Origin of the sequence: Thermobifida alba, assembly GCF_023208015.1 — a bacterium.
GTDB lineage: Bacteria > Actinomycetota > Actinomycetes > Streptosporangiales > Streptosporangiaceae > Thermobifida > Thermobifida alba.
The window spans coordinates 398,420-454,723 of sequence record NZ_CP051627.1 but is presented as its reverse complement, the minus strand read 5'-3'; the positions used below and the strand labels follow the sequence as shown (position 1 = coordinate 454,723).

Genomic DNA, 56,304 nt, shown 5'->3' with positions numbered 1-56,304 from the left:
GGACTCGATGCCCTGGACGGCGGCGGCCAGCCCCTGGACGGTGGTGACGCTGGGCACCCCGCGGGCCACCGCGGCGGTGCGGATCTCGTAGCCGTCCAGCCGGGGCCCGGACTGGCCGGGCCCGCCGAACGGGGTGTTGACGATGAGGTCCACCTCGCCGTCGTGGATGAGCTGCACGATCGTCGGCTCGCCGTCGGGGCCGGGGCCGTCGCTGTGCTTGCGCACCACGCGGGCCCGGACGCCGTGGCGGCGCAGCGCCAGGGCGGTGCCCTCGGTGGCCAGGATCTCGAAGCCCAGGTCCGCCAGGCGCCTGACCGGGAAGATCATGGTGCGCTTGTCGCGGTTGGCCACGGAGACGAACACCGTCCCGGAGGTGGGCAGCGCCCCGTAGGTGGCCAGCTGGGACTTGGCGAAGGCGGTGCCGAAGTCCACGTCCAGGCCCATGACCTCGCCGGTGGAGCGCATCTCCGGGCCCAGCACGGTGTCCACGCCCTGGCCCTGGCGGTCGATGAAGCGGTTGAAGGGCAGCACCGCCTCCTTGACCGCGACCGGCGCCTCCGGCGGCAGCGTGCCGCCGTCGCCCTCCGGCGGCAGCAGCCCCTCGGCGCGCAGCTCGCGGATGGTGGCGCCCATCATCACCCGGGCGGCGGCCTTGGCCAGCGGCACCGCGGTGGCCTTGGAGACGAACGGCACGGTGCGCGAGGCCCGCGGGTTGGCCTCCAGCACGTAGAGCACCCCGGAGGCCAGCGCGTACTGCACGTTGAGCAGGCCGCGCACCCCGACCCCCGCGGCGATGGCCTCGGTGGAGTAGCGGATGCGCTCGATGTCCTCCTGGCCGAGCGTGATGGACGGCAGGGCGCATGCGGAGTCGCCGGAGTGGATGCCCGCCTCCTCGATGTGCTCCATGATGCCGCCCAGGTACAGGTCGGTCCCGTCGTAGAGGGCGTCCACGTCGATCTCGACGGCCTCGTCGAGGAAGCGGTCCACCAGGACCGGGTGGTCGGTGCTGACCTCGGCGTTGCGCTCGATGTAGTCGGCGAGCATGGCCTCGTTGTAGACGATCTCCATGCCGCGGCCGCCCAGCACGTAGGAGGGGCGCACCAGCACCGGGTAGCCGATCTCCTCGGCGATGGCCCGGGCCTCCTCGAAGGACTGGGCGGTGCCGTGCTTGGGGGCGGGCAGTCCGGCCCTGGCCAGGACCCGGCCGAACTCGCCGCGGTCCTCGGCCAGGTCGATGGCCTCGGGGCTGGTGCCCACGATCGGCACCCCGGCCTCCTTGAGCTTCCTGGCCAGGCCCAGCGGGGTCTGGCCGCCCAGCTGCACGATCACGCCCGCGACCTCGCCGGTGGCCTGCTCGGCGCGCACCACCTCCAGCACGTCCTCCAGCGTCAGCGGCTCGAAGTACAGCCGGTCGCTGGTGTCGTAGTCGGTGGAGACCGTCTCGGGGTTGCAGTTGACCATGACGGTCTCGTATCCGGCCTCGGCCAGCGCGAAGGACGCGTGCACGCAGCTGTAGTCGAACTCCACGCCCTGCCCGATGCGGTTGGGGCCGGAGCCGAGGATGATGACCTTGGGCCGGCTGCTGGGCGGGACCTCGGTCTCCTCGTCGTAGCTGGAGTACAGGTAGGGCGTCTTCGCGGCGAACTCCGCGGCGCAGGTGTCCACGGTCAGGTAGACCGGGTGCACGTCCAGGGCGTCGCGCAGCTCCCGCACGAGCTCCTCGGAGCGGCCGGTGATCTCGCCGATCTGGACATCGGAGAAGCCCAGCCGCTTGGCCGAGCGCAGCAGTTCGGCGTCCAGCCGGGGGGCCGCGGCCAGCTCGCGGGCCTTCTCCTCCAGCAGCAGCAGCTGGTCCAGGAACCACCGGTCGATCCGGGTGGCCTCGTACAGTTCGTCGACGGTGGCCCCCGCGCGCAGGGCCTGCTGGACCTGGCGCAGCCGGTCCTCGCTGGGCGTGCGCACCGCGCGCAGCAGCTCCTCCTTGTCGCCGGGCTCGCCCGCCCAGCTGAAGGCGGCGCCCTTCTTCTCCATCGAGCGCATGGCCTTCTGCAGCGCCTCGGGGAAGCAGCGGCCGATGGCCATCGCCTCGCCCACCGACTTCATGGTGGTGGTCAGGCCGGGGTCGGCGCCGGGGAACTTCTCGAACGCGAACCGCGGCACCTTGACGACGACGTAGTCCAGGGTCGGCTCGAAGCTGGCCGGGGTCTCGGCGGTGATGTCGTTGGGGATCTCGTCCAGGGTGTAGCCGATGGCGAGCTTGGCGGCGATCTTGGCGATGGGGAAGCCGGTGGCCTTGGAGGCCAGCGCCGAGGACCGCGAGACGCGCGGGTTCATCTCGATGACGATGATCCGGCCGGTCTCGGGGTGCACCGCGAACTGGATGTTGCAGCCGCCGGTGTCGACGCCCACCTCGCGGATGACGGCGATGCCGAGGTCGCGCAGCCGCTGGTACTCGCGGTCGGTGAGGGTCATGGCGGGCGCCACCGTGATGGAGTCGCCGGTGTGCACGCCCATCGGGTCGAGGTTCTCGATGGAGCAGACGACGACCACGTTGTCGTTGGCGTCGCGCATCAGCTCCAGCTCGTACTCCTTCCAGCCGAGGATGGACTCCTCCAGGAGCACCTCGGTGGTGGGCGAGAGCGCCAGCCCCTGCCCGGCGATGCGGCGCAGTTCGGCCTCGTCGTGGGCGAAGCCGGAGCCCGCGCCGCCCATGGTGAAGGAGGGGCGCACCACGACGGGGTAGTTCAGCTCCTCCGCGGCGGCCAGGCACTCCTCGATGGAGTGGCAGATCACCGAGCGGGCCGACTCCCCGCCGACGCGCTCCACGATGCGCTTGAAGCTGTCGCGGTCCTCGCCGGCCTGGATGGCGTCGATGTTCGCGCCGATCAGTTCGACGTCGTACTTGGCGAGCACGCCGGCCTCGTGCAGCGCCACGGCGGTGTTGAGCGCGGTCTGTCCGCCCAGGGTGGGCAGCAGCGCGTCGGGGCGTTCCTTGGCGATGATCTTCTCGACCATCTCCGGGGTGATGGGCTCGACGTAGGTGGCGTCGGCGAACTCGGGGTCGGTCATGATCGTGGCCGGGTTGGAGTTGACCAGGATGACCCGCAGGCCCTCGGCCTTGAGCACCCGGCAGGCCTGGGTGCCCGAGTAGTCGAACTCGCACGCCTGGCCGATGACGATCGGCCCGGAGCCGATCACGAGCACAGACGAAAGATCAGTACGGCGCGGCATGGTTGTGTATTCCCCAGTGTCGGATCGAGGCGCGGACGGCGTCGCCACCGTGGCCCGGTGGGCGCGCCGGTGGTCCGCGGAGCGGAGCGGTTCAGGCGCGCGCGGACTCGCGCGCGTCCCGGTGGGCGGCCATCATCTCGACGAAGGCGTCGAACAGGTCGGCGGCGTCGTGCGGACCGGCGGCGGCCTCGGGGTGGAACTGGGCGCTGAACGCGGGGCGGTCCAGCAGCCGCAGCCCCTCGACCACGTTGTCGTTGAGGCCGACGTAGCTGACCTCGGCGCGGCCGTACGGGGTGTCGAACGGGCCGTCGAGGTCGGCGCGGACCGCGAAGCCGTGGTTCTGGCTGGTGATGTAGACGCGTCCGGTGCGGGTGTCGCGGACCGGCTGGTTGACTCCGCGGTGGCCGAAGGGCAGCTTGTAGGTCTGCAGTCCCAGGGCCCGGCCCAGGATCTGGTTGCCGAAGCAGATGCCGAACAGCGGCGTGCCCGCGTCCAGCACCCCGCGCATCGCCGCCACGGCGGTGTCGGCGGTGGCCGGGTCGCCGGGGCCGTTGCTGAAGAAGACGCCGTCGGGGTCGAGGGCGAGGATCTGCTCGGCGGTGGTGTCGGCGGGCAGGACCCGCACCTCGCAGCCGCGTTCGGCGAGCCGCTGCGGGGTCATCGCCTTGATGCCGAGGTCGACCGCGGCGACGGTGAAGCGGGTGGGCACCCCCGCGGGCGGGTGGACCGTGTACGGCTCGGTGGTGGTGACCTCCTCCACCAGGTCGGCTCCGGCCATCCGCGGGCTGGCCAGGACGCGCTCCAGCAGTTTGGCGGGGTCGAGTTCCACGGTGCTGACGGCGGCGCGCATCACGCCCCTGTCGCGCAGGTGGCGGGTGAGCGCTCGGGTGCCCGGCATCGCGATGCCCACGACGCCCTGGCGGCGCAGCTCCTCGCCGAGGGTGCGCTTGGCCCGCCAGTTCGACGAGATGCGGGAGGGCTCGCGGACGACGTACCCGGCCACCCAGATGCGGCCCGACTCGGGGTCGTCGTCGTTGACCCCGGTGTTGCCGACGTGCGGCGCGGTCATCACCACGATCTGGCGGTGGTAGGAGGGGTCGGTGAGGGTCTCCTGGTATCCGGTCATCCCGGTGTTGAACACGATCTCGCCGAAGGTCTCCCCCTCGGCTCCGAAGGAGACCCCGTGGAAGACTCGGCCGTCCTCCAGCACCAGGATCGCGGGCACCTGCACGTTCTTCTTCCCCTCTGCGGGCGTGGTGGTTGTCTGGTCGCTGCGGCGCGGTGCGCCCGCCGGGCCGGCTGCGGGCCGCGCGGGCGTCCGGGCGTGGTGGCTCATGCTCACTGGATCTTCCCGTCGAGAACGGTGGGCTTCCCGCGCAGGAACGTGGCGAGCACCCGCCCGGGCAGCCTCATGCCGGCGTACGGCGAGTTGCGGCTCTTGGAGGCCATCGCCGCGGGGTCGACCACCCGTGTGGCCGCGGGGTCGTAGAGGGTGACGTTGGCGGGTTCCCCGACGGCGAGGGGGCGGCCCTGGCCGGGGACGCGTCCGATGCGGGCGGGCACGGCGGACATGCGCTGCGCCACCCCGGCCCAGTCCAGCAGGCCGGTGTCGACCATGGTGTGCTGCACCACCGACAGCGCCGTCTCCAGGCCGAGCATGCCCATCGCGGCCTGGCTCCACTCGGTCTCCTTGGCCTCGCTGGGGTGGGGGGCGTGGTCGGTGGCGACGATGTCGATCGTGCCGTCGGCGAGCCCCTCGCGCAGCGCCTCGACGTCCTCGGCGGTGCGCAGCGGCGGGTTGACCTTGTAGACCGGGTCGTAGCTCTCGGCGAGGTCGTCGGTGAGCAGCAGGTGGTGCGGGGTCACCTCGGCGGTGACGTCGCAGCCGCGGCTCTTGGCCCAGCGGATGATCTGCACCGACCCCTTGGTGGAGACGTGGCAGACGTGCAGGCGCGAGCCGACGTGCTCGGCGAGCAGGCAGTCGCGGGCGATGATCGCCTCCTCGGCCACCGCGGGCCAGCCCGCCAGTCCCAGCCGGTCGGAGACGACGCCCTCGTTCATCTGGGCGCCCTCGGTCAGCCGCGGCTCCTGGGCGTGCTGGGCGATGACCCCGTCGAACGCCTTGACGTACTCCAGGGCGCGGCGCATGAGCAGCGCGTCGGAGACGCACATGCCGTCGTCGGAGAAGACCCGCACCCGGGCCGGGGAGTCGGCCATCGCGCCGAGTTCGGCCAGCTGCTCCCCGCGCAGGCCGACGGTGACCGCGCCCACCGGGTGCACGTCGCAGTAGCCGGCCTCGCGGCCCAGCCGCCAGACCTGTTCGACGACTCCGGCGGTGTCGGCGACGGGGTCGGTGTTGGCCATGGCGAAGACGGCGGTGTAGCCGCCCATCGCGGCCGCGCGGGAACCGGTGGCGACGGTCTCGGCGTCCTCCCGTCCGGGTTCGCGCAGGTGGGTGTGGAGGTCGACCAGTCCGGGCAGGGCGATCGCCCCGGCGGCGTCGACGACCTCGGCGCCGTCGGCGTCCAGGCCGGGGCCGATCGCCTCGATGCGGCCGGAGGCCAGCAGCAGGTCGGTGGGCTCGCCGCCCAGCACGCGGGCGCCGCGGATCAGGTAGCGCTTGGTGTCGGTCATCTGGTCTCCCCCTGTTGTGCCGGTCCCTGGATGGCGCCGCCCAGCAGCAGGTACAGCACGGCCATGCGTACGCTGACGCCGTTGGTCACCTGCTCCACGACGGTGGAGCGGGCGGAGTCGGCGACCTCGGCGGAGATCTCCATGCCGCGGACCATCGGTCCCGGGTGCATGACGATGGCGTGGTCGGCCATCCGCGCGAAGCGGTCGGCGTCCAGGCCGTAGCGGCGGCTGTACTCGCGCGCGGACGGGAAGAAGGACGCGTTCATCCGCTCGGCCTGCACCCGCAGCATCATCACGACGTCGCTCTTGGGCAGCACCTCGTCCAGGTCGTAGGAGACCTGGCAGGGCCAGGCGCCCACCGAGACGGGCAGCAGGGTGGGCGGGGCCACGAGGGTGACCTCGGCGCCCAGGGTGTGCAGCAGCAGCACGTTGGAGCGGGCGACGCGGCTGTGCCGGATGTCGCCGACGATGGCCACACGCAGGCCCTCCAGGTGTCCCATGCGTTCGCGCATGGTGAAGGCGTCCAGCAGGGCCTGCGTGGGGTGTTCGTGGGTGCCGTCGCCCGCGTTGACGACCGCGCCGTCGACCCATTCGGCGAGGCGGCGCGCGGCCCCGGAGGCGCTGTGCCGGATGACCACGCCGTCCGCGCCCATGGCCTGCAGGGTCAGTGCGGTGTCCTTGAGGCTCTCGCCCTTGGAGACGCTGGAGCCGCGGGCGGAGAAGTTGATGACGTCGGCCGACATGCGCTTGGCCGCGGCCTCGAAGGAGATGCGGGTGCGGGTGGAGTCCTCGTAGAAGAGGTTGACCACGGTGCGTCCGCGCAGGGTCGGCAGTTTCTTCACCGAGCGTTCGCCGACCTGGGCGAGTTCCCGGGCGGTGTCGAGGATCAGCACGGCCTCGTCGCGGGTGAGGTCTCCGGTGGAGAGCAGGTGCCGCATCAGCGCTCCCCTCCCGGGGTGGCCGCCGCGGGTTCGGCGCCGGGGCGGGGCTTGGCCGGGCCGATCAGGACGGCGTCGCGGCCGTGCAGCTCCTCCAGCAGGACGGTGACGCTCTCCCGCAGCGAGGTGGGCAGGTTCTTGCCGACGTAGTCGGCGCGGATGGGCAGTTCGCGGTGGCCGCGGTCGACCAGGACCGCCAGCTGCACCGCGCGGGGGCGGCCCAGGTCGTTGAGCGCGTCCAGGGCGGCGCGGACGGTGCGGCCGGAGAAGAGCACGTCGTCGACGAGGACCACGACGCGTCCGTCGATGCCCTCGGGGGGGATCTCGGTGCGGCCGAGCGCGCGGGCCGGGGCCAGCCGCAGGTCGTCGCGGTACATGGTGATGTCGAGGGCGCCCCGGGGGACGCGGCGGGACTCCACCCGTTCGATGCGCTGGGCGAGCCGTTCGGCGAGGGGGACGCCTCCGGTGCGGATGCCCAGGAGGGTGAGGTCGTCGCCCCCCTTGGTGCGTTCGAGGATCTCGTGGGCGATGCGGGTCAGCGCGCGGTCGATCTCGGGGCCTTCCAGGACCGCTCTTCGCTGGTCTGGCCGCTCGCCGTCGGCATGTTTTCGGGCATGCACGAGCGGACCTCCTTCCCTGCCTCACTGGACAGGTCGTTAAAGGACGTCGGACGGCTTTCACGGTACCAGCGCCGGTTTCCGCGGGTGACGTAGCATGGACACACCAAGCAGAAAGTATGAGAGTGATCACACTCGCAAACCTTGACTCTGCGCGAGCAGTCAGGTTCAGCAGGTGTGGTCACGATGGGCAACACCGGGGAGAGCAGCCGAAAAACTCCACGAGAGGGGGCATTCGGGAAAAATCAACCGCGACGTTGTGCCCCGTTTAGGGGGAGTATGAGAGTCGCCTCACTTACACACAGTTTGGCCACTGAATCGTCGCGTTTTCACCCAACGGCTTGACCTGAGCACTCTCCCCGCCCTACCGTCACTGTCCGTAACCACTGTGGGGGTGTGATTCCGCGAGTCGCCGACTGAGCCGCACACCGGTCGTTGTGACGCGACACGGTTCCGCAACGAGCCCGCCGCGGGTCCGCCCTCCGTCTCAGCCACTTTTCACTGCCGGGGAGCACGAGAGACATGGCATCGGAATACGCAAAAGCCCTGGGCGCCCGCCTGCGCGCCATCCGTACCCAGCAGGGCCTGTCCCTGCACGGCGTGGAGGAGAAGTCGCACGGACGGTGGAAGGCCGTCGTGGTCGGCTCCTACGAGCGCGGTGACCGCGCCGTGACCGTGCAGAAGCTGGCCGACCTCGCCGACTTCTACGGCGTGCCGATGTCGGAGCTGCTGCCGGGCGGAGCCGCGCCCGCGCCGCTGGGCCCCACTCCCAAGCTGGTCATCGACCTGGAGCGGATGCAGCAGCTGCCCCAGGACAAGGCCGGCCCCCTCGCCCGCTACGTGGCGACCATCCAGAGCCAGCGCGGCGACTACAACGGACGGGTGCTGTCCATAAGGCAGGAGGACCTGCGCTCGCTGGCGGTCATCTACGACCGCTCGCCCGCCGACCTGACCGAGGAGCTCATCAACTGGGGTGTGCTCGACCCCGAGGCCCGGCGCGCGGTCGACGCCTTCTAGGCCCCGGACGCACGACCAAAGCCGCGCCTCGGACACCGGACCGCTGAGGGGTCCGAGCAGCGTGGAACCAGGACGAGAACCGGCGGCCGCCCCGAGGGGCGGCCGCCGGTGCCGTGTGTACCCGTGGTCCGCAGAGCCGAGGGGCGGGCCGCCCATGGTGGTGGGCGTGGCCGGACGAGAGGCTTCCCCTCCCCCCGCCCGGCCACTCGCGTTCCGAGGCGCCAGAGGGGCCGCCGCCCCGGAACGAGCCGGTGGGGCGTCGTGGCCGCCACCCCCGACAGCGGTTCGGACCACTTTCATTGAACACCTTCGAACAGGTGTTCGTCAACCTTGGTGAGCTGGGACGACATCCCGGAATCAGCGCACCGGCCCCGTCGCGCCCCCGGTGCGGCCGAGCGGGGGCACGACGCCGGAGGCGCGGCCTCCTAGTGCTTGCGGGCGGTGGCGGCGACGATCAGGTCCGCCAGGGCCGGACGCGCGTCGTCGGCGATCGCGTCGTCCTCCAGGGCCCGGGTCGCGTCGGCCACGTAGTCGGTGATGCGGGCCTCGCAGGCCTCCAACGCCCCGCTGTCCACGATGACCGAACGCATCCACGCCACCTCCTCGGCGCCCAGCCCCGGGTCGCCCAGCAGCCGCCGGAACTGCTCGGCGTCGGCCGGGTCCGCGCGGCGCAGCGTCTCCGCCACCAGCACGGTGCGCTTGCCCTCCCGCAGGTCGTCCCCCGCGGGCTTGCCCGTCTCCTCCGGGTCCCCGAAGACGCCGAGCACGTCGTCGCGCATCTGGAAGGCGATGCCCAGCGGGATGCCGTAGGCGGTGTAGACGGAGGCCAGGTCGGCGTGCCGCCCCGCCAGCGCCGCTCCCAGGTGCAGCGGCTGCTCGACGGTGTACTTGGCGGACTTGAACCGCATCACCCGCAGCGCCGCCTCCACGGTGTCCGCGCCGCGCGCCTGCTCCACCATGTCCAGGTACTGGCCGGCCATGACCTCGGTGCGCATCCGGTCGAAGGGGCCGCGCCCCGCGGCCAGCGACTCCGGCGGCAGCGCGCTCGACTGGTACATGTCCTCGCACCAGGCCAGGCACAGGTCACCCAGCAGGATGGCCGCGCCCCGCCCGAACTGCTCGGGGTCGCCGTGCCAGCCCGAGTCCCGGTGCAGGGCGGCCAGCCTGCGGTGGGTGGCGGGCAGCCCGCGCCGGGTGTCGCTGTTGTCGATCACGTCGTCGTGGATCAGCGCGCACGCCTGGAGCAGCTCCAGGGCCGCGGCGGCCGTGTACAGGCCGGGCTCCTCCCCGCCTCCCGCGCCCCGCCACCCCCAGTAGCAGAACGTCGGGCGCAGCCGCTTGCCGCCGTTGATCATGGCGTCCAGCGCGGTCAGCACCGGTTCCAGCTCCGCGCCGATCTCCAGCAGCAGGGGGCGCCGGCTCGTGACGAAGGCCGCCAGCTCGGCGTCGATCATGGGGCGGACGAAAGCGACCGGAGACATGTGCGAGGAGGTCATGAGGGCAGGCTACCGACTGTTCCGATGTCCGTCTCCGCCACGACACGCCGCAAACCCCACCGATATGGTCGGTTACAGTGGGGTCATGCTCGGATCACCCACGCGTCCCGCGTCCCGACCGCGCCGTATCAGCGAACTGCTCGCGACCGGAGAGCCCACGTTCTCGTTCGAGTTCTTCCCTCCCAAGACCCCCGAGGGGGAGCGCCTGCTCTGGCGGGCGATCCGGGAGCTGGAGTCGCTGCGCCCGTCCTTCGTGTCGGTGACCTACGGCGCGGGCGGCGGCACCCGCGACCGCACGGTCGGCGTCACCGAGCGGATCGCCACCGACACCACGCTGCTGCCGGTGGCGCACATGACGGCCGTCAACCACTCCGTGCGCGAACTGCGGCACCTCATCGGCCGGTTCGCGGACGTGGGGGTGTGCAACATCCTCGCGCTGCGCGGCGACCCGCCCGGCGACCCGCTGGGCGAGTGGGTCCGCCACCCCGAGGGGCTGGCCTACGCCGAGGAGCTGGTGCGGCTGATCAAGGAGAGCGGCGACTTCTGCGTGGGCGTGGCCGCCTTCCCCTACAAGCACCCGCGCTCCCCCGACGTGGAGACCGACACGGACTTCTTCGTCCGCAAGTGCCGGGCGGGCGCCGACTACGCGATCACCCAGATGTTCTTCGAGGCCGACGACTACCTGCGGCTGCGGGACCGGGTGGCGGCCCGGGGCTGCGACGTGCCGATCATCCCCGAGATCATGCCGGTCACCCGGTACGCCACCATCGCCCGCTCCGAGCAGCTGTCGGGGGCCCCGTTCCCCGCCCGTCTGGCCGAGGAGTTCGAGCGGGTGGCCGACGATCCCGAGGCGGTGCGCGCGCTCGGCATCGACCACGCCACCCGGCTGTGCGAGCGGCTGCTCGCCGAGGGGGCGCCCGGCATCCACTTCATCACGTTCAACCGGTCGACGGCCACCCGCGAGGTCTACCGGCGGCTCGTGGGCTCCGCCCGGCCGGAAGCCGCAGCGGTAGCGGCGCGGCCATGATGGTGAACTCCCGGTCGGGGGTGCCGGGGAAGCGGAAGCCGGTGATCAGGTCCACGAAGCCGGACGACAGGTAGAGCCCGCGGGCGGGCGTGGGCCCGGTGTGCGTGGACAGCACCGCCGTGCGCTCCCGCCGCGCCTGGACGAGCCGGTGCAGCACGGCCCGGCCGATCCCGTTGCCCTGCCACTCCGGCAGCACGTGGAGTTCGGCGACCTCGAAGGAGTCGGCGAACCAGCGGCGCACCCCCGCCGGGTCGGTGCGGGCCAGTTCCGCGGTGACCACGTCGTGCCACCACTGCCCGGGACGGCCGTGGAAGCCGTAGCCGAAGGCGACCCCGTCCCCCTCCCCGGTCACCGCGACCACCGAGTGGAACCGCGGATGTCCGGCGTGCTGGCGCATGATGGCCTGCCGCCCCGGCAACTGCTCCGGCGGCGGGGACATGGCGGCCGAGTAGATCTCGATCAGCGCGGGAAGCGCGCCGACGAAGGCCGGTGCGGCCAGTTCCCACAGCTCGATTTCGGTTCCCACACGGCCACACTAGGCGCTTCGCCGGTCCTCAGGGGTGAGGTTGTCCGACATCGGCCGGTGTGCCGCCGGTCAGCCGGCACAGCTCCGCGAACGAGGTGGGGAACACCGTGTGCGGGTGCCCCGCCGCGGCCCACACCACCTCGTGGCGGTCCAGCCATTCGTCGACGAGGGTGGGGATCGGCTTGGGGTGTCCCAGCGGGGCCACGCCGCCGATGGGCTGGCCGGTGTGCTCCCGCACGAACTGCGGGGTGGCCCGGACCACCTCCGCCGCGCCGAGGAGCGCGGCGACCTTGCCGGTGTCGACCCGGTGGGCGCCGCTGGTGAGGACCAGGACCGGGTGGAGCGCGTCGGAGGACGCGGCGTCCGGGTCGTGGCGCACGGCGAAGACGAGGCTGTTGGCGATCGCGCCGACCTCGCAGCCCAGCTGTGCGGCGGCGGCCGCGGCGGTGCGTGCGGACTCCGGCAGCTCCCGGACCGTGCCGGAGGCTCCGTGGGCGGCGAGCAGGTCGGCGACTCTGCGGGTGTTGGGGTGCATGGCGCGATCATAGGGCGTGTCGGGCCCCGTCCCGCCCGCGGACGCCGGTGCGCGGCCGCCCCGCGCCTTCGGCCCTCCCGCCGAACCCCGGCGCGCCGGTCAGTGCACGCGCGGGGCTGTTTGCCGAAGATAAGGAACATGGGTGAGGATCTGACAGCGGAACGTATCATCGCGACGACCGGAGCGACCGGCGCCGTCGGCGGCAGAGTGGCCGCCCGGCTGGCACGGCTGGGTCTCGCGCAACGGCTGGTCGTCCGTGACCTCAACCGCGCCCCCGAACTGCCGAAGTCGAGCGCGGCCCTGGCCGCCTACGAGGACCCCGCCGCCTTCGGACGCGCCGTCCGGGGCTCGGACGTGCTGTTCCTGGTCGCCGCCGACGACGCGCGCGAACGGGAGGCGCTGCACCGCGCCGTGGTGGACGCGGCCCTCGCCGAGGGCGTGCGCCACATCGTCTACCTGTCGTTCCTCAACGCGGGCGCCGCGGCGACGTGCGTGCTGGGCCGTGAGCACCACGCCGCCGAAGCGTACATCCGCTCCACCGGGGCGGCCTACACCTTCCTGCGGCCCAGCCTGTACCTGGACCTGCTGCCGGGGTGGATCGGCGAGGACGGCACGATCCGCGGCCCGGCCGGGGACGGCCGGGTGGCCTGGGTGTCGCGGGACGACGTCGCCGACGTGGCCGCCGCCGTGCTGCGCGCCCCCGAGGGGCACGTGAACCGGGTCTACGCCGTGACCGGCCCGGAGGCGGTGTCGCTGGGGTGGACCGCCACCCGCCTGTCCACGCTCACCGGGCGCACCGTCGTCTACGTCCCGCAGACCCCCGAGGAGGCGGTCGACTTCCTGAACTCCCGGGGCCTGAGCGCGCGGGAGGTGGCCGAGCGGGTGGGCGCGTGCGCGGCCGTCGCCGCCGGGGAGCTGGACACCGTCAGCACGACCGTCCCGAGGCTGACCGGCCACCCGGCCCGGTCCCTGGAGGGCTACCTGCGCAAGAACCCCAGCGCGCTGTCGCACGCGCCGCTGTTCGGCGACTCCGGCAAAGCGGCGACGGCGCCGTGACCGGACGGCCTCCTCCGCGCGGAGGAGGCGGCACCCGAAGCCCCGCGCCGGTGCGGGCCGCGGGAGCGGGGTCCGACCGGTCCGGCCGCCGCGCGCGGCCGCGTCGCCCGGGCGCTCAGTCCGCCGCGGCCTCGGCCAGGCGGCGCCGGAACTCCGCCGCCGCCGCCCGCGGGTCCTCGGCCCGGGTGATGGCGCGCACCACCACGACCCGGCGGGCCCCGGCCGCCAGCACCTCGTCGAGGTTGTCCAGGTCGATGCCGCCGATGGCGAACCAGGGCCGGGCGGGGCCGAGCGCGGCGACCCGCGCCACCTCGCCGAGGCCCGCGGCGGGACGGCCCGGCTTGGTGGGCGTGGCCCACGCCGGGCCGATGCAGAAGTAGTCGACGCCCTCCTCGCGGTCGGCCGCCGCGGACAGCTCCGCCGTGCTGGTGGAGCGGCCGATCAGCGGACGGTCGCCGAGGATCGCGCGGGCGTACGGCACGGGCAGGTCGCGCTGGCCCAGGTGGAGCACGTCGGCCCCGACGGCGTGGGCGATGTCGGCGCGGTCGTTGACCGCCAGCAGCGCCCCGTGGCGCTCGCAGGCCTCGCGCACCGTCTCCAGCGCGGCGAGCTCCTCGCGCGCCTCCAGGGTCTTGTCGCGCAGCTGCACGATGTCGACGCCCCCGGCCAGCGCCGCGTCGAGGAACTCGGCGAGGTCGCCGCGGTCGGCACGGGCGTCGGTGCACAGGTACAGCCGGGCGGCCTCAAGCCGCTTGCGCAGGGTCTCGTCCACGCCCCCCACCCTAGCCGCCGCCGGACCGCCGGGCCGGGCCGGGCCTCAGAGCAGCATCGCCTGGGCGCGGCGGTGCACCTCGGTGCCGCGGTTGGCGCGGATCGCCTCGATGGGGGTGCCCGGCAGGCTGTCGTCGGCGGTGAACATCCAGCGCAGCGCCTCCTCCGGGGTGAAGCCGCTGTCGGCCAGCAGGGTGAGCGCGCCCCGCAGGCCCTTGGGGGTGGTGCCGTCGACGATGAACGCGGCCGGGACCGAGACCTCTCCCGCGCGGGTGACGCCCAGGAGTCTGTGGTCGCGGATCATCTGCCTGACCCGGTTGGGGCTGACGTTGAGCGCGGCGGCGGCTTCCCGGAGGGTGAGCCACTCGCCCACGAGCGCATCGATGTCGCGGTCGATCGGTGTCACGGTTCCAATCTCGCACATCCGGCGCCCGGGCACCTCCCCTCTCCGGCCGTGATCGCTGTAGGCGTACACATCGGGCCTTTACCCCCGTACCACCTGGGCGACCTAGAATGCGAACGAAAGCGAAACCCGCGGGAGCCGGACGGAACCGGCTGAGAGGGAGGCTGGCGGCTTCCGACCGCAGAACCTGATCCGGGTCATACCGGCGAAGGGAGTGGAGCGCCGTGGACCTGCGCTCGTTCCCCGACGTACTCGTCGTCGGGGGTGGACTGATCGGCCTGGTCACCGCGTGGCGCGCGGCCCGCCTCGGCATGCGGGTGACCGTGGTCGCCGCGGATGAGTCGGGCGCCGCGTCCGGGGTGGCCGCAGGCATGCTGACCCCCGCGACGGAGGCGGTGTTCGGCGAGGAGTCGCTGATGCGCTTCGGGCTGCGCTCCCTCAGCCGCTATCCCGACTTCGTCGCCGACCTCGCCGAGGACACCGGTGTGGACCCCGGTTACCGCACCAAGGGCACCCTGCAGGTGGCCTTCGACCCCGACGACCTGGCCGTCCTCTCCGAACTGGAGAAGCTGCGGGCCGATCTCGGCATCCGGACCGAACGGCTCACCTCACGCGAGTGCCGCCGCCTGGAGCCGATGCTGGCCCCCTCGGTGCGCGGCGGCTTCCTGGCCCCCGACGACCACTCGGTGGACCCGCGCCGCCTCGCCTCGGCGCTGCGGTCGGCCGCCGCCGCGCGCGGCGTGGTGTTCGTGCCCGACCGCGTCGTCCGGGTGGTGGTCGAGGGCGACTCCGTGCGCGGCGTGGTCCTGGACCGCGGCGACGTCGTGGAGGCGGGCCAGGTGGTGCTCGCCGCGGGCGTGTGGACCTCCCTGATCGACGGACTGCCCGACGGGGTGGTCCCCCCGCTGCGCCCGGTCAAGGGACAGCTGCTGCGGCTGCGCGTCCCCACGGGGGTCGAGCCGATCGTGACCCGCACGGTGCGCGGCCTGGTCCGGGGCTTTCCCGTGTACCTGGTGCCGCGCACCGACAGCGAGGTGGTCCTGGGCGCGACCCAGGAGGAGATGGGCTTCGACACCCGGCTGACCGTCGGAGGGGTCTGGGAGCTCCTGCGCGACGCCCGCGAACTGCTTCCCGGGATCACCGAACTGGCGATCCACGAGACCTGCGTGGGCCTGCGCCCCGGCTCCCCCGACAACGAACCCCTGCTGGGGCCCACCCGCCTGCGCGGACTGCACCTGGCCGTCGGACACTTCCGGCACGGGGTGCTGTTCACCCCGGCGACCGGGGACGTCATGGCCGAGGCCCTGAGCACCGGGCGGCTGCCCGAGTACGCGAGCCACCTCGCGGCGGACCGCCCCCTCCCCACCCCCTCATCATCGGAAGGGATCGAATGACCGTGAACGCGATCATCAACGGCGAGACGCGCCAGCTTGCTCCGGACACCACCGTCGCCGACGTGGTGCGCTCCCTGACCAGAGCGGAGTCCGGCGTGGCGGTGGCGCTCAACGACGAGGTGGTGCCCAGGACCGACTGGGTGCGCACCGTCGTGTCCCCCGACGACCGGGTGGACGTGCTCACCGCCGTCCAGGGGGGCTGACTTGACCGACACCCTGACCGGGAACCCCCGCTCCGACACCGGCACCGCCGACGACCCGCTGGTGATCGCCGGGCGGTCGTTCGGTTCCCGGCTCATCATGGGCACCGGCGGCGCGCCGTCGCTGCGGGTGCTGTCGGAGGCGCTGCGCGCCTCCGGCACCGAGTTGACCACCGTGGCGATGCGCCGGGTCGACCCGAACGCCGAGGGGTCGGTCTGGGACGTGCTGCGGGAGAACGCCATCAGCCCGCTGCCCAACACCGCGGGCTGCTTCACCGCCGTCGACGCGCTGCGCACCGCCCGCCTGGGCCGCGAGGCGCTGGAGACCGACTGGGTGAAGCTGGAGGTGGTCGCCGACGAGCGCACCCTGCTCCCCGACCCGGTGGAGACGCTGGACGCCGCCGAACGGCTGGTGGACGACGGCTTCACCGTGCTCGCCTACACCAACGACGACCCCGTGCTGGCCCGCCGGCTGGAGCAGGTGGGCTGCGCCGCGGTGATGCCGCTGGGCGCGCCGATCGGCTCGGGCATGGGGATCCGCAACCCGCACAACATCGAACTGATCGTCGAGGAGGCCCGGGTCCCCGTCATCCTGGACGCGGGCATCGGCACCGCCAGCGACGCGGCGCTGGCCATGGAACTGGGCTGCGACGCGGTGCTGCTGGCCACCGCGGTCACCCGGGCGCAGGACCCGGTGCTGATGGCGCACGCCATGCGCGAGGCGGTGACGGCCGGGCGGCGGGCGCGGCTGGCCGGACGCATCCCGGTCCGGCGCTACGCGCACGCCTCCTCCCCGGCCCGCGAGTCCTGACCCGGCCGGGCGGGGCCGGGGGGAGGTCCCCGGCCCCGCCCGGCCGGTCCGCGACCAGGAAGAAACCGTCTCGACACCGTCGGATTCCGCGATCCACCGTAAACTGCCCCTCGTGGACATGACGGCTGCGGACGCGCTAGTGGGAACGACCCTCGCCGGTCGGTACCGGGTCGAATCGAGGATCGCCAACGGCGGTATGGCGACTGTCTTCGTCGCTCACGATCTGCGACTGGACCGACGCGTCGCGTTGAAGGTGATGCACGCGAGCCTGGCGCGGGACCCGCAGTTCGTCCAGCGGTTCATCAACGAGGCGCTGGCGGTCGCCAAGCTCTCCCACCCCAACGTGGTCCAGGTCTACGACCAGGGCAGCGACCAGGGCCACGTGTACCTGGCGATGGAGTACGTGCCGGGGCAGACCCTGCGCGCGTCGCTGAAGGCGCGGTCCCGGTTCTCCCCCGCCGAGGCGCTGCGGGTCATGGTGCCGGTGCTGGCCGGTCTGGGCGCCGCCCACCAGGCGGGCATGGTGCACCGGGACATGAAGCCCGAGAACGTCCTGATCACCCGGGACGGTCAGATCAAGGTGGCCGACTTCGGGCTGGCCCGGGCGGTGGAGGCCAGCCAGCAGGGGCTGACCAAGACCGGCACGCTCATGGGCACCGCCGCCTACCTGGCTCCCGAGCAGATCACGCACAGCACCGCCGACGCCCGCAGTGACGTCTACGCCTGCGGGATCATGCTGTACGAGCTGCTCACCGGCCGTCAGCCGCACACCGGCGACTCCCCGATCGCGGTGGCCTACCAGCACGTCAACGAGGACGTGCCGCGCCCCTCGCGGGTGGTGCCGGGCATTCCCCCGGAGGTCGACTCGCTGGTGGTGCGCGCCACCGAACGCGACCCCGCCTACCGGCTGGCCGACGCGGGCCAGTTCCTCGCCGCGGTGTTCGCCACCGAGAAGGCCCTGCAGCAGCAGTCCGCCCCGGCGGCCACCGCCGTGGTGGAGGCGGTGCCCGCCGCGCCGCCCGCCTCCGCCGGGGACTCCGACGGCGACACGCAGACGCTGCAGGCCGTCGACATCCCCCCGGTGGAGTACGACGACGAGGACGAGGAGGACGGGAGGCCGGCCCGGCCGAGCCTGCGCACCCCGCTGCTGGTCGTCGGGGCGCTGCTGCTGGTGCTGGCCGTCGGGTTCGGCTGGTGGATGGTCGACGGCCGCTACGAGACCGTTCCCGACCTGGTCGGCCAGGAGAGCGACGCGGCCCGCCACGACCTGCGGCTGCTGGGCTTCAGGGTGCAGACCGCCGAGGAGCCGGCCTACAGCGACGAGGCTCCCCCGGGCACGGTCGCCGGAACCGACCCCGCGGCCGGGGACAGGCTGCTGCCGGGCACGCTCGTCACCCTCATCCTGTCGGCGGGGCCGCAGTACGTGGAGATGCCCGACGTCGAAGGCGCCTCGGTGGCCGCGGCCCGCGACGCCCTGGAGGAGGTGGGCCTGACCGACATCGTGGAGGACGAGATCACCTCCTACGACAACCCGCCGGGGACGGTCATCACCTCCAAGCCCGCCCCGGGGGAGCGGGCCGACCGCGAGGAGAGCGTGACGCTGACCATCAGCGCCGGGTTCCCCGTGCCCGACGTGGTGGGCCGCAACGTGGACGACGCCAGGAGCCTGCTGGAGGCCAGCGACCTGCAGGTGGAGGTCGTCGAGGAGCACCACGACGAGGTGCCCGAGGGCCAGGTCGTCGCGCAGGACCCCGAGGCGGAGACCACCGTGGGCGCCGGGCAGACCGTGACGCTCACCGTCTCCTCCGGCCCGGAGCTGGTGGAGGTTCCCGACATCCGCGGCTGGAAGGTCGACAAGGCCCGCAAGGAGCTGGAGGAGTTGGGCTTCAGCGTCACGGTGCACCAGGTCATCGGCGACCGGGTCGGCGACTACAACCCCAAGGAGGAGGCGCCGAAGGGGGCCACGATCGAGATCTGGACCTCCCCCTTCGGCCGGGGCGGCGACCGGGAGGGCCCCGGTCGGGGCGGTGACCGGGACGGCCCCGGCCGGGGCGGCGACCGGTCCTGGTTCCCGCTGGACTGAGCGCTTCCCGCTCAGTCCAGCGGGGGCCCGTCCCCGGGATCCTCCTGGTAGGAGTAGCGCTGCTCGGACCACGGGTCGGCGCGGTTGTGGTAGCCGCGCTCCTCCCAGAACCCGCGCCGGTCGGCGGTCATGTACTCGATGGCGCGCACCCACTTCACGCTCTTCCAGCCGTACAGGTGCGGCACGACCAGACGCACCGGATGGCCGTGCTGGGGGGCCAGCGGTTCGCCGTCACGGTGCGTGGCCAGCAGTACGTCGGGGCGGAGGAAGTCGTCCATGCGCAGATTGGCGCTGTAGCCGTACTCGGCCCAGACCATGACGTGGGTCGCGTCCTCAGCCGGCGGGGCGAGCTCCGCCAGGGTGGACGCGGCCACCCCCCGCCACCGGACGTCGGTGATCGTGAACCTGGTCACACAGTGGAAGTCGGCGACCACGTCGACACACGGCAGCTCCCGGAACCCGGCCCAGTCCCACCGGTACCGCTTCGCGTCCGCCGTGGCGCCGTAGACCTGCAGGTCCCAGCGGTGCGGGCGGAACCGCGGCACCGGGCCGTAGTGCACCGCGGGCCATCCGCTCGGCACATACTGCCCTGGTGGCAGCCGTCGCTCAGACAATCGTTCTCTTCTCCCGATGCTCGATCCAAGGCCATCTTTCCAGGTTCCCGGTTACGCCCCGACTCCGCCTCGTTGGCAACGGCGCCTCCCCCGTGCGCTATAGTCACTGCCATGCAGCGGAACTTCTGGCGCTTTTATGGCTACCGGCCCACGGGATCGGTCGCCCGACGAGCGCTGCGCTGACACGGACGACTTCGAAGCCCCGGGCCGCATGGTCCGGGGCTTTTTTGTCTTTCCCGTCCCGCCGCTGCCCCGACACCCACTCTCCACAGCACCCGTTAAGGACAGCGTTCAATGGTCATCGTGATGGCGCCCGACGCCTCTTCCGACAACATCGCCTCGATCGTGGACCTCGTCGCCTCGGCCGGCGGCGAGGCCTACGTGACCCGGGGCGTGAGCCGAACCATCATCGGGCTCGTGGGCGATGTCCAGCGGTTCGCGACCCTGGACCTGCGCGCCCTGCCGGGGGTGGCCGACGTGCTGCACATCTCCGCCCCCTACAAACTGGTCAGCCGGGAGAACACCGCGGAGCGGTCGGTGGTGCGCGTGGCGGGCGTGCCGATCGGCGGCGACCACATGACGGTGATCGCCGGACCGTGCGCGGTGGAGACCCCCGAGCAGACCCTGGAGGCGGCGCTGATGGCCAGGCGCGCGGGCGCCTCGCTGCTGCGCGGCGGCGCCTACAAGCCGCGCACCTCCCCCTACGCGTTCCAGGGTCTGGGCGAGGCGGGGCTGAAGATCCTGTCGGACGTGCGCGACGAGACGGGGCTGCCCGTCGTGACCGAGGTGGTGGACGCCTCCGACGTGGAGCTGGTCGCCTCCTACGCGGACATGCTCCAGATCGGCACCCGCAACATGCAGAACTTCGCGCTGCTGCAGGCCGCGGGGGAGGCGGGCAAGCCGGTGCTGCTCAAGCGCGGGATGAGCGCCACCATCGAGGAGTGGCTGATGGCGGCCGAGTACATCGCCCAGCGCGGCAACCTGGACATCGTGCTGTGCGAGCGCGGTATCCGCACCTTCGAGAAGGCCACCCGCAACACCCTCGACATCAGCGCGGTCCCGGTGGCGCAGTCCCTGTCGCACCTTCCGGTGATCGTGGACCCGTCGCATTCGGGCGGCAAGCGGGACCTGGTGCTGCCGCTGTCGCGCGCGGCGATCGCGGTGGGCGCCGACGGCATCATCGTCGACGTGCACCCCGCCCCGGAGACGGCGCTGTGCGACGGGCCGCAGGCGCTGACCGAGGCCGACCTGGACGCGTTGGCGCACCTGGTGGACACGCTTCCCGCGCTGGTGGGCCGCACGCTCACCGCTGTTCCCCAGACCGCCGCGCTCGGCGTCTGAACGGTGCCTCCCCGTCGCCCCGGCCGGGCCGGGGCGACGGGGAGGCCTCAGGCCGCGGTCTCCTCCTCGCTGAAGTAGCTCGGGCGGTGCAGCTGCACGTTGGTCGCCAGGTGCTCGGCGATCTCCTCGACGTCCAGGCGCTTCTCGATCTGGCGGAGGTCGGCGATCTTGGCCGCGGTCTCCACCTGGCGCGGGGTGAGCATGGTGCAGCAGTCCTCGTCGGGCAGCTCGGAGATGGCGAGCGTGCCGATGGCGCGGGCCTGGTCCATGATCTCGGTCTTGTCCATGCCGATCAGCGGACGCAGGATCGGCAGGTCCACGGCGTCGTCCAGGGCGGTGATGTTGGCCAGGGTCTGGCTGGAGACCTGACCGAGCGCGTCCCCGGTGACCAGGGCCGTGGCGTGCAGCCGGTCGGCGAGGGCCTCGGCGGTCTTGAGCATGAGGCGGCGCTGGGCGACGATCTGCAGCCGCTCCGCCCCGGAGTTGCGGAGCTGCTGCTGGGCCTTGCCGAACGGCACCACGTACAGCCGGGAGCCTCCCTGGAACCGGTCGAGCTGGCGGACCAGGCTGTAGGCCTTGTAGATGGACTCCGGGCCGGTGAACGGCATTCCGGAGAAGTGCAGGAAGTCGACCTTGAGGCCGCGGCGCATCATCCGGTAGGCCGCCACCGGGGAGTCGATGCCGCCGGACATCAGCACCAGGCCGCGCCCGCTCATCCCCACCGGCAGGCCGCCCTGGCCGGGCATCCCCTCGGTGAAGACGAACACCTCGTCCTTGTCGACCTCGATCTGCACGGTGTGGTCGGGCTTGGAGAGGTTGACGGTCAGGTGCGGGTGGGCCTGCTTGATCGCGCCGCCCACGTGCGCGGCCAGTTCGGAGGAGGTCATCGGGAAGCGCTTGTCGCGGCGGCGGGCCCGCACCGCGAAGGAGCCGGAGCGGTCGGCCATGGCCTGCACCGCGACTCCGGTGACGACGACGGGGTCCTTGGCCACCCGGCGCACCAGGTGCACCCACACGACGCCCATCACGTTGCGCATGCGCTCGGCCAGCTGGGCCACGTCGAGGTCGGAGGCGTCGGGCATGCGCAGCATGACGACGCCCTTGCGTTGGGAGATCCGGAACTCGGGCAGTCCCCTGGCGGCGGCGCGGATGTTGTTGTGCAGACGGCGCTCGAACAGGTGCCGGTTGCTGCCCTTGAGCACGATCTCGCCGAGCTTCATGAGCACACACAGCTCGCCCAGCTCCTGCGCGGGGGTCGCAGCCGCGCCGTCCGCACGCGCGTCGACGGTCACGGAGTCGAGCGGGGCGGACATGACGGTACCTCCGATGGTGTGGGCCTGACAGGGGCGCGGTCCACGAGGGGAACCGCTACTACCAGTATCGGTCACCAGCGCCACCGGTTTGTCCGGCCGCGGTCGTGGCCCCGGACACGACCGCGGCTCCCGGCGCGCTGCGCCGGGAGCCGCGGGAGGGCCGTGCGAGGTCTAGCCGAAGAAGACCTCGGCCTCCTCGTAGCGCTCGATCGGGACGGTCTTGAGCTCGTCGGTGGCGTCGGCCAGGTCGACGCGGACGATGTCGGTGCCGCGCAGGGCGACCATCTTGCCGAAGTCCTTGTCGTTGACCGCGGTGATGGCCTGCACGCCCAGGCGGGTGGCCAGCACCCGGTCGAAGGCCGACGGGGTGCCGCCGCGCTGCACGTGGCCCAGGACCACCGAGCGGGCCTCCTTGCCGGTGCGCGCCTCGATCTCGTCGGCCAGGCGCTGGCCGATGCCGCCCAGCCGCACGTGGCCGAAGGCGTCGCGCTCGCCGCTGGCCAGCTCCATCTGGCCCTCCTTGGGGTGGGCCCCCTCGGCGACCACGATGATCGGCGCGTACTTGGTCTTGAAGCGGCTCTCGACGTAGGCGACGACCTCGTCGATGTCGAAGGGGCGCTCGGGGATCAGGATGACGTTGGCGCCCGCGGCCATGCCCGCGTGCAGGGCGATCCAGCCCGCGTGGCGGCCCATGACCTCGACGATCAGGGCGCGGTGGTGCGACTCTGCGGTGGTGTGCAGCCGGTCGATGGCCTCGGTGGCGATGTTGACCGCGGTGTCGAACCCGAAGGTGTAGTCGGTGGCGTTCAGGTCGTTGTCGATGGTCTTGGGCACGCCCACGACGTTGACGTCCCGGTCGTGCAGCTGGCGCGCCACGCCGAGGGTGTCCTCCCCGCCGATCGCGATGAGCGCGTCGACGCCGAGCGCGGCCATGTTGTCCTTGACCCGCTCGACACCGCCCTCGATCTTCATGAGGTTGGTGCGCGAGGAGCCCAGGATGGTGCCGCCGCGCGGCAGGATGCCACGGACCGCCTCGATGTCCAGCGGCATGGTGTCGCCCTCCAGGGGCCCCCGCCAGCCGTCACGGAACCCGACGAACTCGTATCCGTAGTCCTTGATGCCCTTACGGACCACCGCACGGATGACCGCGTTCAGGCCCGGGCAGTCGCCGCCCCCGGTCAGAACCCCGACTCGCATTTGCGTGTACTCCTTGGATCGTCTGGAATCCCGTGTGCCACGGGAGTCACGAAAACGGCCGCTCCCGGCCGGGGCCTCGCCCCGCGGGTGCGGAACGCACACGGCAGGACCGCGTTCTCACGCAGCAACCATCGTATGGTCTAGACCATAGCGTCCGTGCGAGTCGAGGCCAACTCGCGCGTCGGCCCGTTTTCCCCGTGTTCACTCCCGCGCGGGCCACTACCCGCAGGAGGGCCCCCAAACGACCAGGTGAGCGCGGTCTCCGCGAGCCACGGTGAGCGGGATCACTGCCGCTCCGGCTTCCCCTCTTCCTTTTCCTTCTTCTTCCCGGCCCGCCTGCGCTCCGCCTTCTCCCGGGCGCGCCGCAGCCGCCTGGCCTCGCGCTCCGCGCGGCGCCGCTCCCTGCGGGACTGCTGCTCCTCCTTCTTCTCCTGCTTGGCCGCGGCCTCCAGTTCGGCCTTGACCGACTGGGCGTAGCGGTCCACGTACTCCTGGCCGGACAGCTCCATGAGGGCGTACATGATCTCGTCGGTGACCGCGCGCAGCACCCGGGGGTCCTTCTCCAGGCCGTAGTAGCGGGAGAAGTCCAGGGGCTTGCCGAACTTCACGATGGGGCGGATGCCGAGCCTGGGGATGACCTGGCCGGGCGGCATGATCTTGTCGGCGTTGATCATCGCCATCGGGATCACCGGGACCCTGGCCTGCAGGGCCATCCGGGCCACGCCGGTGCGCCCCCGGTAGAGCCTGCCGTCGGGGGAGCGGGTGCCCTCGGGGTAGATGCCTAGCAGTTTGCCCTGCTCCAGCACCCGCAGTCCGGTGCGCAGCGCCGCCTCGCTGGCTTTGCCGCCGGAGCGGTCGATGGGAATCTGCCCCACCCCGGTGAAGAAGAGCCGGGTGAGGAAGCCCTTGACCCCCTTGCCGGTGAAGTACTCGGCCTTCGCCAGGAAGGTGATCTTGCGGGGCAGCGGCAGGGGGCCGAAGAAGTGGTCCGAGAAGGACAGGTGGTTGCCCACCATGATGGCGGGACCGTGGCGGGGGACGTTCTCCACCCCGTAGGCACGCGGCTGCCACAGCACCGCGAGCACCGGTCCGAGAGTCGCCTTGAGCACCCAGTAGAACACGGTTCACCTCTGCCTGTGCGGGAGTGCCCGTCCGGCACGGCCATGTTCGTTCTCCCGCTGCCACTGACAATCGTGGTCATCTTCCCATCTCGTGCGGGGCACCGCCAAAGCCGATGCCGCGCCACGCGACGCCGGAGGGCTACCGGGTGCCGCGGCGCTCGGCTAGTTTCGTAATCCCAGCGTTCCCCGCTGGCCACACCACAGCCTGGAAAGGTCCGAAATGCCGTTGCTCGCGGAAGCCGAACCGTTCCGGTACGCCGGCGCCGTCCCGGGCCACGGGACCGCCACAGGTCCGCGGCCGGCGCGGCCGGGAGCAGGGTCGCCCGCCGCCGGACGGGCCGCCCTCCCCCCGCTTCCGGCGCACGGCACGGGCCCCGACCACCGCCGCGGCCGCGAGGACCGTGCCGCCGGCCCGACGGGTCTGCGTATCCTCACAAGAGGAGCGGTTCACGCCACAGTCGCCGTCCGCCGGCTCGGCTGCGGTCCGCACGCCGCCGTCCCCGGTGGCGGCGCGCGGGCCGTCCCCGAGGGCGGTCTCGCCTTCGTGCGCGAACGCGACAGAAGCGGGGAAGGGGCAGGACATGACTGATCGCCGCGGCAATGGTCTGCTCGCCGACTCCTACGTTCCCCTGGCCCTGCTTCCCCCCGTGCTCGCCGACACCATGCTGGAGGCGCTGGGGCGGGCGGGCATCGCCGCCTACGCGGTCACGGTGGGCGCCGCGGCCCCGCCCCCGGGGGACGACACCGACGACGAGGCGCCCACCGACCACCTGTACGTGGACGCCAAGGAGCGCGCGGCCGCCGAGGCGGTGCTGCGCGCGGAGCTTCCGGAGCTGGCCGACCGACTGGTCTCGCCGGACCCCGCGCCCGCACGGCCCGAGCCGGAGAACCCGGACGAGGTCTGGGCCGACCTGGTGGCGCGGTTCTACGACTCCGACACCCCCGAACGGGACTGGCCCGACGCCGAGAACCTCTCCGAGGCGCCGGAGGACGACGAACCGGACGAGCCGGACGGCTCCGACGGACCGGTGCTGACCTCCCGGCCGGTCCGCTCCCCCGCCGAGGACCCCCACGACGTCGGCGAGGAGGACGGCGAGCGCTACGTTCCCCCTCCCCCGCCGCCGCTGCCGCGCGGCGACCTGGTCGGCAGGCTCGCCTGGGGCGGACTGCTCGGGGGCCCGGCGCTGCTCCTGGCCACCACCCTGCTGGGGCTGCCCGTGCCCGGCTGGCTGGTGCTGGTGGCCCTGTGCGCCTTCGTGACCGGCTTCGTGGTGCTGCTGATCCGCATGGGCGACCGCCCCTCCGGCCCCGACGACGGCGCGGTCGTCTAGCCGCCGGCCTCCGTCACCGCCCGCTCGACGGGCGGGGTCCGCGGCTCCCCGTCCCGCTCCAGGGCGATCTCGACCAGCACCGGCAGGTGGTCGCTGGCCGCCGCCAGGTCCTCTCGGGAGGGCTGGGCGGGAACACCCCCCGTCACGACGGGCAGTCTCCCGTCGACGAAGACCGTGTCGATGCGGCTGCGCGGGCGCCGCGCCGGGAAGGTCGGCCCACCGCCGGCCGGGCCGAGCGCCCCCGCGTCCACCAGGTGCTCCGCCAGCAGCTGCCAGGCGGCGCCGCCGGGCTCCTCGTTGACGTCCACGGCCAGTACCCCCGGCGCGGTCTCCGCGCCGAGGAACGCCAGGATCTGCTCGGCGTGCTCCAGGCGCGCCCGCGCGCACAGGTCCAGGTGGCTGACGGCCACGGCGACGCGCCGCTCCCCCAGCCGCACCAGTACCGTCGACAGCGCGCGCCGGTGCAGTCGGGGATGGCGGCGCAGCAGGCGGTGGCTGCGGCGCTCCACGACGACGCCGGGGGCGGTGAGGATCTCCAGTCCTCCGGGGCGGCGGCCCCCCGCGATCCGCAGGCCGCAGCGGCGGGCCAGCCGCCGCCGGCCGGTCCGCCACAGCAGCAGCCGCGGGGCTTCCTGGAGGCAGACCACGTCGGGACGGCAGGACCGGATGACCCGCGCGACGGCCGCGGGGTCGTCGCGCAGCGACCGGACGTTGTACGACAGCACGCGCAGCACGGTGGTCACACCCGGCGACTACCCCGTCCGCCCCGCCTGTCCCGTCGTTCGGCTCAGCGGCGGGCCAGGTCCGCCGCCCCGACGATGCCCGCGGCCGAGCCGAGTTCGGCGATGCGGATGTCGGCGAGGGTCCGCACCCCGCCGCCGGTGACGTTGCGGGCGAAGGAGTCGCGGATCGGTCCGAGCAGGATCTCCCCGGCCTCGCAGACGCCGCCGCCGATGACGAACCGCTCCGGGTCGAGGATCGCGGCGAGGTCGGCCAGGCCCTGCCCCACCCAGTCGCCGATGACGGCGAAGCACTCCAGCGCGGCGGCGTCGCCCTCCAGGGCCGCCTGGGTGATGTGGTGCCCCTCGATGCGCTCGGGGTCGCCGTCGGCGAGTTTGAGGAGGCGCTCGGCGCGTTCGGGTGCGTCGCGGGCCGCGGTGCGCGCCTCGGCCACCAGGGCGCGCCCGCTGGCGTACTTCTCCCAGCAGCCCCGGTTGCCGCAGCCGCAGAGGCGGCCGTCGGCGACGACGCGGTAGTGGCCGATCTCCGCGCCGACCCCGTAGCGGCCCCGGAACAGCTGCCCGTTGAGGATGATGCCGCCGCCGATGCCGGTGCCCAGGGTCACGCAGACCACGTGGTCGACGCCGCGTCCCGCACCGAACCGGGCCTCGCCCCAGGCCGCCGCGTTGGCGTCGTTCTCGACGACGACCGGCAGGTCGATCCTGCGCCGGATGCGGTCGCGCAGCGGCTCGCCGCGCAGGTCCAGGTTGGGCGCGAAGACCACGGTGGAGCGGTTCTCGTCCACGAAGCCCGCTATGCCCACCCCGACCCCGTCGATGACGTCCCTGGGATGGTGCGCCGCGAGTTCCTCGACGGTGTCGCAGACCACGTCGGCGAGGGCGTCGCCGTCGACGGGGGTGGGGTGCTTGACCTTCTCCAGGATCCGGCCGTCAACATCGACAACGCCGGCGGCCACCTTGGTGCCGCCGATGTCCACGCCGATCGTCAACCGCATGGTCGGCTCCCTTTCACCTCATGCCCGAGCTCACGTCCGAGTGCCGGGGCCTCGCCGATTGGAGTAAACCATTGGATTAAACCAGTGTCGACGGTCGGCGGGGTCGTTCGGCCCTGCCGTCGCCTGGTCTATCGTCCCGTGTCAGGGTCGGGTTCGGCGGAGTCGCCTCCCGGACGGTACCGCAGTGAGCGCTCCACCGCGGACAGGCTGCGGCTCATCGCACCGAACACCAGTGCGCCCGCGGCGCTGAGGTGGCGGCCCACCTGGGGAAGGGTCTCCCGGGCGATGTCGAGGAGCTGGTCGGCCACGGGGGCCTCCGGTTCCGTCTCCTGCCTGATCGCCTCCGCCCACACGTCGTTCGCGCGGGGTGGCGGGGAGGTGAGGTTGTTCACCTGGCGCCGCACCCCCGCCGTGAGCAGCCTGCGCTGCAACGTGTCCACCAGGCGCAGCGCCTCGTCGATGATCTCGGTGGAACTTCCCTGGTCGCGGTTGGAACTGGCCATACTCACCCGTCTGCTCGTCGGTTGCCTCCTCTCACGGTAATCGTCCGCCGCTCCGCTGTCTGCGCCGATCACCCGAAACCTGGGTGGCTCCTGAGGAATTTCACGATATGTCCCTGTATGTTCCCTCTGCGGAGACGATGGGACGCACTCGCCCCACCACAGCGGAGCGGCTCGACGGGACGGTCCGAAACGTGGAGGAGGGATCACCATCAGGTACCGAAAGGGAACAGAACCTACCAGCGAGTAGCGCAAATTGTTACCGTCGTCACACTCTTTTGTCACGCCCGCATACACCAGGAGCTGAACAGTGCGTGAGTACACCACCCCCGCGGTGACGGAACTGCCCCCGGACACGCGACTCACCGACACCGTCTTCACCCGCGCCGCCGAGGAACCCGACGCCGTGATGTTCCGGCGGCTGGAGAACGGCCAGTGGCGTGACGTCACCTGTGCCGAGTTCCACCGCGACGTCATGGGCATCGCCAAGGCGCTCATCGCCAAGGGCGTCGAACACGGCGACCGGGTGGCCCTGATGTCGCGGACGCGCTACGAGTGGACCGTCATCGACTACGCCATCTGGACGGTGGGCGGGGTCAGCGTCCCCATCTTCGACTCCTCCTCCGAGGAGCAGGTCCAGTGGATCCTCGGCGACTCCGGCAGCAAGGCCGTCTTCGTGGAGACCGCCGACCACGCCGCGCGGGTCCGGGCCGTCTCCGAGCAGCTGCCCGACCTCGGCGAGATCTGGCAGATCGAGAGCGACGACCTCGCCGCCCTCACCGCCGCCGGCTCCGACGTCGCCGACTCGGCGGTCGAGGAGCGCCGCGCCGCCACCGGCCTGGACGACCTGGCCACCCTGATCTACACCTCGGGGACCACCGGCATGCCCAAGGGCTGCGAACTGACCCAGCGCAACCTGGCCTTCGACGTCATGAGCGTCAACAGCGGCCCCATGCACGAGGTCTTCACCCTGGAGGGGCGCTCCACGCTGCTGTTCCTGCCGCTGGCGCACTCCCTGGCCCGGATCATCCAGATCGGCTGCGTGGAGACGAAGACCGTGATGGGCCACTTCCCCTCCACCGGACCGGAACTGCTGGAGGCCCTCGCCTCGTTCCAGCCCCTCTTCCTGCTCGCGGTGCCCCGGGTCTTCGAGAAGGTCTACAACAAGGCCGAGCAGAAGGCCGTCTCCGAGGGCAAGGGCGCGATCTTCCAGAAGGCCGCCGAGACCGCCATCGCCTACAGCAGGGCGCTGGACACCGGGAAGGTCGGCTTCGGCCTGCGGCTCAGGCACTTCCTGTTCTCCAAGCTCGTCTACCGCAAGATCCTGGCCGCGGTGGGCGGCAGGGCCAAGTACGCCGTCTCGGGCGGCTCCGCCCTGGGCGAGCGGCTGGGCCACTTCTTCCGCGGCATCGGCCTGACCATCATGGAGGGCTACGGCCTGACCGAGACCTCCGCCCCCACCACCGCCAACTCCCCCGCTGCCAACCGGATCGGCACGGTGGGCCGGCCCATCCCCGGCACCTCCATCCGCATCGCCGAGGACGGCGAGGTGCTCACCAAGGGCGACAACGTGATGCGCGGCTACTGGAACAACCCCGAGGCCACCAAGGAGGCGTTCACCGAGGACGGCTGGTACCGCACCGGCGACCTCGGCGCCCTCGACGACGACGGGTTCCTGCGCATCACCGGCCGCAAGAAGGAGATCATCGTCACCGCCGGCGGCAAGAACGTCGCCCCCGCGGTCATCGAGGACCGCATCCGCGGCCACGCGATCGTCAGCCAGTGCATGGTCGTGGGCGACAACCGCAAGTTCGTCTCGGCGCTCATCACCATCGACCCCGAGGCGTTCGAGTTCTGGAAGAAGCAGCACAACAAGACCGGCACCATCGCCGAGCTGGTGGACGACCCCGACCTGCGGGCCACCGTGCAGAAGGCCGTGGACGACGGCAACCGGGCCGTCTCGCGGGCCGAGTCGGTGCGCAAGTTCGCCATCCTGCCCGTGGACTTCACCGAGGCCGGCGGCCAGATGACCGCGTCGCTGAAGCTCAAGCGGCACGTCATCGCCAAGCAGTTCAGCGCCGAGATCGACGCGCTCTACGCGGACTGATCCGCCGGCGGCCCCACGGACAGAGCGTCCCGCCTCGTCGCGAGGCGGGACGCTCTTCTTGCGCCGGGGCGGCCGGAGTCCGTCAGGGACGGACCGCGCCGACGAAGTTCTGCCGGTAGTAGGAGGTCAGCTCCACCACGCCGATCGGCTTGGACGAGGTGGAGGCGTGCACCATGCGGCCGTCGCCGGTGGCCATGCCCACGTGGGTGGGCGCGGTGCTGTTGTAGAAGAACAGCAGGTCCCCGGCCTGGATGTTGTCCCAGGAGACACGCTGTCCGGCGTAGAACTGGTCCTGCGAGACCCGCGGCAGGCTCACGCCCGCGGCCGCCCACGCGGCCTGAGTCAGCCCCGAGCAGTCGTAGCCGTTGGGTCCGGTGCCGCCCCAGATGTAGGGCTTGCCGATCTGGTTGAAGGCGAACTCCAGGGCGACCCTGGCGTCCCCGGTGGCCGGACCGTTGTAGGTCGTGCCGGACGCCGAGGAGCTGACCGTGTTGATCCCGGCCGTCGCCGCGGCCTGCTCGTCGGCGGTCAGGTCGTCGAGCAGCGCCTCCTGCTCGGCGATCTTCGCCTCGCCCTCCTCGCGGGCCTCCTCGGCCTCGTCGAGCTTGGCCTGGGCCTCCTGCTCGGTCTCCTCCGCCTCTTCCCGGAGCTGCTCCAGCTTCTCCTGCTGCTCGGTGTAGCGGTCCAGCCTGCCCTGCTGGCTCGCCGACAGGTAGTTCAGGTCCGCCGACTGGACCAGCAGGTCGTCGGGGTTGTCGGAACCGATCAGGTAGACCAGCGAGTTGTAGTCGACCCCGCTGTAGGCGGTGCCGGCCAGGAGCCGGATGGACTCCTGGAGCCCCTCCACCTCCTCCTCGGTCTCCGCCAGGTCCTCGTTGATCTCCTCCAGCTTCTCCCGGGCGGCCTCGTGTTCTTCCTTGGCCTTGTTGTACGCCTCGTTGAGCTCGGAGAACTCCTGCTCCAGCCGTTCGATCTCCTCGCGGACCTCGTCGGCGGTCGGCTCGGCGTGGGCGACCCCCGGAGTCAGGGCGAGGAAGCTCGCGGCGATGACGCCCGCGGCCGTCAGGCGGCGCCGGACGCCGCGGTCATGGCGGTCGTCATCCACGGTTGTGGCACACCTTTCTCCCGTTTCCGCCTACCGGTGGGACGCGTGCGGGCCGGGACGGGAGAGGCGCCCCGGCAGCGTAGGACACCCCCGGGCACGGTTCGGTTCTGGGGGTCACGTGCCGGCGGGGGAGGTTTCCCGGCCTCCGCGTTCAGAAGGTGCGAGGGACGTCGCGGAGTGCGGCGGGAGCGGTCGCTGCCATCGGGTGATGGCGAGAGTCACGACTCCGCTCGGTGACGAACATAGTGCATCCGAACCGGAACTCTCAACCAATTCGTTATTTTTCGTATGAAATCCGTAAAAGCCATAAATCACATTACGGCCAGCCCGGATCACCCGGCCGCATCGCGCTCCGGCGGCCCGGGGCCCGGCAGGCACGCCGGGGGCGACGGAGCACACTCGACGCCGCCCCCGGTGGACGATCCGCACGGCGGCCCGCCTCCGGACGCCCTCCGCGGCACCGCGGCCGACCCCCTCCCAAGAGGAGCGTCCGCCCGGACCGGCTCCCCTCAGGCGCTACGGACGCACCGCGAACTGGAAGTGCTGGCTCCAGTAGCCGGACAGCGAGACGACCTCGATGGTCCGTCCGGAGCTGGGCGCGTGGATCATCTGCCCGCCGCCCACGTACAGGCCCACGTGGCCCAGTTCGGGGTAGAAGAAGACGAGGTCGCCGGGCTGCATGCTGTCGTAGCTGACCCGGGTGCCGACGTTGGCCTGCGTGTAGGTGGTGCGGGGCAGGCTCACCCCCGCCGCGCCCCAGGCGCGCATCGTCAGACCGGAGCAGTCGTAGCCGTCGGGACCGGTGCCGCCCCACACGTAGGGCTTGCCGAGCTGGGCGTAGGCGAAGTCGAGGGCGGTGCGGGCGTTGCCCGAGGCGGGGCCGCTGTAGGTGCCGCCGGTGGAGTTCGAGGCCTGGGTCAGCGGGTCGGCGTCGGGGAACTGCGCGAGCAGCTCCTCCTGCTCCGCGATCTTCTCCTCGACCTCCTGCTGCTTCTCCTCGACCTCGCTCTTCTTCTCCTCCGCCTCCTCCAGGAGCGCCTCGTTCTCCTCCTTGAGCTGGATCAGCCGCTCCGAGGAGTTGGAGAACTCCTCCAGCTCGGCCCGCTGGCTCTCGGAGAGGTAGCTGAGGTCCGCGGACTGTTCGAGGACGTCGGCGGGGTCGTCCACGGAGAGGATCGTCGTGACCGCCTCCAGGTCGGGGGACATGTAGGCGGCGCTGGCGAAGCTGGAGACCTTCTCCCGCAGCTCCTCGTAGCGCTCCTCCTCGTCGCCGAGCTGCTTTTCGAGCTCCTCGACCTTCTCCTTGGCGGCCTCGTACTCCTCCTCGGCCGCGTTGTACTCGTCGACGAGGGCGCTGGCCTCCTCGTGGAGCTCTTCGAGCTTGGCCTCGACCTCTTCCTGGGTCGGCTCCGCGTGCGCGATCCCTTGGGGCAGCACCAGGCTGCTCGCCGCCACGAACCCGAGTCCGGTCGCGATTCGACGGGCCGCGCGCCGTCCACCGTTGTCAGTCATGGGGCGGTACACGCTCCTTTAGATCAAAGTCCACCGTGAGGGGTTGGTGAAGGGGGGTGCGTCTGGGGGTGCGACGCGGTGAGCCGACAGCGCCGACAGGGCGCGCAGACACGACTCCGGATAGAACTTAGCGGACCCGTTTCCGGGGGCTCAACCGCGATGAGGAATTGTAACGGTGGGCACAGCCGCCCTTTGGCGTCACGGCGGCGCTCAGTCCAGGCGCCGCAGCAGCAGGGGCGAGGCCACGGTGCGCGCCTTCTCCCGCCGCACCGCCGCGATGATCTCCTTGTCCGAGGTGACCACGGCCAGGGGCCGCCCCTCGGGCTCGGCCCGCACCAGCCGGATGATCAGCTCGTCGGCCGTCTCCCCCGGGCTGCTGAAGAGCACCCGCACCCGGCGGGAGGGGACCGGCGCCACCGGGGCGTCGATCTCGGCCCCGTCGAACACGCAGGTGATCTCGGCCTTGGTCTGCGAGGCCAGCCCCTCCAGTCCGGCCAGCAGCTTGGCCCGCTGGTCGGCCAGCGGGCGGTTGCCGTACCCGGTCTTGGTGACGTTGTAGCCGTCCACGAGCAGGTGGATGTACGGAATCGACAGCAGCTGGTCGATGAGCCCGGGGTCGTCGTCGGGCAGGCCCCGCCCCGGCGCCTCCGGGGTCCCCGCGCGCACCTCCTCGGCCACCAGGTCGGCGGGCAGCGTGATCGAGGCGGGCAGCGCCAGCTCCCGGCGCAGCCCCTGCGCGGCCTCCTGGAGCACGTCCAGCAGCACCCGCAGCCGCACCTCCTCGGCGCTGCGGGCCGCCCGGGCGGCCCGCCGGGCGTTCTCGACCTGCGCCTCCACAGCGGCCAGCCGGTTGCGCAACCGCCGGTTCTCGGCCTCGGCGGAGTGCAGCCGGGCGGCCGCGCCGTCGCTGCGCTCCTTGGCCTCGGCCACCGAGCGCTCGGCGGCGCGCACCGCCTCCCTCGCCCGCTGGCGCTCGTGGTGCAGCTTGTGGCGCAGTTCGGAGATCTCCGCCTTGTGCTCGCGCAGTTCGGCGCGGAGCCGGAGCGTCTCCCGCCGGTGCTCGGCCCTGGCCTCGTCCAGTTTGCCGCGCAGTTCGGCGATGGTCTCCGCGGTGTCGTCCGCGGCCCTGGCCCTGGCCTCGCGCTCCAGTTCGTCGTGGATCTCCCGGATGAGGGCCGACCATCCGGGGGGCCGCAGCACGTAGGCGACCGCCCCGGCGATGACCGGGTCGACGGCCGGGGGCACCTCCCCTCCGGCGAGCTCCTCGACCAGGGACGGCCACGCCTGCCGCATCCGCTCGGCGACCCGGCCGCGGAACTCCTCGTCGGTCTCCAGCTGGGCGGCGATGTCCGGCCCGGCCAGCCGCACCCGGCGGCGCGGCTCGAACTTGGCGATCCTGCGCAGCCTCGGCGGGACCTCGGCGGCGGACATCATGCCGAGGATCTCGGCTCCGTACTCGATGACCCGGGTGCGCACCGCCTCGGGGAGCGGCCGGTCCAGCGTCTCGGCCTGCGCCGGCTCCGCCGCGCGCTCCTCCGCGTTCCCGGAACCGTCGTCGGTCATGACGATGTCCCGTCGTCTCCGGGCGACGCCGTCGCACCCCTCACGGTCCGTTCCTCCTCCGTCGTCGACAACCCGCCTGCCCGCTCCCGCCGCGCTCACGCACCCGGGTGCCGGGCACGTGAACGCGGCGGACGCCATGCGATCCTTCCCATCTTTCCACGGACGCCCCGGGACAGGAGGTGCGTCACAAACCCGCAACCCCCGCGCCCGCCCGCCTCCCCCGCCCCGTACGCTGACGAGGTGGCAGCACCCAGTCATCCGGTCCAGGGCTCCCTCGACGAACTGGGCACCCCGCTCGCGGCCACCACGTTCGTGGTGGTCGACCTGGAGACCACCGGCGCCCGCCCCGGCGAGGCGGCGATCACCGAGATCGGGGCCGTGCGCCTGCGTGACGGGCGTGTCCTGGACGAGTTCAGCTCGCTGGTGAACCCGCAGACCCCCGTCCCGGCGTCGGCCACCCTGCTGACCGGCATCACCACGGCCATGGTGGAGTCCGCGCCGCCCGTGGCGGCGGTGCTCCCCGCGTTCCTGGAGTTCGCCGGCTTCGGCCCGGACACCGTCCTGGTCGCCCACAACGCCCCGTTCGACGTGGCCTTCCTGAAGGCCGCGTGCGCCTCCCACGGGATGCGCTGGCCCTCCCCCGCCGTGCTGGACACCCTGTGGCTGGCCCGCCGCCTGGTGCCGCGCGGCGAGGTCGGCAACCACCGGCTCGGCACGCTCGCCCGCGTCTTCGGGGCCCAGGCGCCCACCCACCGGGCGCTCGACGACGCCCGCGCCGCCGCGGGCGTGCTGCGCGGCCTGCTGGCCCGGCTGCGCTCCCGCGGCGTGGACACCTGGGAGGAGCTGCGGGCGCTGCGCGGCGCGCCCACCCCCGAGCAGCGCGGCCGACGGCACCTGGCCGACGGGCTGCCCGAGGCCCCGGGGGTCTACCTCTTCGAGGACGCCTCGGGCGCCACCCTCTACGTCGGCAAGAGCGTCAACCTGCGCGCCCGGGTGCGCTCCTACTTCACCGCCGCGGAGCGGCGGCCCCGCATCCGGGAGATGGTGGGCCTCGCCGCGCGGGTCAGACCGATCGTGTGCGAGACCGCCGTGGAGGCCGAGGTCCGCGAACTCCGGCTGATCGCCGAGCGCAACCCCCCCTACAACCGGCACTCCCGCAACCCCGAGCGTGCGCCCTGGCTCGCGTTGACCGCGGAGGAGTTCCCCCGGCTGGCGGTGGTCCGCCGGCTCCGCGACGACGGCGCGTGCTACCTGGGGCCGTTCCCCGGGACCCGGGCGGCCGAGCTGGCCCGCGACGCGCTGCACCAGACCTTCGCGCTGCGCCGCTGCTCCCACCGGATCACCCCGCCGCGCCGGGGGGCGGCCTGCGCCCTGGCGGGCATGGGCCGCTGCGGCGCCCCCTGCGAGGGGGCGCAGTCCGCGGCCGAGTACGCCGTGCCCGCGCTGGCGGCGCGCAACGCGATGACCGGCGACGTCTCCGCGGTCGTGGCGGCCCTCACCGCCCACATCGACACGCTGGCGCGGCAGCTGCGTTACGAGGAGGCGGCCGTGCACCGGGACCGGCTGTCGGCGTTCCTGGCCGCCGCCGCCCGCACCCAGCGGCTGCGCTCCCTCGGCGCGGTGCCGCACCTGGCGGCGGCCCGGCCCGTCGGAGCGGACTGGGAGGTGTGCGTGGTGCGGTACGGCCGGCTGTCCGGCAGCGCCCGGCTGCGCCCCGGCGACGACCCGCACGCCCTCCTGCGCGCGCTGGTGGCCACCGCCGAGACCGTCCGCCCGGGCGTCGGCGGGCTGCCCGGCGCCGACGCGGCCGAGACCGAGTGCCTGCTGCGCTGGCTGGAGTCGCCGGGCACCCGGCTGCTGGAGGTGGCGGGCGACTGGGCCTGCCCGGTCGGCGGGGCGGAGCGCCACCGGCACCTGATCCACCGCCACGCCACACCATAGTCCCGGAATCCGCCGGAAATCCTGACAGACTGAGTCACGACAGGAGTTCCCTCAAAAACAGGACACGGGGGCGATGGCAGGCATTCCACTCAGTGACGACTACCCGGTGCGCAGAACGCCGGTGGTCACCTACGCGCTGATCGCCGTGAACGTGATCGTCTACCTGTCGTCCCCCATGTCGATGCTGGCCGTCTGGTACGGGGACCCCTCCGCCCGGGGGTGCGCGCTGGAGGAGTACCTGCTGCGCTGGGCGGCCTTCCCCGCCGAGCTGCTCACCGGCGCGCGGCTGACCGCCGAGCAGGCCGCCGCCTTCTCGGCCTGCCCCGTCCCCCCGGCCGCCCCCTGGCCCGGGCTGTCCGCGGTCACCTCGATGTTCCTGCACGCCGACGCCTGGCACCTAGTCGGCAACATGGTGTACCTGTTCGTGTTCGGCCCCTGCGTGGAGGACCGGCTGGGCCGGGTCCGCTACCCGCTCATCTACCTGGGCACCGGGGTGGCGGCCTGCTACGGCTTCGCGCTCGCCGAGGGGCCGGCCGTGGTCCCGATGGTGGGCGCCTCCGGGGCGATCTCCGGGGTGCTGGGCGCCTACCTCGTGGTGCAGTTCCGCAGCAGGGTGACCACACTGCTGCTGGGTATCCTCCCGGTGCGGCTGCCCGGTTGGATGCTGGTGGCCACCTTCTTCGCGCTGGACTACTTTCTCTACCTCGGCAGCAGCCTCTACCCGGACGGGCAGCAGACCGGCGTGGCCTACGCCGCGCACGTCTACGGCTTCCTCACCGGCCTGGTCGTGGGACTGCTCGTCTACCGCGTCCGCTGGGGGGCGGGCGCCCGCCTGTCCGACGTGCACTAGGGCCCGTCGGGCTCTCTCATCCCTGAGGAGGACACACGTGATCACCGCGATCGTGATGATCAAAGCCGACGTCGGCCGCATTCCCGAGGTCGCCAGGACGCTCGCCGACCTGGAGGGGGTCAGCGAGGTCTACTCCGTCACCGGAGAGATCGACCTGATCGCGATCGTGCGCGTGCGCGAGCACCAGGAACTCGCCGAGGTGATCCCCAACCGGATCAACAAGGTGCCGGGGGTGCTGTCCTCCGACACCCACATCGCCTTCCACACCTACTCGCAGCACGACCTGGAGGCGGCCTTCTCGCTGGGCCTGTGAGACCGGCGGCCCGCGTCCTGCCGGGACGCGGGCCGCGGTTGGCGCCTGCTGGTCGGCGCTTCAGCGCTCAGAGCCGCTTGGCGCGGGCCTGGCTGGCCTCGATCCAGGACTCCAGCTTCGCCTTGGCCGCGCCGCTGTCCACGGCCTCGGCCGCGCGCCGGTACTGGGCGCGCAGCGCCTCCGTCAGGGAGCCGGGGACCCCGTCGACCGCGGCCAGCGCCGCGGCCGCGTTGAGCAGGACCGCGTCGCGCACCGGCCCGGTGCGGCCGTCCAGGAACTCGCGCACGACCCGGGCGTTGAACTCCGCGTCGCCGCCGCGCAGCGCGTCGGGGGTCGAACGCTCGATGCCCAGGTCCGCGGGGTCCAGCTGCTCGTGGCGGACGGTGCCGTCGGCCACCACCCACACCGACGAGGTGGTGGTGGTCGTCAGCTCGTCGAGCCCGTCGTCGCCGCGGAACACCAGGGCGCTGGCGCCGCGGTCGGCGAAGACCCCCGCCATGACCTCGCACATGCCCCGGTCGAAGACGCCGATGGCGGAGGCCGCGGGCCGGGCGGGGTTGGTGAGCGGCCCCAGGAAGTTGAAGACGGTCGGCACGGCGAGCTCGCGCCGCGTCTTGGAGGCGTACTTCAGCGAGGGGTGGTACAGCGGCGCGAAGCAGAAGGTGATGTCGACCTCCTCGGCGACCGCGACCGTGTCGGCGGGGTCGAGGTCGATGACCACGCCCAGCCGCTCCAGCACGTCGGCGGTGCCGCACGAGGAGGAGGCGGCCCGGTTGCCGTGCTTGACCACGCGCGCGCCCGCCGCGGAGGCGACGATCGAGGCCATGGTGGAGACGTTGACCGTGTGCGCGCGGTCGCCGCCGGTGCCCACGATGTCGAGGGTGTCGCCGGGGACGGAGATCGTCACCGCGTTGTCCAGCATGCCCTGCGCCAGGCCGCGCACCTCGGCGACGCTCTCGCCCTTGGCGCGCAGCGCGACCGCGAAGCCCGCGATCTGGACCTCGGTGGCGGAACCGGACATGATCTCGTTCATCGCCCACTCGGTGTCGGCGGCCGAGAGGGAGGCGCCGTCCAGCAGCGTGCCGATCAGGTGGGACCAGGTTCGTTCACTCACTGGGGATTCCTTGTTTCCTTGCTTTCACCGGGAGGAGGGCGGACACGTCGGAGGCGCGCCGCGCCGGGCGTCGCGCCCGACGCCATCGGGCGGTGTCCGCCCCGTGACGCAGTGCGCCGGCGAAGGGCCGGAGGAACCGGCCGCCGCGGGGTGCCGCGGCGGCGCAGGCGAGTGACACGGTCGCTGCTACCCGCTTCTTCCGGGCCTACCGGGCGACGGCCGACCGACGGGCGCGTTCGCGCATCAGCTCGGCCAGGGACTCGGCCAGGGCGACGGGGTCGATAGGGTGGCTGACGACCTTGTCCGCACGCGACCAGGCGGCGAGCCACCCGTCGTCGCGGCGGCCGATGACGAGCAGGACCGGCGGGCACTCGAAGATCTCGTCCTTGACCTGCCGGCACAGGCCCATCCCTCCGGCGGGCTGGGCCTCGCCGTCGAAGATGGCCACGTCGATGTCGATTTCTTCGAGGCGCTTGAGGACCGCGGGGGCGGTCGCGCACTCCACGAACTCGACCCTGGGCACGTCGGCCGCGGGGCGGCGGCCGATCGCGAGACGTACCTGCTCGCGGACGGAAGCGTCGTCGCTGTAGACGAGGACGCGCATCAAAGCCGACTTGTCGGTTCCGGTGTTCGCCATGATTACCGTCCTTACACTGGCCGGGGTGCTCTGTGCGAGCCTATTGCCTCGTGGCGCCGGGGACGACAGGGCGTCGGCGGTTGCCGCCCCGACGGACACCGCTGCGAACCGATAGGGTCGGTCTCCGAGGCGATAAGGTCGGCCCGAAAGCCGGGGGACGCGCCGCCGTTCCGGCTGCGGCAGCGGCGTTCCCGCGAGTCGGACGAGTTCAGCGCGCCTCACCGGGAGCACACCCTTCCAGGTCGCGTTACGGGGGGGCGGAGAGCACTCTCCGCAAGATGCCGTAATAATGCTGGCGTGGCGACAGTAACCGCGAACCAAGAGACAGGACCGACACCAGTGCATGGTGCGGCCAAGCGACCTGACCTTGTGAGCGTTGGCACCATCGTGTGGCTCGCCAACGAACTCATGTTCTTTGCGGCGCTGTTCGCGATGTACTTCACCATCCGATCAGTGACCAAGGGCAACCCCGACCTGGGACCGTGGCCGGACGTGCACCTCAACGTCGCGCTGTCCACAACCATCACGGTCATCCTGGTGGCTTCGAGCTTCACTTCGCAGATCGGCGTCCATGCCGCGGAACGCGGTGACGTCAAGAAGCTCCGCAAGTGGTTCATCATCTCGTTCGTCCTGGGCGCGATCTTCATCGCGGGCCAGAGCTACGAGTACTACGAGCTCATCGTGCACGAGGGGCTGACGATCCAGTCCAGCGGCTACGGCTCGATGTTCTTCCTGACCACGGGGTTCCACGGTCTCCACGTCATCGGTGGTCTCATTGCGTTCCTGCTCGTGCTGGGACGCACGTACGCCGCGAAGCGCTTCACCCACCAGCAGGCGACCAGTGCGATCGTCGTGTCCTACTACTGGCACTTCGTCGACGTCGTCTGGGTCGGTCTGTACGCATCCATCTACCTACTCCAGTGACCCGAACGGGGAAACCGTGAAATGGATTACCGCGCGGCGACGGCATCCCCTGGCGGGGTATGTCGTCGTCGTCATCGCGCTGGCCTTTCTCGGGGTGGGCTACGCCCTCGTCGCTCCCACCCCTGACCAAGCAGTGGCCGACACCGTGAGTGTCGAGCCGGAGCAGGGCGAGGTCGACATCGCCAACGGCAAGCAGATCTACACGCAGAGCTGCATGAGCTGCCACGGCGAGGACGGCACCGGCCGCACCCAGGAGGAGACCGGCAGCGCCGTCGCCTGGGGACCGAGCCTGGAGGGCGTCGGCGCCGCTGCCGTGGACTTCTACGTCAGCACCGGCCGTATGCCGTCCATGGACCCCAACGTGCAGATGCCCCGCAGGCCGCAGGTCTACTCCGACCAGGAGATCGCCGACCTCGCGGCCTACGTGGAGAGCGCGTTCGGCGGCGGCCCGGGCATCCCGTACAACGTCCCCGCCGACGCCCCGCAGCGCAACGAGTTCGACTCCGAGGCCGACTACGAGGCGGCGCTGGCCGAGTACGAGAAGGACTACGCGGCCTACGTCGGCAGCGGGGACACCGAGGCCGGCATGAACCTGTACCTGACCAACTGCGCGCACTGCCACAGCTGGTCGGGTGCCGGCGGTGCCCTCACCGACGGACGCTGGGCTCCGGAGCTCACCCAGTCCTCTCCGCGGGACATCTACGAGGCCATGATCGTCGGCCCCGGCGCCATGCCGGTGTTCAACGACGACACCGTCAGCCCGGAGGACAAGCAGGCACTGATCTCGTTCGTCAAGAATCTGCAGGCCGAGCCGAACGCCGGCGGCCCCTTCTCCCTCGACCGGGTCGGCCAGGTCGCCGAGGGGTTCATCGGCTGGACCATCGGCCTCAGCCTGATCGTGGCGTGCGCGATCTGGATCACCGCGAAGCAGCGAGCCCATGACTGACAACACCAACCACAACGACGCCGTGTCCGGCGCCGACAAGTCCCGGGACCGGGTCATCGGCACCCCGTCGACCTCCGACGGGGCCGCGCTGACCGCTGCCGAGGACGCCCCGCACCGCCGGCACGAGGGACCGTACCCGGCTGAGGAGACCCACGTCCGCCCCGAGGAGGTGCAGCGCCGAGGAGAGCGGATGGCCTCGCTGTGGTTCCTCGTCGCGTTCCTGGCGGGCGTCGGCTTCTTCGTCAGCTACTTCATGTTCCCCGTCGACAACGACGGAACGCCCTCCATCGCCGACCCGGACACCGCCCAGTGGGCGAACATGCTGCTCGGCGGCACGCTCGCGCTGGCGCTGTTCGGCATCGGCGCGGGCATGACCGTGTGGGCGCGCCGGGTCCTGCCGCACTACGAGGTCTCCTCCCCCTACGACGAGCTGCCCTCGTCGGAGGAGGAGAAGAGCTCCTTCAGCGAGTTCTTCATGCGTGGCGCCGACGAGAGCGGCTTCACCAAGCGCCCGCTGATGCGGCGCACCCTGCTGCTGGCCATGGTCCCGCTGGGCCTGGCCCCGGTCGTGCTGCTGCGCGACATGGGCCCGCTGCCCGGCGACCAGCTCAAGCGCACGATCTGGCGGGACGGCCTGCACCTGGTCGTCGAGGGCACCAACCGGCGCATCCGGGCCGAGGACCTCGTCCCGGGCAGCATGATCTCCGTGCTTCCCGAGGTCGAGGACCCCGAAGAGGGCCTGAGCATGAACGACCAGGCCGAGACGGTCACCATCCTGATTAGGATGGACCCGAAGGACTTCGGTCCTGGCATGTCCGAACAGCAGCTTGAGTGGACGCACGACGGCATCGTCGCCTACTCCAAGGTCTGCACCCACGTGGGGTGCCCGGCGGCTCTGTACGAGCAGACCACGCACAGGATCCTGTGCCCGTGCCACCAGTCCACCTTCGACGCCGCCAACGGCGCCGAGGTGGTCTTCGGCCCGGCGCACCGGCCTCTGCCGCAGCTGCCCATCAGGGTCGACGAGGAGGGCTACCTCGTCGCGGCCGGAGATTTCTCCGCCCCGGTCGGCCCCACCTTCTGGGACGCTGGAGTTGAGGACTGATGAGCGACAACCAGGCACCGCAGGCGCCCAAGGCGCTGCGCAGCATCGGCAACTACATCGACGACCGGTTCCATCTGGCCAAGACCGGCGAGAAGAACCTGCGCAAGGTCTTCCCGAACCACTGGTCGTTCATGCTGGGCGAGATCGCGCTGTACTCGTTCATCATCCTGCTGCTCACCGGGGTGTTCCTCACGCTGTGGTTCAACCCCAGCATGGCGCACACCACCTACGAGGGCTCCTACGAGCGCCTGCGCGGGGTGGGGATGAGCGAGGCCTACGCCTCGACCCTGCACATCACCTTCGACGTGCGCGGCGGTCTGCTCATCCGGCAGATCCACCACTGGGCGGCGCTGATCTTCGTGGCGTCGCTGGTGGTCCACATGCTGCGGGTGTTCTTCACCGGCGCGTTCCGCAAGCCGCGTGAGATCAACTGGCTCATCGGCGTCGCGATCTTCAGCCTCGCGATCGTCGAGGGCCTGTTCGGCTACTCGCTGCCCGACGACCTGCCGTCCGGCATGGGTATCCGCATCTTCCAGGGTGTGCTGCTGGCGATCCCGGTCGTGGGAACGTACCTGTCGTTCTTCATGTTCGGCGGCGAGTTCCCCGGCGAGGCGATCATCCCCCGGCTGTACATGCTGCACATCCTGCTGCTGCCGGGCATCCTGCTGGCGCTGATCGTGGCGCACTTCATGATCCTGTGGTACCAGAAGCACACCCAGTACCCGGGGCCCAAGAGGACGGAGAAGCAGGTCATCGGCACGCCGATGTTCCCTGCCTTCGCGATCAAGGCGGGCGGGTTCTTCTTCTTCACGTTCGCGGCCATCACCGGCCTGAGCGCGTTCGTGCAGATCAACCCGATCCACCTGTTCGGGCCGTTCACCCCGACGTCCATCACCTCGGGTCTGCAGCCCGACTGGTACATGGGCTTCCTGGAGGGCTCGCTGCGGCTGTTCCCCGACTGGTTCGACTTCGACATCGGCGGCTACGCGGTCGTGACCGGCGTGCTGATCCCGGGTCTGGGCTTCATGGGGCTGCTCTTCGGCGGCCTGGCGGTCTACCCGTTCCTGGAAGCCTGGATCACCGGGGACAAGCGGGTGCACAACGTGGCCGACCGGCCGCGCAACGTCCCGGTCCGCACCGGTCTGGGCGTCGCGGGCATCACCTTCTACGGTGTGCTCTGGCTGGCCGGATCGAACGACATCCTGTCGCACACGTTCCAGATCAGCCTGTTCGCGACCACGTGGATCTTCCGCATCGCCCTGTTCGTGGGTCCGGTGCTGGCGTTCATCATCACCAAGCGGATCTGCCTCGGGCTGCAGCGCCGGGACCGCGCGACCCTGGAGCACGGGTACGAGAGCGGCACCATCGCGCAGCTGCCGGGCGGTGAGTTCGTCGAGATCCACAAGCCGTCCTCGCAGGAGACCGTCGAGGTGCTGCAGAGCGCCAAGGAGCAGGGATTCCGGTCCGTGCCGCCGACCGTGGACGCCAACGGCGTGGAGTCCCCCGCCGCTCGCGGCCTCTTCGGCAAGCTCCGCACCCGGCTCGCCCACTGGTACACGAGGGACAACGTGTCCTTCGAGGACGTGGAGGTGCACGCGCACCTGCAGAGCGAGCAGCAGACCGAGGAGAAGGTCGGCCAGCCCTGACCTCACGGCGCTGAGACGGCCGCTGCGGCCACAGTGACAGGCCCGACGGGAAAAGACCCGTCGGGCCTTCTCTGTGCCTCCTGGGACTGTTGTGACGCCTTCCGGGGGGTGCCCGCGGGTCCCGCGCCTCCGGCGGCCGGGAGACCGGCGCCGCAGTCCACGGCCGGCGTGTCCGCGTCGAACCCGTGCCCCCGCGGCCGGGGCGCGGAGCCGCGGGCGCGTGCCGTGCCCCGGGCCGGTGCCCGCGGGCCGCCGACCTTCCCCTCCCCCGCCCGGACGGCCGGGCCGCGGTGCCGCGCCCGCCTGCCGGGCGGGGCGCACGGGACGGGGAGTACGCCCGGACCCGCTGTGCCCGTGGCCGCGGCGGCCGCACCCGGGGCGGCGGTCCTCCCGTCGGCCTCCCGAGGGCGCCGGGCCGCTGCCTGCCCCCGGCCAGCGGCCCGGGGCGGGCCGCCCCTGGCCGGAACAGCGAGGAGGCCCCCGCAGGCGCTGCGGGGGCCTCCTCGGCTCCTTCTGACCGGTCTTCGCTGCTACTCGGCGGCCTCGGCCTGCTCGCCGACGGCGGTGCCGTGCGGGGAGCCGGGGGAGCCGGGCTCGTCGGTCCGGTCCGCCTCACCCAGCGTGCTGTTGGCCAGCCACTCGTCCCAGGACCGCTGCCAGTAGCCCCAGCCGTTGTCGACCTCCAGCTCCCGGTCGGTGCCGACGACGATCAGCGGGTCGCCCATGTAGGAGTTCTCGTAGAACCACCGGGCGTCCTCGGTGCTCATGTTGACGCAGCCGTGGCTGAGGTTGGCCTGCCCCAGCGAACCGTTCCACGGCGCGGCGTGCGTGAACTCGCCGCTGTTGGAGAAGCGGACCGCGTAGTTGACGTCCAGCTTGTAGTAGTCGGGGTGCCCCGGCGGGATGCCGACCGTGGCCGAGTCCATGACCAGGTGCTGGTACTTCTCCATGGTCAGGTGGATGCCCGAGGTGGTGGTGTAGGCGCGGGTGGTGGCCTTGCCGTTGCTGATGGGGAAGTCCTGGATCTGCTCACCGTCGCGGGTGACGACCATGCGGTGGGTGTCGTTGTCGATCTCGGTGATCTGGGAACGGCCCACCTCGAAGTTGAGCTGGTGGTTCTTGATGCCGTAGACGCCCTCGGCGGCCTGCACGCCCGCCAGGTGCATGTTGACGGTCACCTTCTGGTTGGGCTCCCAGTACTCCTCGGTGCGGAACACCACCGTCTGGTCGCCGAACCAGTTCCACGCGCCCTGGGCGGGCTTCTCCGAGACCACCTCCAGGGCCGCCTCCACCGCGGCCTTGTTCTCCACCGGCAGGTCGAAGTTGATGATCACCGGCATGCCCACACCGACCACGTCACCGCTGACCGGGAAGTTCGACTGGATCTCCAACCGGTGTCCGGGGGTGGCCGCCAGCGTGGTGAACTCGCTGGTGAACTCGGAGGTCTCCCCCTCCGGGCTCTTCCCGGTGGCCACCACGGTGACCGTGCTGCCGGGGATCAGCGTCCAGTCGCTGACCCACTCGGTCCCGTCCTCGTTCAGCGTCCCGGTGATGGTGTCGACCTCTGCCGGGCCGCCCTCCTCCGCCTCCGCGGTCTCCGCGGCGGCCTCACCCCCGGCCTCCTCCTCGGGAGCCGGGCTCTGGGTGACCTTGACCTCCTCGATGGTCCCGTTGGCCGCGGTCACCGTGATGGGGGTGTCCGGGTTGACCTCGGACTCCCCGTCGGCAGGAACGATGGTGAGTTCCACCGTGGGCGAGTCGCTGCTGACCCCGCTGGCTTCCTGCCCACCCGAACCGGAGCACGCCACGGTGAAGAGGAGGCTTACCGCCGCCAATCCGACCCCGAGACTGCGAGCCGTCGGAAATGCTCTGCCCTCCACTCGTGCGACCTCCAGTCAGTGCCTGTTCTCGTCCGACAAACATGGTTTCGCCGTGATAGGACGCGCGGCTCGGCCGAAAAGTTCAAGGAAAAAAGCAAAAAGGGCCGTAGGCGCGTGTCACGTTTTCGACACGCACCTGGCCCGTAACCAGAAAGATACCGAAAGGGCGGCGCCCGGCCAAGCAGGCGCCGCCCTCCGGTCCGTCCCGAGTTCCGCCTAGTGCTGGAACTCGCCCCGGTAGTACTCGAAGACCCAGCCGATGACGGTCAGGATGATCGCGAGGAACCCGATGGCGGTCATCCACCAGCCGACCGCGATGCCCACCGCGGTGAAGGCGACCGCCATGGCCACGAACAGCGGCCACCAGCTGTGCGGGCTGAAGAAGCCGTACTCGCCCGCGCCCTCGTCGATCTCGGCGTCGATCCGCTCCTCCGGCGGCAGGCCGTGGTAGTGCTCACTGCGCCGGGTGGCCTGGAGCAGCCAGAAGCCGACCATCCAGCCGAAGCCGATCGCGATGAGCAGCGTGACCGTGCCGGTCCACTCCACCTGGCCGGTGAGGTACCAGCTCGCCAGGGCGTAGATGACCGCGATCGCTCCGAAGAAGCTGGAGACGCCCATGAACAGGAGTGCCTGAACTCGCATGGTGCTCTCCTTCTACTTCGTGTCCACCGGGACGACTCCGGGAGCCGCCGCGTAGGGGTGGTTCAGGTCGAACGCGGGGCGCTCGCTGCGGATGCGCGGCAGCGAGGTGAAGTTGTGCCGCGGCGGCGGACACGAGGTCGCCCACTCCAGGGAGCAGCCGTAGCCCCACGGGTCGTCCACGGTGACCTTCGGCGCCTTCTTGTGGGTCACCCAGACGTTGTAGAGGAAGAACAGCGTGGAGGCGCCCAGGACGAACGAGCCGATCGTGGAGATCTGGTTGAGCACCGTGAACCCGTCGCTGGGCAGGTAGTCGGCGTAGCGCCGCGGCATGCCCTCCGCGCCCAGCCAGTGCTGCACCAGGAAGGTGCCGTGGAAGCCGAAGAACAGCGTCCAGAAGTGCCACTTGGCCAGCGTCTCGTCGAGCATCTTCCCGGTGAACTTGGGCCACCAGAAGTAGAAGCCCGCGAACATCGCGAACACCACGGTGCCGAACACCACGTAGTGGAAGTGGGCCACCACGAAGTAGGTGTCGGTGACGTGGAAGTCCAGCGGCGGGGAGGCCAGGAGCACTCCGGTGAGTCCGCCGAACAGGAAGGTCACCATGAAGCCGATGGTGAACAGCATCGGGGACTCGAAGGTGAGCTGGCCGCGCCACATGGTGCCGATCCAGTTGAAGAACTTCACGCCGGTGGGCACCGCGATGAGGAACGACATGAAGGAGAAGAACGGCAGCAGCACCGCGCCGGTGGGGAACATGTGGTGCGCCCACACCGTGATCGACAGCCCCGTGATGGCCACGGTGGCGCCGATGAGGCTCTTGTAGCCGAAGATCGGCTTGCGGCTGAACACCGGCAGGATCTCGGTGGCGATGCCGAAGAACGGCAGCGCGATGATGTAGACCTCCGGGTGGCCGAAGAACCAGAACAGGTGCTGGTAGAGGATCGCGCCGCCGTGCTCGGGGTTGAAGACCTGCGCACCGACGATGCGGTCGGCGGCCAGGCCGGCGAAGGAGCCGGTGAGCACCGGGAAGGCGATCAGCACCAGGACGCTGGTCAGCGCCACGTTCCAGGTGAAGATCGGCATGCGGAACATGGTCATGCCGGGCGCGCGCATGCACAGGATCGTGGTGAGGAAGTTCACCGCGCCGAGGATGGTGCTCAGGCCGCTGATGGCCAGGCCCATGATCCACAGGTCGCCGCCGAGGCCGGGGGAGCGCACCGCGTCCGACAGCGGCACGTAGGCGAACCAGCCGAAGCTCGCCGCGCCGCCGGGGGTGAAGAACCCGGCCAGCACGATCAGACCGCCGAACAGGAACAGGTAGTACCCGAACTGGTTGAGCCGGGGGAAGGCCACGTCGGGCGCGCCGATCTGCAGCGGCACCAGCGCGTTCGCGAACCCGACGAACAGCGGCGTCGCGAACAGCAGCAGCATCACCGTGCCGTGCATGGTGAACAGCTGGTTGTAGGTCTCGTTGTTCATCAGCTGCATGCCGGGGAACATCAGCTCGGCCCGGATCAGCAGCGCCATGATGCCGGCGACGATGAAGAACACGAACGAGGTGATCAGGTACATGTACCCGATGACCTTGTGGTCGGTCGACGTCACCAGGTTGACGATCTTCGAGCCCGGAGCGGGCCGCCGCGCTGCGGCGGACGCCCGGACGGTCGTCGTCGGAGTATCAGCCGTCGTCGTCATCTACTGATCATCCTCTTCTTCGGCCGTGGCCGCGGCGTCGTCCTCAGCCGTGGCCGCGGTGTCGGAGGAGTCCTGGTCTGCGGATTCCTGGGTGGCCGTGTCCAGGCCCGGGTCAGGAGCGGGAGCCTCCTCCTGCACGTCGGGGACCGCGGGCAGCTCCTGGGGGTTGGCCTTCTGCTCCTCGATCCAGGCCTGGTACTCCTCGGGGGTGACCACCCGGAGGGTGAAGAGCATGCGGGAGTGGTCGTAACCGCACAGCTCCGCGCAGCGGCCCTCGTAGTCGCCCTCGACGCCGGGCTTGATCTTGACCTGGAACTCGTTGGGGTGGCCCGGGATGGCGTCCATCTTGAACGCGAACGCGGGGATCCAGAACGAGTGGATGACGTCCGGGGCGTCCAGGTCGAAGTGCACGACGCTGTCGCTCGGCAGGACCAGGACCGGCAGCTCGTCCTTGCTGGTGGACGGGACACCGGCGACGGAGACCGGGTTGCCGTTGACGTCCAGCTCCTCCTCGTACGTGAACTGCCAGCTCCACTGGAACGCGTTCACGTCGACGTAGACGTCGGCGGGCTCGTCGGTCTCCATCAGGTAGGTCTGGTCCCGGGCGGTGAAGTAGAACAGCACCGAGACGACAATGACGGGCAGAACGGTGTAGAGCGCCTCGATGGGCATGTTGTAGCGCACCTGAGGCGGAAGCTGCTCGGAGCGCTTGCGGTGGGCGATCACCGACCAGATGATCAGCCCCCAGACGAGGATGCCGACCGCGAACGCCGCCACCCACGAGCCCTGCCAGAGCGTGAGGACACGCTCTGCCTGCTCGGTGATCGGCTCCGGCAGCCCCAGACGAGTGAACTCGTTCGACGCGCAGCCGGTCGCGGCCACAGCCAGCGCGGCGAGCATGGCGCCGCGTGGTGCCCATCGGCGCAGCGCGTGGCGCCGATTCCTATGGCGGGTCGGACTCACGGATTGCCTTCCCAGCGGTGATGCCGCACCGTGTGTGTGCGGGCGGGTCCTATGTCTCAAAAGCCTGTCAAGCGGAAACATTATCGCGAACGCCCCAGCGCCCGTCTCCGGGGACCGCTGGTCAGCGTGTTGCACAACGTCCGTTGTGAGGGCGCAGCCCTGACCGTAACCTCGGCAGCCCCTGAAACCGCAGGACTGGCTAAGGCGAGGTTATCGCCGTGCTCACGAGCCGTCTCACCGGGTGCCTTTTAGCCGCCTGCCGGGGTAAAGATTAGGACACACCACCCTCGGACAAGGAGACTCGCGGTGCTGGAGCAGCCTGTGCTGACCATCGACGCGATCGGCCGCAAGTGCCCCGTGCCGATCATCATGCTCGCCGGACGCCTGCGGGAGGTGCCGATCGGAGCGGTGATCGCGGTGACGGCCGACGATCCGGCGGCGCGCACCGACATCCCGGCGTGGTGCCGGATGAAGCGGCACACCTTCGTCGCGGAGGTCCCGCTCAGCCGGGGCAGCGCCTTCCACGTGCAGCGCATGTACTGACCGGCACGCGCGGTCCCCCGCGACGGCGAGGGCCGCACACCTCCCGGGGAGGCGTGCGGCCCTGGCAGCCGACGCGGGTCAGCGGGCGTAGTACTCGACGACGAGCTGCTCGTCGAAGGGCACCGGAACCTGCTCGCGCTTGGGCCGGTCCACCACGGCGATCCGCAGGTCCTTGTGGCTGACGGCGAGGTAGCCGGCGATCTTCTCGTCGGCGTGCACGCCCTCGGCGGCCTCCACAAACGGGACCATGGTGCGCGACTTCTCCCGCACACCGATGATCTGGCCCGGCTTGACCTGGTAGGACGGGATGTCCACCTTCTTGCCGTCCACGGTGATGTGCCCGTGGGTGATGAACTGGCGGGCCGCGTAGATCGAGGCGGCGAAGCCCGCGCGCAGCACCACCGTGGCCAGGCGCAGCTCCAGCTCGGCGATCATCTCCTCACCGGTACGGCCCGCACGCTTCTTGGCGTTCTCGTAGACGCGGGCCAGCTGCTTCTCCGACAGGTCGTAGTACCAGCGCAGCTTCTGCTTCTCGGCCTGGCGGACGGCGTAGTCGCTGGTGGAGCGGCGCACCCGGCGGCCGTGCTCACCGGGCGGGTAGGGGCGCTTCTCGAAGTACCTGACCGCCTTACGGGTCAGGGGGGTGCCAGCGCGCCGGGACAACCGCACCTTGGGTCCGGTGTAGCGCATTCGAGTCCTCCGTTTTCGGTTCTCGGAAAAGGCGGGAATCCCAGGTAAGGCTCGCCTGGTTCTGGGAGGCGTCGTGGGACGGCCCAGCCCGTCCGCCACGGGACGGGTCTGTTCCCCACCGCCGCGGTGACCCCGCACGCGGCGGCCTTGGCGATGTTCCCGGCACGCGTCTCAGCGCCCGGGCCGGTTCATGCCGAGCGCGCGGACCAGAACAGGTCGACGGCGAGATGCCCGGACACGAGGGTCGGTCATCTACTCTACGCGGGTCCGGCCACTGCCCCGACCACCGAACCGCCCGTCCCCGCGACCGTGCGGGGCGGCGGGGCTCAACCGGGCATGCGGTCGGCGACCTCGGCGGCCGCGTCGTCGCCGTAGGAGCGGGCCAGCCGGTCCAGGAGGCTCTGGGGGGTCATGCGGTACTCCTGCGGCCCGCTCACCTCCAGGCAGTGCGCGGCCGCGGCGTTGCCGACCTGGGCGCAGCGGTCCGGGTCCAGGCCCCAGGAGACGGCCGCGAGGAACCCGGCGCGGAAGGCGTCGCCCGCGCCGGTGGGGTCGACCGCCTCGGAGACGTGGGCCGCGGGCACGTGCAGGCTGGGCTCCCCGGCGCGGTCGACGCGCACCCCCTTGGCGCCCAGGGTGGTCACCCGGGTCCGCACCCGGGTGAGCAGCTCCGCGTCGCTCCAGCCGGTCTTCTGCTCGGTCAGCGCCTTCTCGTACTCGTTGGCGAACAGGTACTCGGCGCCCTCGACGAGGGAGCGCACCTGGGGCCCCTCCATGCGGGCGAGCTGCTGGGAGGGGTCGGCGGCGAAGCTCAGCCCGCGCACCCGGCACTCCTCGCTGTGGCGGACCATCGCCTCGGGGTCGTTGGCCCCCACCACGACCAGGTCGAGGCCGCCCAGGCGCTGGGCGAGCGGCCACAGCTCGATGTTGCGCGCCTCCGCCATCGCCCCGGCGTAGAAGGAGGCGATCTGGTTGTGGTCGCGGTCGGTGGTGCACACGAACCGCGCGGTGTGCCGCATCTCGGAGACGTGCACGCCCGAGACGTCCACGCCGTGCCGCTCCAGCCAGGCGGCGTACTCGGCGAAGTCCGCACCCACCGCACCGACCAGGACGGGGTTGAGCCCCAGGCAGCCCAGGCCGAAGCTGATGTTGGCGGCGACCCCTCCCCGGCGCACCTCCAGTTCGTCGACGAGGAAGGACAGGGAGACCTGCGTCAGCTGGTCGGCGATGAGCTGCTCGGCGAACCGGCCCTCGAAGGTCATCAGGTGGTCGGTGGCGATTGATCCGGTAACCGCGATGCGCACGGCGACGGGCTCCTCGGGGTCGAAGACGGGTTGCGGACGGCACAACTGTAGCCGCCGCCTCCCCGGGGCCGCGGCGGTCGCCAAGACGGCGAAGGGGCCCGTCCGGAGAGGTCTCCGAGCGGGCCCCGACCGGCGCGCGGGGCACTGGCCGCGGCCGACTAGTGGAAGGAGTCGCCGCAGGCGCAGGAGCTCTGCGCGCTGGGGTTGTCGATCGTGAAGCCCTGCTTCTCGATCGTGTCGACGAAGTCGATGGTGGCGCCCGTGAGGTAGGGCATGCTGTAGCGGTCGACGACGAGCTCGACCCCGTTGTGGTCGGTCACGATGTCCCCGTCGAGCTGCCGCTCGTCGAAGTAGAGCTGGTAGCGCAGCCCCGAGCAGCCGCCGGGCGCCACGCCCAGGCGCAGCCTCAGGTCGTCGCGGCCCTCCTGGGCCAGCAGCGACTTGACCTTCTCCACCGCCGCATCGGTCAGGGTGACCCCCTGCGTGGTGGCGTCAGTCTGAACCGTCATGTGCGAAACTCCTCCAAAACGGGGTGGCCGCCGTCGGGCGACCCATCGGTTCCTGACGTGTCAACGTCAGTGTTCGTTCCGGCATTCCATCCGATGCTCACCCTCAGAGTAGGTCCTCCGGGGGTCGACCGCCATCGGCCGAACGTCCGTGACGTGCCCCTTGCCCCGTTCCCCGCGCGGCGGGGCGGACGGCCGCGCCTCAGCGTTTCCACCCGCTCGCCACCCGGGCGGAGAGCGCGCGCAGTTCCGGACCGGAGCGTTCCAGCGCGGCCTGGACGGATCCGGCCGACTCCACCAGGGAGTGGGCCGCGGTGACCCCCGCCGCGGCGGCCTCGGCCTCGTCCACGGCGACCCGTCCGGCCAGCACCAGGCAGGGGACGCCGTGCCGGGCCGCGGCGCGGGCCACGCCGTGCGGCAGCTTGCCGCGCAGGGACTGGGAGTCGAAGGAGCCCTCCCCGGTGACGACGACGTCGGCGGAGGCGACGAGGTCGTCGAGGCCGACCGCCTCCAGCACCAGGGCGACGCCGGACTCGACCGTGCCGCCGAGCAGCAGCAGGCCGTATCCCAGACCGCCGGCCGCGCCCGCTCCGGGGGTGTCGCGCAGCGTCCCCGCGGGGTCGGTGAGCTCCGCGAAGCGGGTGAGCGCGGCGTCCAGCGCGTGCACCCGCGCGGGGTCGGCGCCCTTCTGCGGGCCGAAGACCGCGCTGGCCCCGTGCTCGCCCAGCAGCGGGTTGTCCACGTCGGTGGCGGCGACCAGGCGGACGCCGCGCACCCCGGCCCGGGCCGCGGCCAGGTCCACGGCGTCCAGGCCGGCCAGGGCCGCACCGCCGCCGCCCAGCGTCTCGGCGGGGCCGGCGCCCAGGGCGGCGAGCATCCCGGCGCCGCCGTCGTTGGTGGCGCTGCCGCCCAGGCCGACGACCACGGTCTCGGCCCCGCTGTCGACGGCCCGGGAGATCAGCTCGCCGACCCCGCGGGTGGAGGCGGCCCCGGGGTCGCGGCGCTGCGGGGGCAGCAGGTGGAGGCCGCACGCCTGGGCGCTCTCCACGTAGGCGGTCCGCTCCACGAGGAGGAACCGGGCCGCCACCGGTTCGCCGAGCGGTCCGGCGACCTCGGCGTCCACGAGGGTGCCGCCCAGGGCGGTGTGCAGCACGTCGACGAAACCGGGGCCGCCGTCGGACAGGGGGAGCAGCGTGCACTCCGCGGCGGGGTCGGCGGAGCGCCAGCCCTCGGCGACGGCCTCGGCCGCCTCCACCGCGGTCAGGGTGCCTGCGAACTTGTCAGGGGCGATAACGATACGCACCCCTGTAGTGTGCCGGAAAGCGCTCGCCGAGGGGCGGCCGGTGCCGCTCACAGGCCGGGGGCCCCGTAGACCGGGAACCAGCGGCTCTTGTCCGGCTCCACCGCCAGCTCCCCCTCCAGCGCGGCGCTGACCTGGAGTTCCAGGGCGTTGTCCCGGCTGTGCTCCCCCTTGGGGGCGAAGGGGTAGAACGTGCCCCGCCGGTACAGGTAGACCAGGGCCAGCCGGCGTCCGTCGGGGGCGGCGAAGACCACCAGCGAGCACAGCAGCAGCGGCCCGAACCCGGCGCTCTCCAGGGTGGAGTTGACCGCGTGCAGGTCGGTGACCAGTCCGGTGAGCCCGTCGGCCGTCCCGGAGCGCACCACCAGCCAGGTGTAGCCGTACTCGTCGCGCCTGACCTCGGTCCCGGGCCCCCCGTCCGCGTCGAGCAGTTCGGTGATCTCCCGCTGCAGCGCGGCGAACGCCTGCCCCTCGGCGGCCCGGAAGGACACCGAGGCGGCTCCGGTGGGGGTGAGCCCCGTGGCCGCCTGCAGGGTCACGGCCGCCGCCGGGAGGGCGAACAGCCGGTCCAGGTCGGCTCTGCGGGGCCGGCCGCGGCCCAGCAGGGCGCGGAGGAGGCCGGCGACCCTCCCCCGCGCGCCCCGGCGGTCCTGCCGTGGCACGGCTCAGGCCTCCCTTCCGATCCGGCGGGAGATCTCGGCGAGCTGCGCGAGCCGCCGCTCGACCGGGGGGTGGGTGGACAGCAGCGAGCCGAGGCTGAACCCCCCGCGGGCGAGCGCGGGGGCGAAGAAGAAGGCGTTGAACGGTTCGACCTGGCGCAGGTCCCGGGTGGGGATGCGGGCCATGTCCCCGCTGATCTTGGTCAGCGCGCTGCTCAGCGCCGAGGGGCGGGCGGTCAGGTGGGCCGCGGCGCGGTCGGCGGCCAGTTCCCGGTAGCGGGAGAGCGCCCGGGTCAGCAGGAAGCTGAGCGCCCACACCGCGGCGCTGACCGCGACCACCAGCAGCGCCACGACGGCGGGGGCGGGCCCGCCCTCCCGGCTGCGGCCGCCCCCGGCCAGGAAGGCGAACCGCATCCCCGCCTGGACCAGGAAGCCCGCGACGATGCCGAGGAAGGCGGCGACGGTCATCACGGCCACGTCGCGGTGCGCCACGTGGGACAGCTCGTGCGCGATGACCGCCTCCAGCTCGACGTTGTCGAGCCGGCGGCGCAGCCCGGTGGTGACGCACACCACCGTGCTCCTGCCGCTGTGCCCGGTGGCGAAGGCGTTGGGCACGTCGGTGCGCGCCACCGCCACCCTCGGTTTGGGCATGTCCGCCAGGGCGCACAACCGGTCCACGACCGCGTGCAGCTCGGGATCCTGGCGCTCGGTGACCTCGCGGGCGCCCAGCGCGGTCATGGCGATCCGGTCGGAGCCGAAGTACTGGACGAGCGCCACGCCCACCACGACGAGGAGGACCAGCCACCACGGCATGCCCACCCACAGCAGCGCCACGACGAAGGCCGCGTAGACGAGGGCCAGCAGGGCCATCGTCGCCACCATCCGGACGGTCAGCCCCCGGTCGGGGATGAACCTGTCGCCTGCCACGTCGCACCGCCTTCCGCCGGGTTCGGTACGGCCCCGGCCCGCGTGCGGGCGGCGGGGCCCGCGGAGGCACACTGACCCGAACGGCGGGAACGAAACACGGGGCCGCCGGTGTCGGCGACCCCGTCCGGACCGGTGAGAGCGGCTAGTTGCTCTCGGGGATCAAGCCCTCCTCGCCGAGCATGGCCCGCACCTCTTCCATGCTCGCGTCGGGCGGAGGGAGGATGTACTGCGACGGCTGGAGGGAGTCGTCGGGCAGCGGCTTGCCGTCGGCGCGGACCCGGGCCAGCAGGTCGTGCAGCGCGACGCGGAAGACCGCCTCGTCGCCCGACTCGATGGCCTCCTCCAGCTTGCGGTCGAACGCGTTGAGCACGTCGAGGTCGGCTTCGGACAGGTCGAGCTGCCCCTCGCCCATGATGCGGACGATCACGCGCCACCTCCCTCGATCTGCTTGGGGGAGGTGCTTCCGCCGCTGCCGAGCTCGCGCTTCATCGCCTCCAGCTCCCGCTCCACGCCGTCGGTGCTGGCCATGCGGTCCAGCTCGGCCTGGATGTCGTCGCGGCTGGTGCCGGTGAGGTCGTCGAGGGCGCCCGAGGCGAGCAGCTCGTCGACGGCTCCGGCGCGCGCCTGCAGCTCGGCGGTCTTGTCCTCGGCGCGCTGGATGGCCATGCCGACGTCGCCCATCTCCTCGGAGATGCCGGAGAACGCCTCGCTGATCTGGGTCTGGGCCTGGGCCGCGGTGTAGGTGGCCTTGATGGTCTCCTTGCGGGTGCGGAAGGCGTCGACCTTGGCCTGCAGGCGCTGGGCGGCCAGGGTGAGCTTCTGCTCCTCGCCCTGCAGCTGGGCGTGCTGCTCGCGCAGGCTGTCGATCTGGCTCTGCAGCCCGGACTTGCGCTGCAGGGCCTCGCGGGCGAGGTCCTCGCGCCCCTGCGCCAGCGCGGCCCGGCCCTGGTTGGTCAGCTTGTTGGCCTGCTGGTCCAACTGCTGGATCTGCAGTTCGATACGCTTACGGGACGTGGCGACGTCAGCCACTCCGCGTCGCACCTTCTGCAGCAGCTCCAGCTGTTTCTGGTACGAGTAGTCGAGGGTCTCGCGCGGGTCCTCCGCGGCGTCCAGGGCTTTGTTCGCCTTGGACTTGAAGATCATGGAAAGTCGCTGAAACACGCTCATCGGCGTGGCCGTCCTCTTTCTCGGTCCGTATCGGCTGTTCCCAGCGGGCGCTTCTCTCAACCTTATGCGTTCTGACCGCAGGTCGCCATGAGGTGGTGAGCGGCTACCCTGATGGGTGTGTTCCGTCGTCGCTCCGCCTCAGCACCCCAAGAGCAGGTCATGAGCAACTCCACCCAGTCCGAGACCGACCAGGCGCCCGCCCGCAAGGGGTACTCCCCGAAGAAGGGGGTGCCCACGCCCAAACGCAGGGAGGCGACCCAGCAGCTGCGCAGGCCGCTGGCGGCGCCCAAGACGCGCCGGGAAGCCTACAAGCAGCTGCGGGAGCGGGAACGGCGCAGGCGGCAGCGGGAGCGGGCGGGGCTGGTCAACCCCGA

The 56,304-nt window shown here is 71.7% G+C and carries 54 protein-coding genes and 1 riboswitch (2 of these 55 only partly in view); of the genes, 20 read left to right on the top strand and 34 right to left on the bottom strand.

The features are described from left to right. The 5 genes from carB to pyrR form a co-directional block, all read right to left on the bottom strand. Positions 1-3,231: the 5' portion of a carbamoyl-phosphate synthase large subunit gene (carB, locus tag FOF52_RS02045; RefSeq protein ID WP_248592129.1), read on the bottom strand. Its footprint begins 87 nt before the window's first position; 3,231 of the gene's 3,318 nt are visible here — the first part of the coding sequence; it begins with the start codon at positions 3,229-3,231; its stop codon lies off the left edge, out of view. Positions 3,232-3,322: 91 nt separating this feature from the next. Further along, positions 3,323-4,573 (bottom strand): glutamine-hydrolyzing carbamoyl-phosphate synthase small subunit, encoded by a 1,251-nt coding sequence (gene carA, locus FOF52_RS02040; RefSeq protein WP_425265518.1) that lies wholly within the window; start codon positions 4,571-4,573, stop codon positions 3,323-3,325. Next, positions 4,570-5,865: a dihydroorotase gene (locus tag FOF52_RS02035; protein WP_248592127.1), complete on the bottom strand. Its 1,296-nt coding sequence runs from the start codon at positions 5,863-5,865 to the stop codon at positions 4,570-4,572. Before FOF52_RS02035 ends, carA begins: the two co-directional genes overlap by 4 nt. Next, positions 5,862-6,803: an aspartate carbamoyltransferase catalytic subunit gene (locus FOF52_RS02030; protein ID WP_248592126.1), complete on the bottom strand. Its 942-nt coding sequence runs from the start codon at positions 6,801-6,803 to the stop codon at positions 5,862-5,864. The genes FOF52_RS02035 and FOF52_RS02030 overlap by 4 nt, the downstream gene beginning before the upstream one ends. Beyond that, a complete protein-coding gene (gene pyrR / locus FOF52_RS02025) occupies positions 6,803-7,423 on the bottom strand; it encodes a bifunctional pyr operon transcriptional regulator/uracil phosphoribosyltransferase PyrR (protein ID WP_248592125.1) in 621 nt (206 codons plus the stop codon). The genes FOF52_RS02030 and pyrR overlap by 1 nt, the downstream gene beginning before the upstream one ends. 519 nt (positions 7,424-7,942) lie before the next feature. Here pyrR and bldD point away from each other — a divergent pair. Further along, positions 7,943-8,437: a transcriptional regulator BldD gene (gene bldD / locus FOF52_RS02020; RefSeq protein ID WP_248592124.1), complete on the top strand. Its 495-nt coding sequence runs from the start codon at positions 7,943-7,945 to the stop codon at positions 8,435-8,437. Between the two features lie 425 nt (positions 8,438-8,862). Here the strand turns inward: bldD and FOF52_RS02015 are convergent, their stop codons facing one another. Beyond that, positions 8,863-9,933 (bottom strand): polyprenyl synthetase family protein, encoded by a 1,071-nt coding sequence (locus tag FOF52_RS02015; protein ID WP_248592123.1) that lies wholly within the window; start codon positions 9,931-9,933, stop codon positions 8,863-8,865. 85 nt (positions 9,934-10,018) lie between these two features. On the opposite strand from FOF52_RS02015, the gene metF reads away from it, so the two are divergent. After that, positions 10,019-10,960: a methylenetetrahydrofolate reductase [NAD(P)H] gene (gene metF, locus FOF52_RS02010; protein WP_248592122.1), complete on the top strand. Its 942-nt coding sequence runs from the start codon at positions 10,019-10,021 to the stop codon at positions 10,958-10,960. Here the strand turns inward: metF and FOF52_RS02005 are convergent. Continuing rightward, entirely contained in the window at positions 10,872-11,486 is a 615-nt protein-coding gene (locus FOF52_RS02005) for a GNAT family N-acetyltransferase (RefSeq protein ID WP_248592121.1), read from the bottom strand. The genes metF and FOF52_RS02005 overlap by 89 nt on opposite strands. Positions 11,487-11,514: 28 nt before the next feature. After that, positions 11,515-12,021 (bottom strand): YbaK/EbsC family protein, encoded by a 507-nt coding sequence (locus FOF52_RS02000; RefSeq protein WP_248592120.1) that lies wholly within the window; start codon positions 12,019-12,021, stop codon positions 11,515-11,517. A 138-nt stretch (positions 12,022-12,159) separates the two neighbouring features. Between FOF52_RS02000 and FOF52_RS01995 the strand changes: the two genes are divergently transcribed. Continuing rightward, positions 12,160-13,077, top strand: a complete 918-nt coding sequence (locus FOF52_RS01995) for an SDR family oxidoreductase (RefSeq protein WP_248592119.1) — start codon at positions 12,160-12,162, stop codon at positions 13,075-13,077. A 115-nt stretch (positions 13,078-13,192) separates the two neighbouring features. On the opposite strand, the gene thiE is transcribed toward FOF52_RS01995, so the two are convergent. Continuing rightward, positions 13,193-13,849, bottom strand: coding sequence for a thiamine phosphate synthase (thiE, locus tag FOF52_RS01990; RefSeq protein WP_248592118.1), 657 nt, complete (start codon positions 13,847-13,849; stop codon positions 13,193-13,195). Positions 13,850-13,894: 45 nt separating this feature from the next. After that, positions 13,895-14,254 (bottom strand): Rv2175c family DNA-binding protein, encoded by a 360-nt coding sequence (locus FOF52_RS01985; RefSeq protein WP_248592117.1) that lies wholly within the window; start codon positions 14,252-14,254, stop codon positions 13,895-13,897. A gap of 118 nt (positions 14,255-14,372) precedes the next feature. Beyond that, positions 14,373-14,483, top strand: a riboswitch (TPP riboswitch). On the opposite strand from FOF52_RS01985, the gene thiO reads away from it, so the two are divergent. The 4 genes from thiO to pknB all read left to right on the top strand — a co-directional run bounded on the left by thiO (position 14,476) and on the right by pknB (position 18,739). Further along, positions 14,476-15,645 carry a glycine oxidase ThiO gene (gene thiO / locus FOF52_RS01980; protein WP_248592116.1) on the top strand — a complete coding sequence of 390 codons (1,170 nt, stop codon included), beginning with the start codon at positions 14,476-14,478 and terminating at the stop codon, positions 15,643-15,645. (Overlaps the previous riboswitch by 8 nt.) Positions 15,646-15,647: 2 nt before the next feature. Beyond that, entirely contained in the window at positions 15,648-15,848 is a 201-nt protein-coding gene (thiS, locus tag FOF52_RS01975) for a sulfur carrier protein ThiS (protein WP_248593727.1), read from the top strand. Between the two features lies 1 nt (position 15,849). Further along, positions 15,850-16,656: a thiazole synthase gene (locus FOF52_RS01970; RefSeq protein WP_248592115.1), complete on the top strand. Its 807-nt coding sequence runs from the start codon at positions 15,850-15,852 to the stop codon at positions 16,654-16,656. 112 nt (positions 16,657-16,768) lie between these two features. Continuing rightward, positions 16,769-18,739, top strand: coding sequence for a Stk1 family PASTA domain-containing Ser/Thr kinase (gene pknB / locus FOF52_RS01965; protein ID WP_425265517.1), 1,971 nt, complete (start codon positions 16,769-16,771; stop codon positions 18,737-18,739). Positions 18,740-18,750: 11 nt separating this feature from the next. Here pknB and FOF52_RS01960 read toward each other — a convergent pair whose 3' ends face one another. Beyond that, the gene (locus FOF52_RS01960; protein ID WP_248592114.1) at positions 18,751-19,353 is read right to left on the bottom strand and encodes a sulfite oxidase-like oxidoreductase; all 603 of its coding nucleotides are present in this window, start codon (positions 19,351-19,353) and stop codon (positions 18,751-18,753) included. A 294-nt stretch (positions 19,354-19,647) separates the two neighbouring features. On the opposite strand from FOF52_RS01960, the gene aroF reads away from it, so the two are divergent. Further along, a complete protein-coding gene (aroF, locus tag FOF52_RS01955) occupies positions 19,648-20,694 on the top strand; it encodes a 3-deoxy-7-phosphoheptulonate synthase (protein ID WP_248592113.1) in 1,047 nt (348 codons plus the stop codon). Between the two features lie 47 nt (positions 20,695-20,741). On the opposite strand, the gene thiI is transcribed toward aroF, so the two are convergent. The 3 genes from thiI to FOF52_RS01940 all read right to left on the bottom strand — a co-directional run bounded on the left by thiI (position 20,742) and on the right by FOF52_RS01940 (position 24,325). Beyond that, positions 20,742-22,007 (bottom strand): tRNA uracil 4-sulfurtransferase ThiI, encoded by a 1,266-nt coding sequence (gene thiI, locus FOF52_RS01950; protein WP_248592112.1) that lies wholly within the window; start codon positions 22,005-22,007, stop codon positions 20,742-20,744. Positions 22,008-22,178: 171 nt separating this feature from the next. Then, entirely contained in the window at positions 22,179-23,204 is a 1,026-nt protein-coding gene (locus FOF52_RS01945) for a 6-phosphofructokinase (protein ID WP_248592111.1), read from the bottom strand. 284 nt (positions 23,205-23,488) lie between these two features. Continuing rightward, positions 23,489-24,325, bottom strand: coding sequence for a lysophospholipid acyltransferase family protein (locus FOF52_RS01940; protein WP_248592110.1), 837 nt, complete (start codon positions 24,323-24,325; stop codon positions 23,489-23,491). Positions 24,326-24,906: 581 nt separating this feature from the next. Between FOF52_RS01940 and FOF52_RS01935 the strand changes: the two genes are divergently transcribed. Continuing rightward, positions 24,907-25,656: a hypothetical protein gene (locus FOF52_RS01935; protein ID WP_248592109.1), complete on the top strand. Its 750-nt coding sequence runs from the start codon at positions 24,907-24,909 to the stop codon at positions 25,654-25,656. On the opposite strand, the gene FOF52_RS01930 is transcribed toward FOF52_RS01935, so the two are convergent. The 3 genes from FOF52_RS01930 to FOF52_RS01920 form a co-directional block, all read right to left on the bottom strand. Further along, complete coding sequence (locus FOF52_RS01930) at positions 25,653-26,399, bottom strand: endonuclease/exonuclease/phosphatase family protein (protein ID WP_248592108.1); 747 nt, start codon at positions 26,397-26,399, stop codon at positions 25,653-25,655. The two genes, FOF52_RS01935 and FOF52_RS01930, sit on opposite strands and share 4 nt — an antisense overlap. Positions 26,400-26,443: 44 nt before the next feature. Beyond that, positions 26,444-27,391 carry an ROK family glucokinase gene (locus FOF52_RS01925; protein WP_248592107.1) on the bottom strand — a complete coding sequence of 316 codons (948 nt, stop codon included), beginning with the start codon at positions 27,389-27,391 and terminating at the stop codon, positions 26,444-26,446. Between the two features lie 128 nt (positions 27,392-27,519). Further along, positions 27,520-27,894 carry a hypothetical protein gene (locus FOF52_RS01920; protein ID WP_248592106.1) on the bottom strand — a complete coding sequence of 125 codons (375 nt, stop codon included), beginning with the start codon at positions 27,892-27,894 and terminating at the stop codon, positions 27,520-27,522. A 307-nt stretch (positions 27,895-28,201) separates the two neighbouring features. Here FOF52_RS01920 and FOF52_RS01915 point away from each other — a divergent pair, with 307 nt between their 5' ends. After that, positions 28,202-29,998, top strand: coding sequence for an AMP-dependent synthetase/ligase (locus FOF52_RS01915; RefSeq protein WP_248592105.1), 1,797 nt, complete (start codon positions 28,202-28,204; stop codon positions 29,996-29,998). A gap of 82 nt (positions 29,999-30,080) precedes the next feature. Here FOF52_RS01915 and FOF52_RS01910 read toward each other — a convergent pair whose 3' ends face one another. From FOF52_RS01910 to FOF52_RS01900, 3 genes are all read right to left on the bottom strand, one after another. Beyond that, on the bottom strand, positions 30,081-31,103 hold the full coding sequence (locus FOF52_RS01910) for a C40 family peptidase (RefSeq protein ID WP_248592104.1): 1,023 nt from the start codon (positions 31,101-31,103) through the stop codon (positions 30,081-30,083). A gap of 516 nt (positions 31,104-31,619) precedes the next feature. Then, a complete protein-coding gene (locus FOF52_RS01905; RefSeq protein WP_248592103.1) occupies positions 31,620-32,615 on the bottom strand; it encodes a C40 family peptidase in 996 nt (331 codons plus the stop codon). Positions 32,616-32,825: 210 nt separating this feature from the next. Further along, positions 32,826-34,178 carry an NYN domain-containing protein gene (locus FOF52_RS01900; protein ID WP_248592102.1) on the bottom strand — a complete coding sequence of 451 codons (1,353 nt, stop codon included), beginning with the start codon at positions 34,176-34,178 and terminating at the stop codon, positions 32,826-32,828. 240 nt (positions 34,179-34,418) lie between these two features. Between FOF52_RS01900 and FOF52_RS01895 the strand changes: the two genes are divergently transcribed. The 3 genes from FOF52_RS01895 (at position 34,419) to FOF52_RS01885 (ending at position 37,282) form a co-directional block, all read left to right on the top strand. Further along, entirely contained in the window at positions 34,419-36,119 is a 1,701-nt protein-coding gene (locus FOF52_RS01895) for a DEDD exonuclease domain-containing protein (RefSeq protein ID WP_248592101.1), read from the top strand. Between the two features lie 73 nt (positions 36,120-36,192). Continuing rightward, positions 36,193-36,969, top strand: coding sequence for a rhomboid family intramembrane serine protease (locus FOF52_RS01890; protein ID WP_248592100.1), 777 nt, complete (start codon positions 36,193-36,195; stop codon positions 36,967-36,969). A 37-nt stretch (positions 36,970-37,006) separates the two neighbouring features. Next, complete coding sequence (locus tag FOF52_RS01885; protein ID WP_248592099.1) at positions 37,007-37,282, top strand: Lrp/AsnC family transcriptional regulator; 276 nt, start codon at positions 37,007-37,009, stop codon at positions 37,280-37,282. 67 nt (positions 37,283-37,349) lie between these two features. On the opposite strand, the gene trpD is transcribed toward FOF52_RS01885, so the two are convergent. Both trpD and FOF52_RS01875 read right to left on the bottom strand, forming a co-directional pair. Beyond that, a complete protein-coding gene (gene trpD / locus FOF52_RS01880) occupies positions 37,350-38,396 on the bottom strand; it encodes an anthranilate phosphoribosyltransferase (protein ID WP_248592098.1) in 1,047 nt (348 codons plus the stop codon). 205 nt (positions 38,397-38,601) lie between these two features. Beyond that, a complete protein-coding gene (locus tag FOF52_RS01875) occupies positions 38,602-39,033 on the bottom strand; it encodes a DNA-binding transcriptional response regulator (protein ID WP_248592097.1) in 432 nt (143 codons plus the stop codon). Between the two features lie 297 nt (positions 39,034-39,330). Between FOF52_RS01875 and ctaE the strand changes: the two genes are divergently transcribed. The 4 genes from ctaE to qcrB are packed head-to-tail and all read left to right on the top strand — an operon-like array spanning position 39,331 to position 43,654. After that, positions 39,331-39,957, top strand: coding sequence for a cytochrome c oxidase subunit 3 (ctaE, locus tag FOF52_RS01870; RefSeq protein WP_482258124.1), 627 nt, complete (start codon positions 39,331-39,333; stop codon positions 39,955-39,957). A 16-nt stretch (positions 39,958-39,973) separates the two neighbouring features. Continuing rightward, the gene (gene qcrC / locus FOF52_RS01865; RefSeq protein WP_248592096.1) at positions 39,974-40,903 is read left to right on the top strand and encodes a cytochrome bc1 complex diheme cytochrome c subunit; all 930 of its coding nucleotides are present in this window, start codon (positions 39,974-39,976) and stop codon (positions 40,901-40,903) included. Then, positions 40,896-42,008, top strand: coding sequence for a cytochrome bc1 complex Rieske iron-sulfur subunit (qcrA, locus tag FOF52_RS01860; RefSeq protein WP_248592095.1), 1,113 nt, complete (start codon positions 40,896-40,898; stop codon positions 42,006-42,008). Before qcrC ends, qcrA begins: the two co-directional genes overlap by 8 nt. Beyond that, entirely contained in the window at positions 42,008-43,654 is a 1,647-nt protein-coding gene (gene qcrB, locus FOF52_RS01855; protein ID WP_248592094.1) for a cytochrome bc1 complex cytochrome b subunit, read from the top strand. Before qcrA ends, qcrB begins: the two co-directional genes overlap by 1 nt. A gap of 530 nt (positions 43,655-44,184) precedes the next feature. Here qcrB and FOF52_RS01850 read toward each other — a convergent pair. From FOF52_RS01850 to ctaD, 3 genes are all read right to left on the bottom strand, one after another. Beyond that, a complete protein-coding gene (locus FOF52_RS01850) occupies positions 44,185-45,534 on the bottom strand; it encodes a L,D-transpeptidase (RefSeq protein ID WP_248592093.1) in 1,350 nt (449 codons plus the stop codon). 216 nt (positions 45,535-45,750) lie between these two features. Beyond that, complete coding sequence (locus FOF52_RS01845) at positions 45,751-46,176, bottom strand: cytochrome c oxidase subunit 4 (protein ID WP_248592092.1); 426 nt, start codon at positions 46,174-46,176, stop codon at positions 45,751-45,753. 12 nt (positions 46,177-46,188) lie between these two features. After that, positions 46,189-47,781: an aa3-type cytochrome oxidase subunit I gene (gene ctaD / locus FOF52_RS01840; protein WP_482258123.1), complete on the bottom strand. Its 1,593-nt coding sequence runs from the start codon at positions 47,779-47,781 to the stop codon at positions 46,189-46,191. On the opposite strand from ctaD, the gene FOF52_RS21845 reads away from it, so the two are divergent. Then, on the top strand, positions 47,756-47,878 hold the full coding sequence (locus tag FOF52_RS21845; protein ID WP_282573796.1) for a hypothetical protein: 123 nt from the start codon (positions 47,756-47,758) through the stop codon (positions 47,876-47,878). The genes ctaD and FOF52_RS21845 overlap by 26 nt on opposite strands. Here the strand turns inward: FOF52_RS21845 and ctaC are convergent. After that, complete coding sequence (gene ctaC / locus FOF52_RS01835; RefSeq protein ID WP_248592091.1) at positions 47,872-48,771, bottom strand: aa3-type cytochrome oxidase subunit II; 900 nt, start codon at positions 48,769-48,771, stop codon at positions 47,872-47,874. The genes FOF52_RS21845 and ctaC overlap by 7 nt on opposite strands. A gap of 369 nt (positions 48,772-49,140) precedes the next feature. Between ctaC and FOF52_RS01830 the strand changes: the two genes are divergently transcribed. Beyond that, positions 49,141-49,377 (top strand): sulfurtransferase TusA family protein, encoded by a 237-nt coding sequence (locus FOF52_RS01830; RefSeq protein WP_248592090.1) that lies wholly within the window; start codon positions 49,141-49,143, stop codon positions 49,375-49,377. 78 nt (positions 49,378-49,455) lie between these two features. Here the strand turns inward: FOF52_RS01830 and rpsD are convergent, their stop codons facing one another. From rpsD to FOF52_RS01790, 8 genes are all read right to left on the bottom strand, one after another. Beyond that, positions 49,456-50,067, bottom strand: a complete 612-nt coding sequence (gene rpsD, locus FOF52_RS01825; RefSeq protein WP_248592089.1) for a 30S ribosomal protein S4 — start codon at positions 50,065-50,067, stop codon at positions 49,456-49,458. Between the two features lie 326 nt (positions 50,068-50,393). Then, positions 50,394-51,371 carry a carbohydrate kinase family protein gene (locus FOF52_RS01820; RefSeq protein ID WP_248592088.1) on the bottom strand — a complete coding sequence of 326 codons (978 nt, stop codon included), beginning with the start codon at positions 51,369-51,371 and terminating at the stop codon, positions 50,394-50,396. Positions 51,372-51,529: 158 nt separating this feature from the next. Further along, positions 51,530-51,880, bottom strand: a complete 351-nt coding sequence (gene erpA, locus FOF52_RS01815) for an iron-sulfur cluster insertion protein ErpA (RefSeq protein WP_248592087.1) — start codon at positions 51,878-51,880, stop codon at positions 51,530-51,532. A gap of 199 nt (positions 51,881-52,079) precedes the next feature. After that, a complete protein-coding gene (locus tag FOF52_RS01810) occupies positions 52,080-53,180 on the bottom strand; it encodes a glycerate kinase (protein ID WP_248592086.1) in 1,101 nt (366 codons plus the stop codon). Between the two features lie 47 nt (positions 53,181-53,227). Beyond that, positions 53,228-53,839, bottom strand: coding sequence for a PspA-associated protein PspAB (pspAB, locus tag FOF52_RS01805; RefSeq protein ID WP_248592085.1), 612 nt, complete (start codon positions 53,837-53,839; stop codon positions 53,228-53,230). A gap of 3 nt (positions 53,840-53,842) precedes the next feature. After that, the gene (gene htpX, locus FOF52_RS01800; RefSeq protein WP_248592084.1) at positions 53,843-54,763 is read right to left on the bottom strand and encodes a zinc metalloprotease HtpX; all 921 of its coding nucleotides are present in this window, start codon (positions 54,761-54,763) and stop codon (positions 53,843-53,845) included. A 142-nt stretch (positions 54,764-54,905) separates the two neighbouring features. Beyond that, positions 54,906-55,190 carry a PspA-associated protein PspAA gene (gene pspAA, locus FOF52_RS01795; protein ID WP_248592083.1) on the bottom strand — a complete coding sequence of 95 codons (285 nt, stop codon included), beginning with the start codon at positions 55,188-55,190 and terminating at the stop codon, positions 54,906-54,908. Next, positions 55,187-55,930, bottom strand: coding sequence for a PspA/IM30 family protein (locus FOF52_RS01790; protein ID WP_282573795.1), 744 nt, complete (start codon positions 55,928-55,930; stop codon positions 55,187-55,189). Before FOF52_RS01790 ends, pspAA begins: the two co-directional genes overlap by 4 nt. A gap of 159 nt (positions 55,931-56,089) precedes the next feature. On the opposite strand from FOF52_RS01790, the gene FOF52_RS01785 reads away from it, so the two are divergent. Then, positions 56,090-56,304: the 5' portion of a DUF3043 domain-containing protein gene (locus FOF52_RS01785; protein ID WP_248592082.1), read on the top strand. The gene runs 382 nt beyond the window's last position; only the first 215 of its 597 coding nucleotides appear in the window; it begins with the start codon at positions 56,090-56,092; the stop codon falls past the right edge of the window.

What these genes read in the sequence shown, in the direction of transcription:
- FOF52_RS01845 (WP_248592092.1), bottom strand. Translation starts at nt 46,176, where the DNA reads ATGCGAGTTCAGGCACTCCTGTTCATGGGCGTCTCCAGCTTCTTCGGA.
- FOF52_RS01900 (WP_248592102.1), bottom strand. Translation starts at nt 34,178, where the DNA reads ATGACCGACGACGGTTCCGGGAACGCGGAGGAGCGCGCGGCGGAGCCG.
- FOF52_RS02000 (WP_248592120.1), bottom strand. Translation starts at nt 12,021, where the DNA reads ATGCACCCCAACACCCGCAGAGTCGCCGACCTGCTCGCCGCCCACGGA.
- aroF (WP_248592113.1), top strand. Translation starts at nt 19,648, where the DNA reads ATGGTCATCGTGATGGCGCCCGACGCCTCTTCCGACAACATCGCCTCG.
- metF (WP_248592122.1), top strand. Translation starts at nt 10,019, where the DNA reads ATGCTCGGATCACCCACGCGTCCCGCGTCCCGACCGCGCCGTATCAGC.
- FOF52_RS21845 (WP_282573796.1), top strand. Translation starts at nt 47,756, where the DNA reads ATGACCTTGTGGTCGGTCGACGTCACCAGGTTGACGATCTTCGAGCCC.
- rpsD (WP_248592089.1), bottom strand. Translation starts at nt 50,067, where the DNA reads ATGCGCTACACCGGACCCAAGGTGCGGTTGTCCCGGCGCGCTGGCACC.
- FOF52_RS01945 (WP_248592111.1), bottom strand. Translation starts at nt 23,204, where the DNA reads ATGCGAGTCGGGGTTCTGACCGGGGGCGGCGACTGCCCGGGCCTGAAC.
- FOF52_RS01890 (WP_248592100.1), top strand. Translation starts at nt 36,193, where the DNA reads ATGGCAGGCATTCCACTCAGTGACGACTACCCGGTGCGCAGAACGCCG.
- bldD (WP_248592124.1), top strand. Translation starts at nt 7,943, where the DNA reads ATGGCATCGGAATACGCAAAAGCCCTGGGCGCCCGCCTGCGCGCCATC.
- thiI (WP_248592112.1), bottom strand. Translation starts at nt 22,007, where the DNA reads ATGTCCGCCCCGCTCGACTCCGTGACCGTCGACGCGCGTGCGGACGGC.
- FOF52_RS02035 (WP_248592127.1), bottom strand. Translation starts at nt 5,865, where the DNA reads ATGACCGACACCAAGCGCTACCTGATCCGCGGCGCCCGCGTGCTGGGC.
- FOF52_RS01935 (WP_248592109.1), top strand. Translation starts at nt 24,907, where the DNA reads ATGACTGATCGCCGCGGCAATGGTCTGCTCGCCGACTCCTACGTTCCC.
- FOF52_RS01925 (WP_248592107.1), bottom strand. Translation starts at nt 27,391, where the DNA reads ATGCGGTTGACGATCGGCGTGGACATCGGCGGCACCAAGGTGGCCGCC.
- FOF52_RS01905 (WP_248592103.1), bottom strand. Translation starts at nt 32,615, where the DNA reads ATGACTGACAACGGTGGACGGCGCGCGGCCCGTCGAATCGCGACCGGA.
- FOF52_RS01920 (WP_248592106.1), bottom strand. Translation starts at nt 27,894, where the DNA reads ATGGCCAGTTCCAACCGCGACCAGGGAAGTTCCACCGAGATCATCGAC.
- qcrB (WP_248592094.1), top strand. Translation starts at nt 42,008, where the DNA reads ATGAGCGACAACCAGGCACCGCAGGCGCCCAAGGCGCTGCGCAGCATC.
- ctaC (WP_248592091.1), bottom strand. Translation starts at nt 48,771, where the DNA reads ATGCTCGCCGCGCTGGCTGTGGCCGCGACCGGCTGCGCGTCGAACGAG.
- FOF52_RS02015 (WP_248592123.1), bottom strand. Translation starts at nt 9,933, where the DNA reads ATGACCTCCTCGCACATGTCTCCGGTCGCTTTCGTCCGCCCCATGATC.
- erpA (WP_248592087.1), bottom strand. Translation starts at nt 51,880, where the DNA reads ATGACGGTTCAGACTGACGCCACCACGCAGGGGGTCACCCTGACCGAT.
- FOF52_RS01875 (WP_248592097.1), bottom strand. Translation starts at nt 39,033, where the DNA reads ATGGCGAACACCGGAACCGACAAGTCGGCTTTGATGCGCGTCCTCGTC.
- FOF52_RS02030 (WP_248592126.1), bottom strand. Translation starts at nt 6,803, where the DNA reads ATGCGGCACCTGCTCTCCACCGGAGACCTCACCCGCGACGAGGCCGTG.
- FOF52_RS01995 (WP_248592119.1), top strand. Translation starts at nt 12,160, where the DNA reads ATGGGTGAGGATCTGACAGCGGAACGTATCATCGCGACGACCGGAGCG.
- qcrA (WP_248592095.1), top strand. Translation starts at nt 40,896, where the DNA reads ATGACTGACAACACCAACCACAACGACGCCGTGTCCGGCGCCGACAAG.
- FOF52_RS01790 (WP_282573795.1), bottom strand. Translation starts at nt 55,930, where the DNA reads ATGAGCGTGTTTCAGCGACTTTCCATGATCTTCAAGTCCAAGGCGAAC.